Here is a 49,252-nt window from a genome sequence, read left to right as displayed (position 1 = left end):
CTAGCTGAACAACAAGAAGCAAAAAGACTAGCTGAACAACAAGAAGTAAAAAGGCTAGCTGAACAACAAAAAGCAAAAAGACTAGCTGAACAACAAAAAGCAAAAAGGCTAGCTGAACAACAAGAAGCAAAAAGACTAGCTGAACAACAAGAAGTAAAAAGGCTAGCTGAACAACAAGAAGCATTGGATGATATTTTTATAAAACTCGAAGAAGAGTTTGATAATTATGAATTAAGTCGTGATCAGTATATTGCTGATGAAATCCATCGTTATAGTTTAATTTATAAGCATTTGATTCAAAAAAATTTTATAAAAGAAGACAGTTTTAATGGTAAGTATTGTCAAATTAATTTGAATTTAATACCTGCCAATTCTTTAGGTATACTTGGTGATGCTCGTGTTATTAGTGGTGATGATAAATTATGTGATGCGGCAAAACGTGCAGTACTTAAGGTGGGTATTTTCCCTTTACCAGATGCTGAATATGATGTTATTGAAAAACTAAAGGATATTAATTTAACAGTGGTACCATGAAATTATTTTTGTTAAAGATACTAGGATGTTTTTTTTTACTTCTGCTTATTCCTATTGAGTCAACTAATAGTGCTTTAGAACTTATTATTACTGATGGTATTAATAAAGCTCGTCCAGTAGCAATATTACCTTTAAATTGGACAGGTTCTAGCAAATTGCCACAAGATGTTTCTTCTATAATCACTGCAGATTTACAGAATAGTGGTAAATTTAATCCTATTCCAATTCCCAAAATATTAAAAATTCCAGATTTTGAATCAGATATGGATTTTGATATATGGGTTAACTTAGGTGTTGAAGTGGTATTTTTGGGTTCTATATTAGAAAATCAAGATGGAAATTATATAATTAAATATCAATTAGTTGATATTGCTCGTGCTAAATTTAATAAGGAAAAAAAAGATATTTTAGGTTTTGATATAAGGTCTATATTTAATAAAAATCATCTATTATTAAGCACACGTGCTATTGTTCCTGCAAATCAATTAAGAAAGTACGCACACCGAATTTCTGATCTTATATATGAATCGTTAACAGGAGAAAAAGGTGCATTTGTTACTAAGATTGCTTACATAGTTGTAGAAAATGAAGGACTTTACCCTTATCAATTACGAATAGCTGATTATGATGGTCATAATGAAAGATTATTGTTAAGTTCTAAGCAACCTTTAATGTCACCTGCTTGGTCTCCAAATGCAAAAAAAATAGCATATGTTAGTTTCCAAAATGGAAAATCTGGAATTTTTATCATAGATATTTATACTGGTGAACATTACCAAGTGACTGCATACCCTCGTCATAATGGTGCCCCAAAATTTTCTCCAGATGGTACTAAATTAGCGTTAGTTTTATCGAAAACAGGTAGGTTACAAATTTACACATTAGATCTAAAACTTAATGAATTAACTCAGATTACAAGAGGTAGTTCAAATAATACGGAACCTTTTTGGCATCCTAATGGAAATTCATTAATATTTACTTCTGATCGGGGTGGTAAACCTCAAATTTATCAAGTAAATTTAACAAATGATAAAATCAATCGTTTAACTTGGCGGGGAATTAAAAATTTAAGTGGCCAAATTACTTCTGATGGTAAATTTCTAGTGATGGTCTCTCAAATTGGTAATTCTGGTTTTAATTTAGCTAAGCAAGATTTAGAGAGTGGGGTCGTGCAAATTCTTACAAACACTTTTCTTGATGAGTCACCGAGTATTTCTCCTAATGGTAATATGATTATTTATAGTTCTATCTATAATGAAAGTAATGCACTTTCTATAGTATCAATGGATGGACGTTTTACAGCTAGACTACCAAAAAGAAAGCAACGTGTTAAGTCACCTGCTTGGTCTCCTTTTTCACATAACAATTAATTAAGGAAATATAATATGCAATTTAATAAAGTTCTTAAATGGGTACTATTCTTTTTTCCTATGTTGATTTTGACAGCGTGCAGTTCATCAATGCATAGTGATGATAATTCTAGTACTAGTACACTGAAAAGTCATGAACAGCATAAAGTAATTTCAGAGTTAGATAATTCTTCAGATAAAATTATTTCAACAATGGATGAAAATGAATACGATCTTTTTCAAGAAAAAACACTTAAAGAGAAATTTATTCATGAGAATAAAATGATTCATTTTGCATTTGATGATGCTTTTATATCAGAAGATTATCAAAAAATCTTAGAAAATCATGCAATTTATCTAAGACAAAATATGAATATAAAAATCCTTATAGAAGGTCATGCTGATGAACGTGGTACTCCAGAGTATAATATTGCTTTAGGTGAGCGTCGTGCGCAGTCTGTAGCAGATTATTTACAAGTATTAGGAGTTCAGGAAAATCAAGTATCTATTATTAGCTATGGTGAAGAAAAACCTGTTCTATTAGGTCATACAGAAGAGGCGTATGCTAAAAATAGGCGTGCTGTTTTAGTTTACTAATGGATAATGGAAAAGTATTTTAATGTTTAGTACTTTAAAAAGTTTACTCATTGTTTTTGTCTTACTTTTTTGTACAATGCCTTTGTCTTTTTCTGAGCAAATTCCGGTATTAGATTTGAATAATTATCATAGTTATTCAGATAATGACAGTTCAGTAGAATATAAAATTCAACATTTAGAAAAAATATTTTCTAACCGCCATAAGATGCATTTGAAAATGCAGCAGAAAATTAATTCTATGTCATTAGAAATTAGTGAACTTCGTGGTCAATTAGAAAAAAATAATTATGAAATAAATAAAATTCTTGAACGCAATAAGGATTTATTTATTTATCTAAGTGAAATTCATACTAAAGTAAAAAAAACTGAGGAAGATATCAAATTTAAAAATAATATATCTAGTTCTTTTGATAGATACTCTTCTAGCATTTATGAAAAACAAGAAAAAATAGATTATCAATATGCATTAGATTTAATCTTAAAAAGGAAAAATTATTCTGCTGCGATTGCTGCATTTGAACAGTTTCAAAAAAAACATCCAGATTCAGGTTTGTTAGTGAATGTGCACTATTGGTTGGGTCAAATTTATTTTGCTATGAGGGAAGATGAGAAAGCTATAGAAAATTTTTCTATTGTAATAGAACATAAGGATTCTCATAAACGCGCAGATGCATTAGTCAAGTTAGGTGATATTTCTAAACGAAATAATCAAATAGCGATAGCAAAAAATTATTACTACCAGGTACAAAATGAATATCCAGATAGTTCTTCAGCTTATCTTATCAAAAAGAATATAGAATAAGTTTGTAATAATGACATTATATTTTGTAGTTTTGTAGAGTGAAAATGATGAACTATATAGAAAGTACTCTGAGGAAATTTTATTCATTTCCTAAAAAAACAAGTACTTTAACCAATCCAGAAAAGCGTCGTTATCTTGCTGATATTAAAAGGTTATTAAAAGAAAAAGATGCTGTTTTAATATCACATTATTACGTTGATGCTGAAATTCAAGCTTTAGCAGAAGAAACTGGAGGTTTTGTTGGAGATTCTCTTGAAATGGCAAAGTTTGGTAATCTTCATTCAGCAAGTACATTGGTGATAACTGGCGTTCGTTTTATGGGGGAATCTGCTAAAATATTAAATCCAGAAAAGCGAATTTTAATGCCTGCTCTTGATGCTGAGTGTTCTTTAGATCTAAGTTGTCCTGCAGAGAAATTTACTAAGTTTTGTGATTCCTATCCAGATCATACAGTTGTAGTGTATGCTAATACTTCAGTTGGAGTCAAAGCTCGCGCTGATTGGGTTGTGACATCTAGTGTTGCTTTAGAGGTTGTTGAGTATTTATCATCTAAAGATGAAAAAATCATTTGGGGGCCTGATCGTCATTTAGGTTCCTACATTATAAATAAGACAGGTATAGAAATGAAACTTTGGCAAGGAGAATGCATTGTACATGATGAATTTTCTGCAGATGTTTTAAAAAAAATAAAGTTTCTATATCCTCATGCTGCTATTTTAGTTCATCCTGAAGCTCCTTCTAGTGTCGTTAAATTAGCAGATGCTGTTGGTTCAACAAGTCAATTAATTAAGATAGCTAAAAAACTACCACAGAATCAAATTATTGTTGCAACAGATAAAGGCATTTTTTTTAAAATGCAGCAATTAGTCCCAGAAAAAGAGCTTATTTCAGCTTTAGATATGAATTCAGGAGCAACATGTCGTACTTGTGCGCGTTGTCCTTGGATGGCAATGAATGGACTAAAAGAAATTAAACATGCACTTTGTCATGAACAACGTCACGAAATTTTTATTAATGAAGAATTGAGAATTAAATCCTTAATTCCATTGAATCGTATGTTGCGTTTTGTAGAAAAGTTAGATATATAAGCAAATTACTTTATGTATTTTTTTTTGTATTTTTGAGAAAATTCTTGAAAAGTTAGTGGTATTTCATAATAATAACCTTGCAATAGATGACATTCATTTTCTTTAAGCCATAAACTTTGTTCATATGTTTCCACCCCTTCTGCTACGACAATTAAATTTGAGACATTTGCTACAGCTAAAATAGATTTGATTACGCTTTCTATCTGTTTATCTTGGTGTATTGCCTTGATAAAAGTTCTATCTATCTTAATTTCAGTAATGGGTAGCTGACTTAAATAACTTAAAGAGCAATATCCTGTTCCAAAATCATCTAAAGAAAGTCCAAATCCGTAATTTTTTAGTTCATCTAAAATTGGCTTTGCTTGAGTTATATCCTTAATAAGGACATTTTCAGTGATTTCAATTGTAATATTTTTTTTGGATATGCCAAACTGTTCTGCTAGATTTTTTAACTTCAAAGGAAAATTTGGTTCTAAAAGCTGAATTGGTGATACATTTATAGATAAACCAATGGATTGATTATAATTTAAATAAAATCGATGAATATCTAAACAAGATTGAGCGAATACATAATCTCCAATAGAAGAGATAAGACCTTTAGTTTCAGCTATAGGAATAAATTGCTCTGCTGGTATCAAACCAAGTTTATTATTATTCCAACGACATAATGCTTCAACTGCTTTTAATTGACCAGTTGCACTATCAATTTGAGGTTGGTATACAACATTTATTTCGTTATTTTGAAGTGCTGAAGTTAATTCATCTTCTAATAAAAATTGATATTGTACTTGTTGATTAATATCATCATTATAGAATAATGCAGTCCCTTTACATTTCTCTTTAGTTCTATATAGCACAATATCTGATTTGCTAATTAACTCTTGTTCATTAGAGCCATCTTTAGGATACGTAGCTATTCCTATGCTACTTGATACTTTCATTTGTACTCCATTTAATATAATTGATTCATTAAATAAAGATAATAGTTTATCTGATTTACTTTTTATTTCATGCTCATTTTTTACTAATGAAAAACAAACAATAAATTCATCACCACCAAATCTTGCAACTATATCGTTTTTTCCAGTAATAGCTTTAATTTTTCTGCTAATAAGTTTTATAAATTCATCACCAACTTTATGTCCATACTGATCATTGATTTTTTTAAAATTGTCAATATCAACAAACATTACTGATAACATGGTTTTTGTTGAGTCACATAGTGCAATAGCTCGTTCAATTTCATAGCTTAATTTTACACGATTGGCTAATCCTGTTAGAGAATCATGATGAGCTAAATATTCTAGTTGATGCTGGCTTTGTTTTAATCTAGCAAAGCTATCTTGTATTTTATGTTGAAAATCATAGAAACGTCGGTTGATGTAATTGCCAATCCAAAGAGAAATTAAAGAAAGAACTAAAGCAAATATAGTGCAAGCAATTAAAATTTTATATAAGGTTCCTTTACCTTCAGCTATTAAATTTGTTTCTTTATCAATTAAATAAGAATCAATTTTTGATAAAGGAAAAGAATTTACTAAAAACCATCCCCATTGAGAGAAATTATGAATATAATAAATTTCAGATTTATCTGATTTCATTTTCTGAATTTCAAAAAATTCACCTTGATTTTCTGGAATTTGTTGATATTGTGACAAATCTGCATATCGCCATTTTTTTCCAATTAGATTTTGTTTAAAATAAGATAAAATATTAGCATTATTATTTAGTACCATGATGAAACTATCGTCTTCAAAAGAGTAATTAGATAGCCAATTAAGAAGATTGTTTTTGATAGAATTCTCAACATCAGAAACATATTCTCCAGTACCAATGAACCAATTATATGGTTCAAAATATTTACCAAAACCAATTTTTTCAAATTCTTTATTATCATGACCTGGTTTTTTAAACCACCAACGATAAAATGCTTGGTTATTTTTTGATTTTTTTATTAGTTCAATATGTTCTTTTAGAATTGGAGTACCATGAATATCTTTTAATTCTATTTGTGATTTCCCTTCCATTCTTGGTATTAATGGATGTAGTACACTGACTCCATCCATGGTAAATATAAAAAAATACCCTCTTTTTTCGTTAAAACGAATTGATGATAGTGCATCATAAATATTTTTTGAGATGATATGCTTTGTTTGGTTCTTATTATTTATATATATATTAGTAGCTATTTGGTGTGCTTCTAAAACGCGAGAGTGGATATTTTGTTTCAATATTTGTACGGTTTGTTTTTGTTCATATTCAATTTTGTCAACGATCGCATCTACTTTTTGTTTAATTGCTAGTTTTCGGCTTAATATATAATCACTTCTTAACTCAGTAACTAAGTCATGAGTATTTTTTTGATTGTTATGTACTAATATAGTGACTAAAACAGAGATAAAAACACTTACTATGAAAAGAGGGGAATAACGAACCAACTTAATAAGTTTTTTATCAGTGAATACGTCCATTCTCTTTAAAATTCATTTATAAAAGTGCTTCTCAATTACAGCTATTTATAATAGTATAGCAGGTCAATTTTTTTTTTTTCAAGTTCGTTACAAAATAGTATAGATAAAAAATATTTTACTTGATTTTATATATTGGCGGTGAGTGAGAGATTTGAACTCTCGGTGCAGATTTAACTCCACACACACGCTTTCCAAGCGTGCTCCTTAAACCACTCGGACAACTCACCATTATTTATGGTAGAAAAATTCTATTAAGGAATTGTTGGATGATATATTTAAAATTTAAATCTACTTGTCATCATAATTTGTTTACTATACATATCATTAATAATAGCTTCGATTCCTAAGGAAAATAGTTCTGTAGAATGAAATCTAGCATAAATTGAAGCTAATGCACCATTTTGATCATCAATAATGGAAATATAGCCGAGTTTAGCTCCAATTTCTAATTGAGGGCTAAACCATTGCCTAGCAGATATATTTGCCTCCATGCCTGTTCTTGTTGAAGGGAAATCGCTTCTATCTCGAATATGGAATAACATTTCCCCGAAAAAATCTAACCAATTATTTAATGGAGTATGGAAGCCTGCTCCCATAGCAAGATCATGATTCTTTTTAAGCTTAGTATCAATCCTAGCAATAGCATAAGCATTAGGATGAATAGATTTAGATATTCCTAAACCAAAAGTGATTGGAATCATACCTAATCTAGATTCAATATAATCATAATTAAAATTACTTGTAGACAAAGTATTACTGTTATTTAATTTTTCTTGTGAAAAAATTTTAGATACACTAAATAGTAAAAGAGTGATAAAAATAATTATTTTATTCATAATCAAGAGTAAACCTATATTCCCTGATTGTTTTATATAAATTATACTATTTTATTTATTAGATTTATATTAATGAGAAAAAAAATCGCAGTTATAATTCATTTTTCTTCATAATAAAAATGAATTAGTAATATGATTAGTGTAGTTCAAAAAGTTAAAATTTATGGAATGCCAATTCCATTTGGAATTAAAAGTAATGAAAATAACCTCAGATAAGATATTTAACTTCAGCTCAGGTCCATCTTCTTTGCCTAAAGAAACAATGAAACAAGCTCAAGCTGAGTTTATGAATTGGAATAATCTTGGTATATCAATTATGGAAATTAATCATCGTAATAATTTATTTCTTCAAGTAGCAGAGGAAGCAGAGCAATTACTTCGAGACTTGTTAAATATTCCTGATACTTACAAAGTATTATTTTCTCAAGGTGGAGCTCGTACCCAATTTTCAGCGGTTCCTTTAAATTTATTAGGTAAAAGGAAAAAGAAAGCAACTTATATTGATACTGGTTATTGGTCAAGAAGTGCTTTAGAAGAAGCTAAAAAGTATTGTGAAATCGATTGCTTTAAAGCAAGGATAAAGAAAGACAATAAAATTGCAATTATTTTTGCAGATGAATGGAATATTGATCAGGAATCTGCCTATGTTCATTTCTGCCCTAATGAAACTGTAGATGGTATTGAAATTAATGACCTTCCTTTAACTGATAAGCCTATTATTGCTGACATGTCTTCAACTATTTTATCTAGAGGAATTGATATTTCTAAATATGGTATTATTTATGCTGGAGCTCAGAAGAATATTGGTCCTTCAGGTATTTGTATTTCAATTGTGCGTGATGATTTATTAGATTCTGCAAGTTCCCTTCTTCCTAGCACGTTAAATTATAGAATTTTAGCTGAAAATAAATCAATATTTAATACTCCACCAACATTTTCTTGGTATTTATCTGGTTTAGTATTTAAATGGCTAAAAAAACTGGGAGGTCTTAAAGTAATTGAGAAATATAATCGTAAAAAAGCTGCTATTCTTTATGATTGTATTGATAAATCTATGCTATATAAAAATACTATACATGTTAGTAACCGTTCGTTAATGAATGTGCCTTTTCAATTGGTAAGGCCAGAACTCAATATTAGGTTTTTACAACAGGCTAAACTTGCTGGGTTATTGGAACTTAAAGGACACCGCTCAGTGGGTGGTATGCGTGCTTCTATTTATAATGCTATGCCAATTGAAGGTGTTCAAGCACTTATAGCTTTTATGGAAAAGTTTGAACAAGAAAATTATTAATATAGTCTATTGATGGTTCTAATAATCCTTTATTTTTATTACATATGGTAAATTGTATGTTCTATTCATTGCATATAGTTTTATTAATATATTGTTCTTTTATTAGTTGTCCATCATCATTGTTTATAATGATTCTATATCGAATACCAATATTAAGATTACTTCTGATTTGTTCACTATTACAGTAGTTTTTAATAATTATTGGCATAAGTTGATCAATAAATTGATTAGAATTTAGCAACTTGCTATTATAAATCATCATTATTTCAATAGTTGTTTTTTCTGATTTAGCGTAACTAATCGATAACGGTCCATATTTCAAAGGTAATACAGAATTTAGCAAAATAGCTTGTCTATCAGTCAAAAACTTAATGTTTCCTTTTTTTTTATGGTAGTATTTAAATTTGATGCACATCCAAATAATATAGTTAGAGCGATGAAAAGGGGTAACATGTATCTATTTTGTTTCTTGTAGGAATTATATAGTTTCATTCTATCAGTTTCTTTTAATTTTTAACTATAAATTAACACTCGTAACATTTTATCAATATATTATATTTCTAAAAAATGTTAAATAATGTTAATTAAAAGATTGAATAAATTATAATAATAGTTATCCTTTTCCACTTTCTAAATTTTTATAAATATAGATGCTTGTAAGTAACATACAGATTAATGTTCCAGCTAAAAGACCAAATACTTTAAAATTTACCCAAATATTAAGAGAATAATTATATGCAATATAGATGTTGAGAATAGCAGAGGATAAGAAAAAAGATACCCATCCCCAATTTAGTTTATTCCAAGCATAATCTGGTAGTGTAAATTCTTTTTCTAACATGCTTTTTATTACAGACTGACCCAGTATATGTGTTACGGTAAGATAAATAGAAAGTATTAGATATATAGCTGTAACTTTCCATTTGATAAAATTAGCATCTCGCAAAAAAAATGTCATGCTGCCAAATATTATTATCAGAATAACAGTTATTATCTCGATTTTTTCTAAATTGCCTAATATATAGGTTAAAATTAGTTGAATAGTAGAAGAGAGCACAAGAGCGGCTGTTGCTATGTAAATATCATAAATTTGGTATAGCAAAAAAAAAGTTGCTAAAGGAATAAACTTAATAATTTGGTTCATTTTTTTGTTGTTTAACCTAAAAACAGTTGTATTATTAATAAATCAGTCATTGAATTAAACGTTAATAACTGATTAAGATAAAGGATAATAATTTAAGTAGTTTAACTAAAATTAGCAATATAAGAAAGAAATATTAATAGTTAGATAACTGTACCTTTATTTCTATATATACTCTAAATTTTACTACTTATTTTTTTTTTTTAGCAATTTTTTTTATTATTTCGTAATAGTATATATAAATGCATTAATAGAATAGGAATGAGTGAAAAATTACAAAAAATCTTAGCCAGATCAGGCTATGGTTCTCGTCGACAATTAGAATTTTTGATTAAAAATGGTCGGATAAGTGTTAACGGTTCAATAGCAAAACTAGGGCAACGTATCTCTTTGAAAGATATTAGCAAACTTAAAATTATTATTGATGATTTTATTGTTCCATTAAAATGTTTGAATAAAATCTCTTATCGAGTTATTGCTTATCATAAATTAGAAGGTGAGCTTTGTACTCAGCGTATCTCTAAAGATTATTTAACTGTGTTTGAGCATTTACCTAAAATATTAAATTCTCGTTGGATATCTATCGGTCGGTTAGATGTTAATACATCTGGATTACTACTTTTTACCAATGATGGTGAATTAGCAAATCGGTTAATGCATCCATTTTATCATATTGATCGAGAGTATTTAGTACGTGTATTTGGAAAATTAAATGAAAAAAAAGTAAAAAAATTAACTTCTGGTGTAGAACTTGAAGATGGTATAGCACGTTTTGAAGATGTGAAGTACTCCGGTGGACGAGGAATAAATAAAACATTCTATGTGGTAATAAATGAAGGCAGAAATAGAATAGTGCGTCGATTATGGAACTCTCAAGGTGTGATGGTAAATCGTCTTAAACGTGTTCGATACGGACCTATTTATTTAGATAAAAAGCTATTACCTGGAAATTGGCAGGAAGTTGAATCAAAGAAAGTTAATGAACTACGTTCACTTGTTAAACTTTAATCTATATTTAAGAATATTTATTTTTTAATAGAGATGATCGAGAATGATATTTAGTGATTTTACCTTCCTCAATTAAAAAAACAGAGTCCATTTTATCTAGTTTAATTAACCGATGAGTAATGATAATTACAGTTTTTAGCTTAAAGTGGTATTCTAATTTTTTCATAACTTTTTTTTCTGTTTTCTTGTCTAATCCTTCAGTTGGTTCATCTAAGATTAGGATAGGAGCATCGTGTAGTATTGATCTTATAATATCAATACGCCGTTTCTCACCACCTGATAGATCATATCCACCATTGCCCAGCCAAGTATCTAATCCTTTATCTTCTAATAAATGTTCAAGAAAAAAATCATTCAGTATTTGTAGTAATTTATGATCCTCTATATTTGGAGAAGCTATCCTTAAGTTATCTCTTAGTGTAGCGTTTAGTATATGTACACGTTGACTAACAACACTAATCGTTTTTCTTAGTTGACTTTCATTCCATAATGCTAATGGTTGATTTGCAATAGATATTATACCTTTTTGAGGAATCCAGTAATGGAAAAGCAATTGCAATAAAGTTGATTTCCCTGAACCAGTTTTACCAATAATAGCAATTTTTTGTTGGTCCTCGATATTTAAATTAATATTTTTTAGAACTTGATGATTACTGTTTGGATATTGGAAATACACATTTTTAAATTGAATAGAATAGTGACCACTATGTTTAGTCATGTGATTCATAAATTTAATTTTTGGTTCATCTGAAATTATTTCATTGACTCGTCTAGCAGATGTAATGGTTTGACCTAAAAAGTGAAATGCTCCAGAGATTGGTATTAAAAGTTCAAAACTTGCTATCGAAGAAAATATTATTATAGAATAAACTGGATCTAAAAATAAAATTTGTTCTTGATTGATTAAAACCCATACTATTAGTAGTAAAGTCAATCCGCTAGTTAATATCAATGCTCCATGTGCTATACCAGAAAAATTAGCATTATTGAATTGTTTTAAAGAAAGATTTTTTTGCGTATAAAGAATTGTATTGCGATATTTCTTTTCTGCTCCAAAGAGTGTGAGTTCAGAATAAGCTTGTAACCAATCCAAAGTGATTATTCTTAATTTTGTTCTACATTGTGCTAATTCATTTCCGTTTTTTTTACCAAGGTTATAGAAAATAATCGGCCATATTAACAAAAGTAATAATAATATAGCACCAAGGATCAATCCAATTGTTTTGTTAAAAAGAAATAAAAACATGCTCAATATGGTAATACCAAAGATACCAACGATAATTGGATTGATTAAACGTATATAGATATGGTCTATTGCACTAATATCAGCTATTAATCGGTTAAGTAGATCAGCATTGCGTAGATTGTATATATTTCCTGGTATAAGTGGTGAGATTTTTCTAAAAAAGAAAACTCGTAATTCTGTTAATAATTTGAAAGTTACATCATGAGTAATCGTTTTTTCTGTCCATCGTCCAATAGTTCTCAAGACAGATAACAAACGAATTATAGCCATAGGTACTATATAATTAAAAGTTTCATAAGCGATACTCATGCCCAATCCAGAAATTGCTGATATTGTTAAAACCCAACCAGATAATGTTAGTAAACTAATTGATGCAGAAACTGTTATCAATGCGAGTAGTATACCCATTGATAGCCAAAGCCAATGTTTCTTATATAACTTTAAGTAAGGCAATAAATCACGCATTTGTGTTTTTCCTATCAGGAGTAGGATTGGACTGTAGTGTTTCTTCAAATAATTCTGGGATTTTAGATAAAGTTGTAAAATTGCTTTTTTTAATAAGTTTCCCATTTTGTATGACTAATATTTGTTCAATATTTTTTAGTATGTGTAGTTGATGAGTAACTATCAAAGATGTTTTTTTTCTAATTTTTTCCTTTATTTTCTGCATAACTAATTTCTCAGTATTAGCATCAAGGCTAGCAGTAGGTTCATCAAGCAACCAAAAACATCCATTTTTAAACAAAGCACGAGCAAGTGCTATACGCTGTGTTTGACCAACCGAAAGTCGACCAAAGTTCTCCGAAACTTGATAGTTTAAACCACGTTGGTGAACAAATTTACTTAATAAAGAATCTCTTATAGCTTGTTTTAATGCTATATTACTAGGATTATTTTGGCCCAATGTTATATTGTCTCTAATTGTACCATGCAGTAATAATGGATTTTGTCCAACCCAGCTTATTTTTTTATGCCAACTACTTTGGTTAATATCTTTTAATTCAATTCCATTTATTTTTAAACTGCCCTGATATGGTATAAATCCAAGAATAACATTAATTAAAGTAGTTTTACCTGAACCAGTAGGACCAACAAGAGCTGTAGTTTCATTATTTTTAATATCGAATGAAACTGGTCCAATGAGTAGTTTTCCCCCTTTATGGCTATATACTTTTAAGTTGAAGGCCTGAATGTAAATGGTACTTAATTTTTCTAGTTTAATATTTCCTATTTGAGAATTAGTTGTACTTATTTGTTCTAGAAATTCAACAATACTTTCAGCAGCACCAATAGCTTGTTGTCTAGCGTGGTAAAATGTGCCAAGATCACGTAATGGTTGATAAAATTCAGGAGCTAGAATTAAGACAAATAAAGCAGAAAATAGAGTGATTCCTGAACTTGAACTATAGTATCCAAAATTGATTTTATCCATAAAGCTAGAACTAAAGTAAATAGCCGTAATAGCAATACAAATAGCAGCGAAAAATTCTAGAATAGCAGAGGATAGAAAAGCAAGTTTCAATATACTCATTGTTCGAGTTCTAAAATTTTCAGATACTTTTTTTAGTAATTTTTCTTCTTCTTTTGTTCGATCGAATAAGCGAATAGTAGTCATTGCTTGTAATCGGTCATAAAAATGGCCAGATAAACGTTGTAATGCTTTGAAATTTTTTTGATTAGCATTCGCTGCTTTTAGGCCAACTAAAATCATTAAAATAGGTATAAGTAGTGCTGTTAATAAAAACACTAAACCAATAAACCAACTGATTGGAAATACGGTAATTAGGATAATAAAAGGGATGGCAATTGAAAGGGATATTTGCGGTAAGTAACGGGAAAAAAAATCCTGCATATTTTCTACTTGTTCTAATAGTAAAGTTGCCCAAGCACCTACAGGTTTATTTTTAATGTAAGCAGGCCCAAGCTCCTGAAACTTATTTAAAATGAGTTTTCTTATATGTATTCGTATTTTTTCACCACAACGAAACCCTGCAACTTCTCTTCCCCAAGTACATATCGCACGTATTAGAATTATGATAAATAGTCCGAATAAATAAGGAATAATAGTTGATTTATCAATTTGTTCAATAAGCAATGTCTTTAAAATATAAGAAATAACAGCTATTTGCACTAATAAAACTAAGCTTGATAATATCCCAAGACCAACAGAGAGTCTTAACCATCCTTTTGCCAGGTTACTTTGAATTTTTAGCCATTTATACAATTCATATTGTTTTTTTTTATCCATCACTTAACAACAACTATTATTAAATTCATTTCAGATAGGGCAAATAAAAACCACCCAGAAAAAATAATTGCAATTCTGGGAACTATCATAGACAGATCAACCGATCTAGTTAGGGAGTTATTATATAACTTTAGATTTATTTGATATATTCTCTAGATAGCGCTCAACATCAAGAGCAGCCATGCAACCTGTACCTGCAGAAGTAATAGCTTGACGGTAATGTAAATCTATTACATCCCCAGCAGCAAAAACGCCTTCAATGCTCGTTTGTGTACTATTACCGTTTAACCCAGATTTTACTAAGATATAATCATCTTTCATTGCTAATTGTTTTTTAAAGATCGCAGTATTTGGTTGATGGCCAATGGCTATAAAAATTCCTTCTAGATTGATTTCCTTAGATATACCAGAGTTTATATTTCTTAGGCGTATTCCTGTCACTACTTCATTATTCTTACCAAGAATCTCATCAACTATATGGTTCATATGAAGCACAATATTACCGTTCTCAATTTTTTTTATCAATCGATCAATAAGAATTTTTTCTGCACGAAAAGAATTACGACGATGAACTAAATACACTTTTGAAGCAATTTTAGAGAGATATATTGCTTCTTCTAAAGCAGTGTTTCCACCTCCAATAACTGCTACTTTTTGATTTCGATAGAAGAACCCATCACAAGTTGCACATGCTGATACACCACGCCCTTTAAATATCTCTTCTGATTTCAAACCTAAATATTTGGCTGAAGCTCCTGTTGCTATAATTAAAGAATTACATGTGTATTGAGTATCATTACCTCGTAAATAAAATGGAGATTTTTTTAAATCAACTTTTTGAATATGATCCGATATAATTTCAGTTTCCAAATATTCTACATGTTCCTTCATTCTATTCATTAAGGTTGGACCAGTTAAACCACTAGCATAACCAGGCCAATTTTCAACTTCCATAGTAGTTGTTAGTTGTCCTCCTTCCTGAATTCCTGTAATCAGAACAGGCTTGAGATTTGCCCGAGCAGAATAAATAGCAGCAGTATATCCAGCTGGGCCCGACCCAAGAATTAAAAGATTACAATGTTTAGTTCTATTCATTTTGATTCCGATTGGGTCAGTTTATCCAGTAAATACTAGTTTAATTGTAAACGATATTCATAAATATTTAAAAAGTATTAGCAAGTGATATTTTTTTTGTACACTAAAAGTTTAGATATATCACATTACCTTAGCAATACTACTACAAAGTGCTTCTATATTTGATTCCGTTATGCCTGATACATTAATTCGTCCAGGGGGGAGAATATAAACAGCAAATTCCTCTCTTAAACGTCTAATTTGTTTTTGAGATAAATTTAAGTATGAAAACATACCGGTTTGTTTTTGTAAAAAATCAAAATCAGTTTTATTTATTATTGTATTTAAGGTTTTTATAAATAATTTACGCATTTCTTGAATTCTGTTACGCATTTCTTTTAGCTCATTTTTCCATTCTATGCAAAGTGTAGGATTATTAAGGATCATACTAACAATATTACTGCCATGAGCTGGTGGAGTAGAGTAAATACAACGAATAATTCCTTTTATTTGTGAAAATGCTTTATTGGTGATATGTTCTTTCTCCGCTATTAAAGTAAGTGCTCCAATTCGTTCATTATACAGGCTAAAATTTTTAGAAAATGAAGTAGCAACTAAAATTTCTTTGCTATATTTAGTAATAGTTCGAACTCCATAAGCATCTTCTTCAATACCTTTGGAGAAACCTTGATAAGCACAGTCAAATAATGGAATAAGCCCTTTTTCTTCAATGAGTTGAGCTAATATGTTCCATTCCTCTTTAGTAAGATCTGTGCCGGTAGGATTATGTGAGCATACATGTAGCAAAACAATATCACCATGAGAGGCTTTTTCCAGATCCTCTATCATTCCAGTAAAATTTTTATCTTTAATTATTTCATTGTAATAGCTATATTGCTTTATTCTAAGTCCTACACTTGAAAATATAGCATTATGATTAGTCCAAGTAGGATTACTACACCATATTGTATTTCGTTTCAATTTGTGTTTGATAAATTCAGCTGCAATGCGAAGTGCTCCGGTTCCTCCTGGAGTTTGAGCTGTTTTTATGCGATTTTCTTTAATAATTTGAGCGTTTTCACCAAATAATAGTTTTTGTACAGAATAAGCATATTCACTTTTCCCTTCAATTATCAAATAAGATTTAGTTCTTTCTAATTCTAAAATATTTAATTCAGCTTTTTTGACTGTATTAAGAATTGGGGTTTTATTATTTTTATCTTTATATATACCAATAGTGAGATTGATTTTTCTAGAACGAATATCCTTTATAAATTCTTCTGTTAAGCCGAAGATAGGATCAACTGGAGCAGGGGAGACTTTTTCAAACATGATTTTCATCCATACTATACATAGTTAGTTTTAAATAATTTATTTTTTTATATTATGGTATAAAAATAAGAGATTTTTAGCATATATAATTCCTGTAAGAATTAGTTGATTTTAGATTAGAATTTTGCAGATAAAGGTGTGCGTGGAAATGGAATAACATCACGAACATTTTTCACACCAGTAACATAAGATACTAAACGTTCAAAACCAAGACCAAACCCAGAATGAGGAACAGTCCCATAACGGCGAAGATCGCGATACCAATTCATCTGTTCAGGTTTTATACCAATTTTAATCATATTAGCATTTAATATATCTAAACGTTCTTCGCGTTGAGACCCGCCTATAATTTCCCCAATACCAGGAACGAGCAAATCCATTGAAGCTACAGTTTTGTTATCATCATTAAGTCGCATATAGAATGCTTTAATGTTTTTAGGATAATTTTTTACAATTAATGGTGCTCCAAAGTATTTTTCAGTTAGATAACGCTCATGCTCAGAAGAAAGGTCAATTCCCCATTCAACAGAAAAATTAAATTTTTTATTAGAATCTTGTAGAATCTGAACTGCATCAGTATAATCTATTTTTAAAAATTTAGAATCTAGAATCTTTTCTATGCGAGAAATAATTGTTTTATCAGTATTTTGATAAAAAAACTTAAGGTCTTCACTACAATTTTGAAGTACATCTTGAAATATATATTTCAACATTTCTTCAGCAAGGTGAGCAATATCTTGTAGTGCTGCAAATGCTACTTCAGGTTCAACCATCCAAAACTCTGATAAATGGCGACTTGTATTTGAATTTTCAGCTCGAAATGTAGGACCAAACGTATAAACTTTACTCAAAGCACAGGCATATGCCTCAGCATTCAATTGACCTGATACTGTTAGAAATGTCTCCTGTCCAAAGAAATCTTTACTATAATCAACTTTTCCTTGTTTTTTAAAAGATAGATTTTGTATATCTAAAGTCGATACACGAAACATTTCACCAGTGCCTTCTGTATCAGATGAGGTTATCAAAGGTGTAGAAACCCATAAATAACCATTTTTTTGAAAAAAATTGTGAACCGAACAGAATAAAGCATTACGTACACGTGAAACTGCTCCAATTATATTGCTGCGTGGACGAAGATGAGCAATTTCACGAAGATACTCCATAGATTGACGAGTCTTTGCCATTGGGTAAGTTTCAGGTTTTTCAATCCAACCTATTACCTTAAACTCAGTTACAGATAATTCAAAATGTTGACCTTTACCAGGAGATTCAACAATTTCCCCCTTTACTTTAATAGAGCAACCTGACGTTAATTTTAATATTTCACTTTTATAGTTATCAAGAGTGTTAGGAACTACAGCTTGTAAAGAGCTCAAACAAGAACCATCATAAATGGAAATGAAAGAGATCCCTGCTTTGGAATCACGGCGTGAACGTACCCAACCAGAAACTGTTGCGAAACTACTTACTGCTAAATTTCCAGTAAGTATATCTATTACCGGTGTCAAATTCATACTATTCCTATTTTACTATTGTTTAACTACTCAATGAAATTGAGTCAGATAATCATCAATTAATTTAAATTTACTTAGTACATACTAGCTTTAAAATTTTTAGCTGCAAGCTTTAATTACTAAGTTTAATAGTTTTTAAGTTAATTCCTTATTGAAATAAGATACTAGTAATTTTGATAAGATTTTTTTAAAAAAACTAGTTAGAATAAAAGTTATATGTTTTTTTACTATAAATAATTTAAGGAAAGATAACGTGAATGATGTTCGTCTCATTCGTCATGCTTTAATAAGTGTATCCAATAAGTCTGGCATTGTTAAATTTGCAAAATCTTTAATAGATAATAGCATTAATATAATTTCTACAGATGGTACTGCTCGGTACCTCAGAGAACATGGTGTGTTAGTAACTGAAGTATCAAATTATTCTGGTTTCCCAGAAATTATGGACGGTAGAATCAAAACTTTACATCATAAAATTTTCGCTGGTATTCTTGGTCGTCGCGGTCAAGATGATCACGAAATGAAGGTACATAATATTACTCCAATAGATATAGTTATTGTAAATTTTTATCCATTTGAGCAAGCTATTTCTGAAGGTAATTGCACATCATCTGAGATATTAGAAAATATTGATATTGGTGGTCCAACGATGGTTCGTGCTGCAGCAAAGAATCATGAAGATATTGCTGTTGTGGTTAATCCTAATGAGTACGATTGCATTATAGATGAAATTGATTCTAGCGATGGTTATTTAAGTTCAGGAACTCGAATTCGTCTTGCTGCTTCTGCCTTTGAATATACTGCTAACTATGAAAGTACTATTTCTAGTTATTTTAATGAAAAGTCTCTAATCAGTAAAGGTAAACAAAAAAGGTCTAGAAACTGTAAATTTCCTATGGTTTTTTCTAAAAGTTTTAAGAAAAAACAAACTTTATTGTATGGTGAAAATTCTCATCAAACTGCTGCACTTTATGCCGAAGAAAATTTTTTAGATCCGTCTGTATTGACTGCCTCTCAAATACAAGGTAAAGCGCTTTCTTATAATAATATCATTGATACTAATGCAGCTCTTGAATGTATAAAAGAGTTTAATGAGCCAGCATGTGTTATTATTAAGCACACTAATCCATGCGCTGTAGCGTTAGGAAAAACAATTTTTGAAGCTTATGATAATGCTTATCGGGCAGATCCAGTGTCTGCATTTGGAGGTATTATTGCGTTCAATAGAATACTAGATCCATTAACTTCATCAGCAATTATAGAAAAACAATTCAGTGAAGTTATTATTGCTCCATCTATTTTAGATGAATCAATAAAAATTCTTAATAAGAAAAAAAATATTCGTTTACTGCAGTGTAGTGGAATTCAATCAAATAGAATTTATGGTTTCGATATAAAAAGTATTAAAGGTGGAATAATCATTCAAGATTATGATCAAGCTATGATTTCTGAAAATCAGATTAAAGTAGTGTCAAAAAGGCAACCTGAAAAAAAAGAATTAAAGGATTCATTATTTTGCTGGAAAGTTGTAAAATACGTAAAGTCTAATGCTATTGTATACTCAAGAAATTGTGTAACCGTCGGTATAGGAGCTGGACAAATGAGTCGCGTTTATTCAGCTAAAATTGCTAAAATGAAAGCTACCGAACTAGGATTAAAATTAAAAGGTTGTGTTATGGCATCAGATGCTTTTTTCCCTTTTCGTGATGGAATTGATGAGGCTGCAAGAGTTGGAATTTCATGTATTATTCAACCAGGTGGTTCAATACGTGATAAGGAAATCATTAAAGCAGCTGACCAACATGGTATAAGCATGATTTTTACTGGTATACGTCATTTCCTTCACTAATTCTTGACAACCAGGTAAATCGCTTTATTCTGAACCTATTCAATAAAAATAAGAGATTTCAATGAAGGTATTGATCATAGGTTCTGGAGGACGTGAGCATGCGCTTGCTTGGAAATCAGCGCAGAATTTGAATGTAAAAACAGTATTTGTTGCTCCTGGTAATGCAGGTACTGCTCTTGAGCCTAAAGTAAAGAATGTGGAAATTTCAATTGAAGATATCTCTGCTCTGGTTGACTTTTCTTTAAAAACTAGAATAGACCTTACTATAGTTGGTCCAGAAGCGCCATTAGTAAAAGGAATTGTGGATTCTTTTCAGAAAGCTGGTTTATTAATATTTGGTCCAACAAAAGCTGCATCGAAGATTGAAGGATCTAAATCTTTTGCTAAAGATTTATTGTTACGTCATAAAATTCCCACCGGAGCCTGTTCAGTTTTTAGCGAACTTGAACCCGCTTTACATCACATCAGAAAGCAAGGATTACCAATAGTTATTAAGGTTGATGGCCTTGCTTCAGGAAAGGGTGTTGTTATAGCAAAAACTTTTCAGGAAGCAGAAAGCGCAGTCAAGGATATTTTGATTAAAAATATTTATGCTAATAAGTCAGATAGAAGGATTGTGCTGATTGAAGAATTTCTTCAAGGTGAAGAGGCTAGTTTTATTGTAATGGTTGATGGATTCAATGTTTTACCAATGGCAACTAGTCAAGATTATAAACGAGTCGGTGATCAAGACAAGGGTCTTAACACAGGAGGTATGGGCTCATGCTCTCCTGCTTTGGTCATTACAGATAGAATTTATAAACGTGTGCTAGAGAAGATTATTTATCCAACTGTTCATGCTATGAATTTAGAAGGTTGTCCATATACAGGTTTTTTATATGCAGGTTTAATTATTGATTCTCAAGGTATGCCAAAGGTTATTGAGTATAATTGTCGATTTGGCGATCCAGAAGCTCAATGTATTATGATGCGTATGGAATCAGATTTGGTAGACCTGTGTCTTTCTGCTATTCATAATCGGCTAAATTTTGAAAATTCTAATTGGAATTCTAATGCTGCTGTTGGTGTTGTCCTTGCATCAGATGGTTATCCGAGAGATGTTGCTAAGGGTCATGTAATATCAACCTCTGAAGTAAAAATGCAAAATCAAAAACTTTTTCACGGAAGTACAGCAAGAAAAAAATCTGGGGAGTTGGTTACTAATGGAGGGCGTGTATTTTGTGCAACAGCGTTAGGTAAGACGGTTTCTGAAGCCAAGGAAATTGCCTATTTGTTAGCTAACCAAGTTAGTTGGAATGGTATGTTTTATCGGAAAGATATTGCTTATCAAACCATTCTGCATGAAAAAATAACAAAATGATTCTTGTTATGTTGTTTCCTTTATTTATAAATTTTTATGTTTTATTTTTTTAACTATTATTATCAAAGATTTAAATGTAACTTATTAGTTGAGATTTGTAAAAGCGTTGCATATAATCTTCAGTTACTTCAAGATTAAGAATTATTTGTTTCTTAGATTAACTCTGAGGTTTCCATGAAAGTAACGAGTTTTTTTAAAAATTGTACGCAGTCTACGTCGAAAAAAAATCCTGAATTTCCTAATTGGATGCCTCCCACATTGCGTGAATATTGGGAAGTTTTTTTCGATAGAAAAAATACTAGCTATTTCTTTTCTTGGGTACGTGATTTACAAAAAGTAGAAGTAAATAATATAGATATTCCTGTGTTGGAAACTTTTTCTTTAAACCCTGAAGCTCAAATTGTGTATAGTGAATTACAAAACCAAATTGGTGCAATAATTCATGTAGGTGATTGGATGCGAATTGATCAGAATCGTATTGATCAGTTTGCTAAAGTCACTGAGGATATGCAATGGATTCATACAGATCCAAAACGAGCGAAAAAAGAATCTCCATATAAATCAACGGTTGCTCATGGATTTTTAACTTTATCTCTTTTACCTCGTTTAACCGATAGCTCAGGTTCTGATACTTTCCGATTTCCTACTGCTAGGATGATAGTCAATGTTGGTTTAAATCAAGTGCGTTTCCCATATCCAGTTAAATCTGGGAATAATATAAGGGCTAAAAGTAAATTACTTAACGTAGTTCCAATTAAAAAAAGTTTAAGAGTTGAAAGAGAGATTCAAATTGAAATTGAAGGTATTCGTCGGCCTGCTTGTATACTAATTTCAGTTATTCAGTTGTATTTTTGAAATACAAAAGTGAATCAATAACCAATTCAAAGTTAAATAATAAAAAAAAAGGAAATTGATTTTATGGATAAAAAGCTTGGATTAGCTTCATTAACCGCATTAATCATTAGTTCCATGATTGGGGCTGGGATTTTTAGCTTACCGCAAAATATGGCTGCAGTTGCTAGTCCAGCTGCTATTATAATTGCTTGGTTGATAACTGGTGTAGGAATGATATCTTTAGCACTTTCTTTACAGTATTTATCTATAACTAACCCACATATTAATACTGGCATCTTTGGTTATGCAAAGCACGGTTTTGGGAGATTAACGGGTTTTTGTTCAGCTTGGGCTTATTGGGTTAGTGCTACATTTACTAATATATCATATTTAGTGATCATCTGCGCTACATTAGGTCTGTTATTTGACACTTCAGATTTAGTAATATTTGGGGTAGGTAATAATGCTGTTTCAATTATAGTCGCATCTATTTTCCTTTGGATGATTCATATTTTTATTTCAAATGGTATTCAAACTGCTGCTTTTATAAATTTATTAGCTACTTTTGCAAAATTACTATCTTTATTCATATTTATTATATTAGCGTTGTTAGCTTTTCATTGGGATACGTTTATGTTTGATTTTCATGGAGCCCATTTTGGAAAAGAATACGACCTTTTTTCACAGGTAAAGGCAACTATGCTAATTACTGTTTGGGTATTTATTGGTATTGAAGGTGCAGTAGTATTATCAAATCGGGCAAGACACAGAAAACATATCGGTTTTTCTACTATATTGGCTTTACTGACTACTATTTTAATTTATGTCTTAGTAACACTTACTTCCATGGGTGTTATTCAATCAGTTGAGTTAGCAAAATATCCAAATCCTTCAACAGCTAAAATCCTTACATCTATAATGGGACCTTTAGGGCAATATATTATTGGTATTGGTCTTATTATTTCAGTTTGTAGTTCTTTTCTTAGCTGGCTAATTTATGCCACCGAAGTTCCATATTCATGCGCAAAAGATAAATTATTTCCAGAAACTTATAGACGGATTAATGCTAATGGAACTCCTATTAGGTCATTAATATTCACTACTATAGCTATTCAAGTATCCTTAATTTTTGTCATGTGCCTTGATGGTACTTATGATTCATTATATAGGATAGCTTCTGAGATGATACTAGTACCTTATTTATTGGTTGGTATTTATACTTTGAAATTTGCTATAAAACAAGAAAATCTTTTTGGTATAGTACTTGGTTTTTTATCTACTTCATTTGGTATATGGTTATTATATGCATCAGGGTTACAGTTCTTTATTATGTCTGCTGTACTTTACCTGCCAGGTTTATATTTTTTTATTAAATCTCAAAGAGAACAAAATATTCATTTATTCAAAGGTAAAGAGCGTATCATTGTAGGCTTACTACTTATAGCAGCTTTGATAGGTTTAAAGGAAATATTGAATGGCACTGTTTTGTAGCTTTAATATTTTAATTTAAATCATATAGATAAAAGAAAGGAGTGAGATGTTTCAAGATAATCCATTGCTTGCTCAGCTTAAGAAAAAATTGAAAAAAGATCTACCAAAGAAAATAGGGGTTGTTAAATCTACTGGGAAGACTTTTGGTTTTCTTGAGGTCTTGGACTCTAAGACTAATTTTTTTATTCCTCCTTTTTATATGAAAAAATGTCTTCATGGTGATAAAGTTATTGCGAATATTCATCTGACAGCAGAAGAAAAACAAATTGCAGAACCAAAAAAACTTTTAGAAAAAAGTGTAACGTATTTTATAGGTCACATTAAATTATCCAAAGGTAAATTTGTTTTCTTACCAGATCATCCAAAATATAAGATGAAATTAATAAAAGCTCAGCTTAAAAAAGGACTTTCTTTTGAAAGTTTTTGTAATAATGATTTGGTTTTCGCTTATTTAATTCATCATCCTCTTAAAGGAGATAAAGATTTTCTTGTTGAAATTTCGAGGAAAATAGCAAATGCTAAAATAGCACATTGGTTAACAATTTTAGCAAAGAATAATCTATGCAATAGTGAACCTATTTCTGCTAATAATAATTGGAAACTAAAAGATGATGCAGATTTAAAGCGTTTTGATATGACTACCATCCCTTTTATTACGATTGATAGTAAATCAACAAAGGATATAGATGATGCTTTATATATTAAAAAAAGTAATAATGGTGATTTTGAATTAACAATTGCTATTTCCGATCCAACAGCATATCTTCTTCCAGAAGATAATTTAGATACACTGGCACGTAAGCGAAGTTTTACCATTTACTTGCCTGGTTTAGATATTCCAATATTACCTCGTGATTTATCTGAAAATGTATGTTCACTTATTGAAAATCAAGTTCGTCCAGCCCTTTGTTGTACAGTATTGATAACTAAAGATGGTTTTATTCTTGAAAAAACCATTGATTTTTTTGCTGCTAATATTAGGTCTCATGCATGTTTAGTTTACGATTATGTTTCAGATTGGATTGAAACCGGTCAATCTACAGATTGGTGTCCTAATAAAGCAATAAGTGATATATTAACTGCTCTTTATGAACTTTCACAAGTTAGATTAAATTGGAGAAAAAAAAATGCGGTCGTTTTTCCTGAATACCCCGACTATCGATTTTCATTAAACGAGAATGATGATTCTATTGTTATTCATTCTGATATACGTCGTAGCGCACATCATTTAATTGAAGAATCTATGATTATTGCTAATATCTGTGCTGGAAAAATACTTAATGCGAAATTTTCATTAGGATTGTTCAATATACATGCTGGTTTTAAACAAAATAAACTTTATTATATTACTCGATTTTTAAATAAAAAAAGCACTTTTCCAGCTAATTCTTCTGAACTGTCTACATTAAATGGTTTTATTGCTTTACGTCATTGGTTAAATAATCAAGATACAAATTACTTTGATTATTTTATAAGAAAATTTCAGGTACATAGCAAATTAAATTTTTTACCTAGCCCTCATTATGCTATGGGATTGGATATTTATGCTACTTGGACATCTCCAATTCGCAAATATAGCGATATGATTAACCATCGTATGCTGAAAGCCTATATTTTAGATAAAAAACCTGTACAAATTCCAGATGAATCACTTTGTAAAGAATTAAATTTATCTCGTAAACATCATAGAATTGCAAATCGAAATGTTTTAGATTGGTTATATGGAAATGCGCTCTCTCAAGCACCAAAAAATAAAATTCAGTTTACAGCTGAAATTTTTGATGCTAGTTGTTCAGGGATGCGCATTCGTCTTCTTGAAAATGGTGCAATAGCATTTATTCCTATTTTATTTTTTGGAAGTAAAGAAGATATTAAATATAGTGCTGATAGTGGCTCTTTTTTTTTCAATGAAAAGTTGATCTATCAATTAGGTGATAAATTTAAAGTGGTATTAGTCGAAGTAAATCAATTTAATTTAATTGCAAAACCGATATAAGTATCTTACTGTTTTTTATTAAATGTATTTTTCTGCTTTTCTAATTTAAGTTTTCAATAAATCTTCATTTTTTATTGAAAATATTATTCTGTGTATTGCAAAAATTTGGATTTTAATTAATGAACAATAATATTGAAAATAAAATTAATTTAGGTGGAAGTCTTGAGCGTGGTATTTCTGGTAATTATGAACTAAAAATTACCGAGATATTTAAAGAAGCATGGAATCATACCATGAAAAATTTGTTATCATTTTCTCCTTCTATTGTTATTTTTACAGTTATACACATTGGAGTATTTTATATTGCATTGAAATTACAACTTTTAAATTTTTCAATTATTATTGATATATTGAAAAATCCAAATAATATCTTTGATTCAAATTTGATAGATTCTTTGTTTTTATCAAGTTTCATCACTACAATTATTAGTGCTCCTATTTACGCAGGTATTAGCTTAATGGCAATGAGTCATGTAGCTGGTCTTTCTACTAAGAAATTACATATTATTAAAGGATTACAATTTACTATTCCGGTAATATTAGCTACTTTTTTAAGCTTATTGATTCAAAATATTGCAGAAATAATATTTCCATTTTTATCTCTGTATTTTTCAGTAGCATTTAGTAATTCCATTTTGCTTATTTGTGAAAAAGGGGTTTTACCAATACAATCTTTATTGTTTTCATTTCGAGCAATAAATAAAAAACTTTTTGTTATAATATTTATTTATTTATTGCTTTTTTTGATATTTTTGCTATCAATTTTATTTTATGGAATTGGTTTAATCTTTACTATACCATTTTTTTTTCATGTTAAAGGTATCATTTATCGAAATATGTTTGGAATTGAGTTGAAAATTATTTCAACTAAAAAAATACATAAAAAAAATTTTAATGCTTAGAATAATAAATTTAACTTTGATGATTTAAATAAATAAGCATCCTAATAGATTGATATCCGGTATATATTCCATAAAAAAGAATAATAACAGCACCTAATTGTTGGAAAAATTTTGATTGTTGCAATCTTTTTATATAATTACTCCCACAAGGGATAAGTAACATTGCTGGTAATGTTCCAGAACCAAAGCAAAACATTACAAGAGCGCCATTGACTATACCACCAGATAGTGCAGACCAAGTTAGAGTTGAATAAACAAGACCACATGGTAACCATCCCCATATAAAACCAAATGGAAAAGCATGTATTGGAGTTCTTAAAGGCAATATTTTTTTTCCTAGAGGTATAATATATTTCCATATAGTTTTCCCCGATTTTTCTATATAAAGTAATCCAAACCACCAACGTCCAAGATAAAGGGATAAAGCAATTAGAAAAAAAGATGCAGCAAGTCTTAAGTAGGCAAGAGAATTAGTGAAATTAATAATGTTTGCAACAGAAGAAATAGTTCCTCCTACTATAGCTCCTAATAATGAATAAGTGCATAATCTACCTAGATTGTAATATACCGGAATAAATTTATTAGAAGGTTTATCATTGTGCATTGAAACAAAACTGGCTATTCCTGAACACATTCCTATACAGTGACCTGCACTGAGCAAGCCAATTAAAAAAGCGATTAAAAAATGTGAATCTATCATTTTCAATTTTGAGATTAATTATTATTTTCATCTAAAAATAATATCTTACATCCTTCTTGATCTAGATCCTCAAATTGACCAGTTTTCACTGCCCAAAAAAATATAATCATTGCCAAATAGATTAGTATTATTCCAATTGGAATAAGAATATAAAGACTTTCCATCATGTTACCTTTTCTTTTAGTAAACGAAGAGAGTTTGATAGTACTATAATAGAGCTAGATGACATACCAATTACAGCTAAATATGGCACGACTAGACCAGAAACAGCAAGTGGTAATATAAAAAAATTGTATCCTAATGACCATGCTAGGTTTTCGAAAATAATCCTACGAGTTTTTAAAGCAAGTTCTCTTGCTTGCAAAATACGATTTAATTGATCTTCTAAAAGCACCATATCTGCAGAAGTTTTTGCTAAATTTGAACCTCCTCCCATAGCGATTGAGATATGGGAACCAGCTAAAATAGGGGCATCATTAATTCCATCGCCGATAACCATCGTAATATCATTTTTATTAAATTTCTGTAAATAAGATAGCTTATCTTTTGGTTTTAAATTTGAGATGACATTATCAATACCAATGAATTTTGCAACATTATTAGCATTAATACTTGAATCACCAGTTAATAAGGTAATTTTAACACCTAGATTTTTGAAGCATTCTATAAATTTTTTGCTTTCTGAACGAATAGGATCTCTGTATATAAAAGTAGCTACATGTTCACCATTTAAAGATAAATATATACTATCTTGTTCTATTTTTTCACCTGAAGAACCAAAAACAAAAGCTTCATTTCCAATTTTTGCTAATTTACCTTGATAGTATCCCTGTACTCCAGAACCAATAAAATTTTTAACATTATTAATTTTAAATGAATCATTCTTATATTGTTTAAACGCACGTGCTATTGGGTGATTGTTATATGCCTCTAAAGCACCTGCAATTCCAAGAACATTTTCTTTAGTAAGAGTAGAATGTAGAGTAACATTGCAGATTTTAATATAACCATGAGTTAATGTCCCAGTTTTATCTACAATAAGATGTTTTACTTTACATAAAGTTTCAAAAACATGCCCTTTACGTAATAGAATATTTAATTTTCCCATTCTAAAAGTTGCACAAGTCAAGGCAGCTGGAGTAGCAAGTGAAAAGGCACAAGGGCAAGTTGAAACAAGTACAGATAACATAATCCAAAAAGCGTCATCAGATTTTAATTTATGCCAAAATAACCATGTACAAGCTGCAATTAATAAAATTATTATAACAAAATAACGAGCTAAAATATCAGCTATTTTAGCTATTTTTGGCTTAGACATTTGAACCTTATCTTGTAAACGTGCAATATTTGATACCATTGAATTATTTTTAGTAGAGACTACTTCTAAATCAAATGATTTTTCAGTATCTAAATTTAAAGTTCCAGCATAAGCAATATCACCACATTGTTTTGCGATTGGAATTGTTTCTCCAGTAAGAATAGATTCATCAATGTATGCATATTCTGAAATTATTTTTCCATCGACTGGAATATATTCACCAGAAAAAATTCTTATTCTATCACCAAGTTGTAAAGTATTAGCCGCTATTTGTTTTCCTGTAATTGTGTTAGCCAAAGCGGGCACTAATTTTAGACGATTACTACTTTCTATACTGGCTTTTCTTCTGGCTTGTATTTCTAAGAAACGTCCAATTAGCAAAAAAAAAGTAAACATAGAGATTGATTCAAAAAACACTTCACCTTTATTATCTACAGTTGCAATAAAACTAGCAATATATGAAAAAATCAATGCAATTGAAACAGGTAGATCTACTCCAAATATTCCTGATTTAATATTGCGATATGCATTTAAATAAAATGGTAATGCTGAATATAAGATAACTGGTGTAGCAAAAATAAGACTAATCCATCGAAAATAGTGTTTAAACTCTTTATCTAGATCGCTAAAAACTTCAAAATAAAGAACAATGGCAAGCATCATAATCTGCATACTCGCTAACCCAGCTATTCCTAATCGATAAAGATATTTTTTCATAGATTGATTATAGCTATTCTCCAAAGAATCAATTTCAAAAGGTGCGGCTTTATATCCTAATTGATGGATAGATAAAAGTAGTGAACTTAATTTTATAGTAGTTTGATTCCATGTTAATAATGCTCGGCTAGTTGTGATATTGACTCGAATAGATACAACTCCTTTTTGATGAGATAGTTTTTTTTCAATTAACCAAGCACAAGCGGCACAAGATATTCCTTCAAGAGATAACATGATTTCAGATAGATTTTCTATTTTATGTACAAATTCTGATTGAATATCTTCATTATCATAATGTACTAAATTTTGTAACTGGTCAGCGATTACATTCACTGTCTTGGCAGGTTCGGTTCTATACTTATAGTAGCTAAGAAGACCGCTATCACAGATAGTTATGGCAACTGCTTCACAACCTGGACAGCACATATATCTTATTTTTCCAAAAATTTTTATTTTATATACTGTATTTTTTGGTATATCTTGACCACAATGGTAGCATTGTTTTTTCATAAAAAAATAATTAGCATATTGATTGGATTTCAGAGGAAGGAAAGGTTACTTTCCCTTCAATTAACCATCGTTTATTATTAGGAGAAATTTTAATAAACCACGGTCCTTCTATCATATTCCGATTTATAGGAATATGATATTGATTATTACCTTTTGATAGTACTTGATAAGAGAAATCATATCCAGCTGATGTTCTATGAGTAAATATAGTATTTATATCAGGATAATGTTCTAACTTTCCTTTATCCAATCGAATAATAATATTCTTTTTATCAAAGAATATATAGGCATTGATCTTTAATTTTCTAGCAACATTAATTCTACTAAGATAAAGGTTAATATTCGTACTTTTCCCTTTGATATAGTAATCTTTAGAAATTAAATTTATAGAATTTTTAGAAAATATTAAGATTGTAATGATTGAAGCTATTATAACTAATAAGGGAAGTGCTATTAAAAAACATGGCCAGAACTGCTTATACCAAGGTTTGAGCATAATAAAATTCTCATAATATGTGTAGAATAATTATTTATTAATCATTGTCTTTATTATTTAAACTCCATACGTAAGCAGAAACAAGTTGTATCTTATCTTCATCTAAAATATCCTTCCATGAAGGCATTACGCTAAATCGTCCATTTTTAATTGATTCTGTTACATCAGCACGGGAACCACCATATACCCAAATTTGATCGGTTAAATCTGGTGCACCTAACTTAGAATTACCTTTTCCATCAGTACCATGACAAGCTGAACAGACTATAAAATGCTTTTCTCCTAATTTTGCTTCCCTAGTATTTACTGAACGACCAGAAAGACTTAGTGTGTAGCTAACAAGTGATTTAATGCTTTTATCATCTAAAATATTTTTCCAACCAGGCATTTCACCAATTCTTCCTTGCATTACAGTTTTCACTATATCAGCAGGTTCACCACCATATATCCAAATATTATTTGTAAGATCAGGAAATCCTTTTTGACCACGAGCATCAGAACCATGACACTGTGAACAATTTTGTAAAAAGAGACGCTGTCCTACTTTTAAAGCATTAGGGTTTTTTGCTATGTCAGGCAAAGAACGTAAAATACTAATATCTTCTTCTTGATATGCAAGCTGTTTAAATATTTTATTAAATTTAATATTAGCCTCATCAAGTTCTTTCGCGTATTGGATAAGAGATTTGTTTTTTTGTGATTCTAAGATAGATGCTTTAGATTGTTTTAAAGTTTGTACGGTTTGGTTTGAACTTTTCCACTTTAAAATTCCTTGAAAATTTCCAAGTCCTGGATATAAAATAAGATAGATTATGGAAAAAATAAGAGCACTAATAAATAAATAGACCCACCATCTTGGTAAAGGATTATTGAGTTCTCTAATACCATCATATTCATGACCCATATCTTTCCCATCTTCAATACCTACTTTATTTTTAAGACACCAGAAAAGAAGTGTAGTACAAGCAAGTAAAGTGGAAATAGTGATTGAAAAGATCCAAAAACTCCAAAATATTGTCATTTTGCATTAACTCCTTTTTGTGATGAGGTTTCTGCATCATCATCATCAAAAATTAAGTTGGCAGTCTTAGTAAAATCAGAATCACTTTTTTTTATATAGACCCACCAAAGCAATGCTATAAAGTTAATAAATAAAACAACAGTCCAAATACTGTGAAAAAAAGCCATATCCATTTCCTTATCTCATTCCGTGACCAAGAGATTGTAGATAAGCGATAATAGCATCCATTTCTGTTTTTCCTTCTAGTTCTTTTTGTGCATTTGAGATTTGTTCATCAGTATACGGAACATCAAATTTATTTTTAAAAATTTTAAGTTTCTTTTTAATTAGCGTACTGTCTAAAGTTTTTTTCTCCAACCAAGGGAAAGCAGGCATATTAGATTCTGGAATTAATTGACGTGGATTAAGTAAATGTAGACGATGCCATGTATCTGAATAACGCTGACCAATTCTAGCTAAATCTGGTCCTGTGCGTTTTGAACCCCATAAAAATGGATGTTCCCATACACTTTCACCAGCTAAAGAGTAGTGTCCATAACGTTCAGTTTCTGAACGAAATGGACGAATCATTTGGCTATGACAAACATTGCACCCTTCACGAATGTATATATCACGACCTTCCAATTCTAATGCAGTATAAGGACGTAGATTTTGAATCGGTTCTGTGATTTGTTTTTGAAAAATTAAAGGTATTATTTCAACAAAAGCACCTAGACTAATTGCCAATATGATTAAAATAGCTAGCAAACCAATATTCTTTTCAAGAATTTCGTGACGATTATTAGAATTTAAATTCATTCGAAACTTTCCTATTGTGCTATTTGCTTAATGAATTTCAGACTATATTTTGGTGCATTAATAGTCATATAGGTGTTATAGGCCATTAGTAACATACCAAATAAAAAGATGAAACCACCAGTAAAGCGAATGAAGTAAAATGGGTAAGAAGCCTGTACTGATTCAATAAAACTATACTTTAAAGTTCCATCGGAGTTTACTGCACGCCACATTAACCCTTGTGTTACACCTGATATCCACATTGCTATTATGTAAAGCGTAGTACCAATCATAGCTAGCCAAAAATGAATATTGATTAGTTTAATAGAATACATCCGTTCTTGATTAAATAAATTAGGAATTAAATGATAAATTGCTCCAATAGATATCATAGAAACCCAACCTAATGCACCAGAATGTACATGTCCAATTGTCCAGTCAGTATAATGTGATAGGGCATTTACTGTTTTAATTGACATCATAGGACCTTCAAAAGTGGACATTCCATAAAATGATAGAGAAACGATTAAAAATCGTAATATAGGATCATAACGAAGTTTATGCCATGCACCTGATAATGTCATAATACCGTTAATCATGCCTCCCCATGAAGGAGCAAATAAGATGAGAGACATAACCATACCCAAAGACTGAGTCCAATCAGGCAATGCTGTATAATGTAGGTGGTGTGGCCCTGCCCAAATATATAAAGAAATTAAAGCCCAAAAGTGAAGAATAGAAAGACGGTATGAATAAATTGGACGTTCAGCTTGTTTTGGTACAAAATAATACATCATTCCTAAGAATCCAGCCGTTAATAAAAAACCTACTGCATTATGTCCATACCACCACTGAATCATAGCATCTACTGCACCTGAATAAATAGAGTAGGATTTTCCTATAGAAACAGGAATAGCTGCACTATTGACAATGTGTAGTATAGCAATAGTAATTATAAAAGCTCCATAAAACCAATTTGCTACATAGATATGAGATGTTTTACGTTTTGCAAGCGTTCCAAAGAAAACTATTGCATAAGAAATCCAAACAAAAGCTATAGCAATATCAATTGGCCATTCTAATTCTGCATATTCTTTTGATGAAGTTAAACCTAAAGGTAATGTAAAAATAGATGCAAAAATAATTGCTTGCCATCCCCAAAAAGTAAATTTAACCAGTAATCCACCAAATAATTTCGTTTGGCATGTTCGTTGAACAACATAATAAGATGTTGCAAATAATGTACTAGTAGCAAAAGCAAAAATAACTAAATTAGTATGCAAAGGACGTAGGCGACCATATGTTAACCAAGGTATGTTAAAATTTAGTTCTGGCCAAATTAGTTGAGCGGCAATGAAAACACCAACAGCCATCCCTATAATACCCCAAATAATACTCATAATGCTAAACTGAGACACGATCGTATAGTCGTATTTTTGTTTTAACTGTTTTGTTTGTTCCATTTATATCTTCCTAATTTTAAATTAACTATACCTAAATTATTAAAGAAGTGCATACTATCAGGTAACGTAACTTCTTATAAAAGAAAAGTATTTTAGATATAGTTGAATATCTAATCATAAAGTAATATTTGAAGGAATGACTGTACTGCAATCAATATTTTATATGATGATCAACATAGATTATAAAAGTAAGAATTAATTTATTTTTTCAAAAATAATTATGGTTTATACAATCTTAATAAAAGGTGATTTTTAATTACTATGTATAATATTGTTACACTTTGTAAGATATACTTAATAAAACAGGTTTTAATATTCTTCGTTTATCGCATATAATGTTATCATTCTGATAACATTATAAAATCTTTTTGCAACTTCAACATAAGTTTACAGGGAAGGGTACCCATTTGTCATGTAAAATGTCAATAATCTTTTATTTAGCTTGAAGTAACAATTTGATTTATATATATATTAATTTTATAAGGAGTACCTAAAAAAACTCAAACTCAGATAATAGCATAAACATTACTCATAAAATTTATTGTTATTAAATAATTATTGAATAGAGAATAAGTAACATATTTAGTATTAGATATTAAACAAATATTAGTATATTTATTCTGATACTATTTATTAGCATTGAATATAAATCTAGAAAAGGTAGCTCGTATTAATTTATTATTTATTTGGTAGAAGTAGTTGTTCTATTTATCTTTGGTCACTTTGATTTGGGGTTTCTCATTTAGCTTGGTTGGGGTGTATCTTTCTGATCAAGTAGACCCTTATTTTTCAGTATTAATACGACTTGCACTTTCTTTTTTTTTATTTTCCCCCTTTCTTAAATTTCGAGGCATACCAAAAATATTAATCATAAAATTAATGCTTATTGGTGCCTGTCAGCTAGGATTAATGTATTCCTTTTATTATCAATCTTTTAGATTTATTTCAGTACAAGAAGTTATTTCATTTAGTGTTTTTACTCCCATCTATATCACTCTACTTTATGATTTCTTAAAAGGTTCATTTTCTCTTTATTATTTATTTAGTTCAATTATTTCTTTTTATTATTTATTTAGTTCAATTATTTCTATTATTGCTGTTTTTTTTGTTCAATTTAGATACTTTGAAAATGATTTTTTAGTAGGTTTCTTCATAGTTCAATTTTCAAATCTCTGCTTTGCAATTGGCCAAACTTGTTATAAACATTTTATCGAAGAAGAATGCTTTAAACTTCCACAGAAGAGGATATTTGGTTATTTTTATTGTGGTGCATTATTTGTAGCTATCATTGAATTTATATGGTTAGGGGATTTTAATCGGTTACCATCTAATAGTTTGCAATGGGCAGTACTTATTTATTTAGGATTGATAGCTTCTGGTTTTGGATATTTCATGTGGAATAAAGGAGCATGTATGGTTAATGCAGGGACTTTGGCAGTGATGAATAATGCCTTGATCCCTGTTGGATTAATAGTTAATCTGCTAATTTGGAATAAAGATGTTAACTTAGTTCGAGTTTTAATTAGTGGTTCTGTCCTCTGTCTGGTATTGTTGTTTAATGCAGTATACCTTAAGTAAATGATAGATGTAGTATCTATTCATATTAATAACAGTATATTAAAAGATTTTTAGGGTTTTATCCACATTTTTTGTGGATAAAATTTTGTATAAATTAGGCTATTGAAAGTTAAGAAAGAAAGATAGGTGCTATCTAACTATCCTTCTTTTATGCTTAGTTTTAAATTAAGAGATATAAGTTTAAAGAACAGCTTTAGCTTTATTAACTAATTTAGAAAACGCAACATGATCAAATATTGCAATTTCTGCTAGCATCTTTCGATCAATTTCAATGGATGCTTTTTTCAAGCCATTTATAAAACAACTATAAGATAAACCATTGTTTCGAGCAGCGGCATTGATTCGTGTAATCCAAAGCTGTCGGAATTGACGTTTTTTACAACGACGGTCACGATAAGCATATTGCGCTGCTTTAGTAACTGCCTGAAAAGCTACTCGATAAACACGTGAACGAGCTCCATAGTAGCCCTTAGCTTGTTTTAAAATTTTTTTATGGCGTGCACGTGAACACACACTACGTTTAATTCGTGGCATTAGCTTCTCCCTATTTGAAGAATATCAAAATAATTTAAGTATTTATTATCATGCGCTTGACTGCAGCTACTTCGCATTTTGTAAGGAACGAATTAACTCTTAGTTGACGTTTATTCTTAGTAGTACGTTTAGTGAGAATATGACGTTTAGTCGCATGCTTATACTTAATTCCAGCAGCAGTCTTTTTAAATCTTTTAGCTGCCCCTTTGTTTGTTTTCATTTTATACACAAGAAATAGCCTTCATTTTATAGGGATATATATGAAATATATGATAGATTGATCATCTCACTTTTTCTTTGGAGATAATAGCATTACCATTTGACGAGCTTCTATTTTATTTGGAAAAGATTCTACAATAGCTAATTTTTCTGTATCTCTTTTTAAGCGATTTAAAACGTTTATACCAATATTTTGATGAGCCATTTCACGTCCACGAAATCGAACTGTAATCTTAACTTTATTACCATCTTTTAGAAAACGAAGTAAATTGCGTAGCTTTACATGATAGTCACCGATATCAGTTCCAGGACGAAATTTTATTTCTTTAACCTGAATCTGTTTCTGTTTTCTTTTTTGTTCCTTAGCAGCTTTGTTTTTTTCAAAAAGGAATTTGCCGTAGTCCATTATCCGACAAACTGGCGGCTCAGCATTTGGACTGATTTCTACCAAGTCTATACCTACTTCTAAAGCCATCTCTAAGGCTTTATTAAAAGAAATGATACCCATTGGTTGGCTATTAATACCTATTAAACGAACCTCTTTAACACCACTAATTTCATCATTTAAACGGTGTTGGTCTTGTTGTTTTGCCATCTGTTGGCTACGTTTCCCAGTTTTAATAGTTTATTCCTCCAGATTGAGTTTACGGGCAGAAATTTCAGTTTGAATGTAAGAAACAAAATCAATTAATTTAAATTGACCTAAATTCTTTCCTGCACAATTACGTACAGAAACTTTATTAGATATCATTTCTTGGTCACCACAAATTAACATGTATGAAACACGTTTTAAAGTATGCTCACGGATTTTAAATCCAATTTTTTCATTTCTCAAGTCTGCTTTAGCCCTAATTTCATTTTTTTTTAATTTTCGTGTAATTTGTTGAACATAATTAATCTGTTTATCAGTAATATTTATAACTACTACTTGTTCTGGAGATAACCAGGTTGGAAAAAATCCAGCATATTCCTCAATTAAAATTCCAATAAATCGTTCAATTGAACCCAAAATTGCTCGGTGAATCATAACTGGAGCTAATCGGTTATTGCTTTCATTAATATAAGTTATACCAAAAAGGGTTGGTAAATGAAAATCCAGCTGGATCGTTCCGCATTGCCATGCTCGATTTAAACAATCATACAATGTAAATTCAATTTTAGGTCCATAAAATGCACCTTCTCCTTCTTGAATTTCATATGCAAGTTCCATCTGATCAAGAGACTCTTTCAGTGCATTTTCTGATTGTTCCCACGTACTATCATGACCAATATATTTGTTTGGTCTTGTAGACAATTTTACTGAAATATTTTTAAAACCAAATACCTTATATATATCGTAAACCATATGAATACAATTAGTAACTTCTGTTTGAATTTGCTTTTCTGTACAAAAAATATGTGCATCATCTTGAGTGAAACTACGAATTCGCATAATGCCATGCAGTGCACCTGATGGTTCATTTCGAGTGCACGAACCAAATTCAGCCATACGTAATGGTAAATCACGATAAGATTTTAAGCTTTGATTAAATATTTGTATATGTCCAGGGCAATTCATAGGCTTAATAGCATATTCTTTAGATTCGGAAGATGTTATAAACATTTCATCCATATATTTATCATAGTGTCCAGAACGCTTCCAAATGGTTTTATCCATCATTAAAGGGGTTTTAACTTCTTGATAATCATATTCAATTAATTTTTCTCGAATAAAACATTCTAATTCTCTGAAAATAGACCAACCGTTAGAATGCCAAAATATCATCCCAGGTGCCTCCTGTTGCACATGGAATAATTCTAGGTTTTTTCCTATTTTTCGGTGATCTCGTTTAATAGTTTCTGAAAGGCAAACTAAATGTTTTTTTAGTGATTTTTTATCATGAAAAGCTGTACCATAAATTCGTTGTAACATTTTATTATTACTATTACCACGCCAATAAGCACCAGAAATATTGAGCAAAGCAAAATTTTGACAAAAACCCATGTTAGGGACATGTGGACCACGACACATATCAATATATTCCTGATGATAGTATAAAGCAGGAAATTCATCATGAGAGATATTCTCGTTCAATATTTCAATTTTATACATTTCATGTCGTTTTTGAAAGATATCATAAGCTTGTTGCCAGCTAACTTTTTTCTTAATGACCCAATATTTACTTTTTGCTAATTTCTTCATGCATTGTTCAATTTTTTTTATATCTTCTTGAGTTAAAGAATGATTCGTATCAATATCATAGTAAAAGCCATTATTAATAGTTGGTCCAATTGCCATTTTTGCTTTTGGATAAAGCCTTTTAATAGCGTGCCCTAATAAGTGGGCACATGAATGTCGAACAATTTCTAAACTTTCCTTTTTATCCTTAATTGTAATAATTTTCAGGGTTACATCATTTTTTATTAGATCAGTAGCATCAATAAGAACACCATTAACATGACCAGCAATGGTTATTCTAGCAAGACTTAAAGAAATTGTTTTAGCAACATCTAAAGTTGATACTGGTGTATTAAATTGCCTTTGATTTCCATCAGTTAAATTAATAGTAGGCATTTTTTATCCTTTATAATGATATTTTATGCGAGATACTAAAATAATATTTATTATATTTTCTACAAATTTAGATTGATTAAATCAACTAAATTAATAATAACTACTGATTGATTATTAAGAGAGTCTAGTTTTATTTTTTAGTTAATAATTCATTTGCTATATTTACTATGTTTTCAATAGTAAAACCAAATATTTTAAATAATTGATTAGCTGGCGCTGATTTACCAAATGTTTGCATCCCTATAACCCTACCAGAGAATCCTACATATTTGTACCAAAAATCTGAAATACTTGCTTCAATAGCAATTCGTGCTTTGACATCTGAAGGAAGAACTTGTTCCTGATAGAGTATATCTTGCTTATCAAAAACATCTGTAGCTGGCATTGAAACTACACGAGTTTTTTTCCCTTCGCTATTTAATTTTTCAGCTGCTCTCATTGCTAGTTGAACTTCTGAACCAGTTGCAATGAGAATTAATTTTGGTTTATTAATACAATCCCTTAGAATATATCCACCTTTTTTAATATTCTCAACTTGTTGTGTTGTTCGATTTTGTTGTGTTAAATTTTGACGAGATAAGATAAGAGATGTTGGAGCATTTTTTCTTTCAATTGCTAATTTCCAAGCAACTGCAGATTCTACTTGATCACATGGACGCCATGTACTCATATTTGGTATTAAACGTAGTGATGCAATTTGTTCAATTGGTTGATGAGTTGGTCCATCTTCTCCAAGACCGATAGAGTCATGTGTATATACTTGAATATTTTGAATTTTCATTAATGCAGCCATACGTATTGCATTATGAGCATATTCCATAAACATTAAAAATGTTGCACCATATGGAATAAATCCGCCGTAGAGTGATATACCATTTATAATAGCTGTCATACCAAATTCACGTACACCATAATGAATGTAATTGCCTGATGGATTATTAGAAGAGATAATTTTAGAGTTTGACCATGTAGTTAGATTAGATGGTGAAAGGTCAGCAGATCCTCCTAGTAATTCAGGTAATATTGAACTAAATTCTTCCAATGCGTTTTGTGATGCTTTTCGTGATGCTATGTTTCTCGGATTACACTGCAGGTTAGCGATAATTTTATTTGATCTTTCTTTCCATTCTTTAGGTAATTCACCAATAATTCGACGTTTAAATTCCCTTGCCAGTTTTGGATATTCGTTACCATATGCTACTAACAGATCATTCCAAATTGATTCTTTTAATTTCCCTTTTCCCTTAGCATCCCAAGCATTATAAACTTTTTCTGGAATCTGAAACGGAGAATGTTTCCAATTCAATTTTTTACGTGTATAAGAAATTTCCTTGATACCTAATGGTGCACCATGGCAATTATGAGAAGAAGATTTATTTGGTGAGCCAAAACCAATAATAGTTTTAGTGCAAATTAGGGTAGGGCGAGCTAATTCTGCTTTAGCCTCTTCAATTGCATTATTAATTTCTTTAAAAGAATGACCATTTACCATCGGAATTACATGCCATCCATATGCTTCAAAACGCTTAGCAGTATTATCAGAAAACCATCCTTTTACTTCACCATCTATTGAAATTCCATTGTTATCCCAAATAGCAATAAGTTTTCCGAGACCTAATGTTCCTGCTAAAGAACAAGCTTCGTGAGATATCCCTTCCATCAAACAGCCATCACCTATAAATACATAAGTAAAATGGTCAATAATTCTATATTGCTCTTTATTAAACTTAGCTCCTAAATTTTTTTCAGCTATGGCCATTCCTACAGCATTAGCTAGCCCTTGTCCTAATGGTCCAGTAGTGGTTTCAATACCCGGAGTTTGTCTATATTCTGGATGACCAGGGGTTTTAGAATGTAATTGACGAAATTTTTTTAAATCATCAATTGAAACTGCATAACCAGTTAAGTGTAATACAGAGTATATTAACATTGAAGCGTGACCATTAGATAATACAAAACGATCGCGATTTATCCAGTTTGGATTGAGTGGATTATGGTTTAAATGAAAACGCCAAAGCACTTCGGCTATATCTGCCATACCCATTGGTGCACCTGGATGACCAGAGTTGGCCAATTGTATGGCATCCATGCTTAAAGCACGAATAGCGTTGGCTAAATATCTATGGTTCATATATCACATCCGGGAAATTTTAAATTAGGTAAGAAAAAATTGGGGTTTTAATTGGAATGTTTTATTAGAATCAATAACTAAAGTCTATCTTCAATTATCATCTCTAATTGTTTTTGATCAATTGAAAAATTTCGTATTCCTTCAGTTAATTTTTCTACAGCCATTGGATCATTATTATGTTCCCAAAGAAATTCAGAATGAGTCATCGAAACAGGTCGTTTTTTAGAATTATTTTCATGGATAGACTTCACTAGTTTCCGTGTTACTTTCCCTTTTTCAGATTCTAGTTGTTTTAAAAGTTGAGGGGGAATTGTTAAAGCATCACAACCTGCAAGTTCAAGAATTTGTTTTGTATTCCGAAAACTTGCTCCCATTATAATTGTTTTATAGCTATATTCTTTATAGTAAGAATATATATTAGATACTGATAGAACACCTGGGTCTATTTTAGTTTTGCAATCATGACCTTCTTTTCTTTCATACCAATCCATAATTCGACCAACAAAAGGTGAAATTAAAAAGACATTAGCTTCAGCACATGCACGCGCTTGAGCAAATGAAAATACCAGCGTTAGATTGCAATTAATCCCTTCTTTTTCAAGTTGTTCTGCAGCTCGTATTCCTTCCCAAGTGGCAGCTAATTTGATGAGAATACGATTATTAGAAATTCCCAAATTATTGTAAATTTTTATTAATTTCCTAGCTTTTTCTATGCTTCTATAAGTATCATAAGAAAGTCGGGCATCTACTTCGGTGGAAATACGACCAGGAATTGTTTTAAGAATTTCTTCTCCTATCTTAACAGTGAGAATATCACAAGTACATTGAATTTTTTCTGATTTATTATTGCCTTGAATTTTCCCATATTTAATCGCTTGATAGAGTAATGCTTCATAATTTCTATTTTTGACTGCTTTTAAAATAAGAGATGGATTAGTAGTTGCATCTTTTGGTTTATATTTTTTAATTTCACTAATTTCTCCAGTATCTGCTACGACAGTAACAAGTTTTCGTAGTTGTTCCAATTTATTACTCATATTAAATAATTATCCTTATTTTAAATTCAAGGCTAAGGAATTGACTGACTAGCAGTTATCAACTGATATATTGCCAATGCAGCATAACATTACGTTTGTATTTGTTTTTTTATAATATTTACCATATCCAGCTATTTTCTAGCGGAGTAAATTGGTACTGAATTGGATCTTTTCCATCATAAAACCATATTTCTGCTAATGTATTAGCTTGTATATCATTTACGTAAAAATTTAATGTTGCTTTCCCATTATCTAACGGAGTAGAAAGTATTCTGCTATTTAAATCGGGTATATAATTTCCATTATCATTTATTGAAAACCTGCTGTAAATCGAAAGATGAGCTTTTTCAGTTGAATAAGTGCTAATATCAACAATAACTTCTTTTTCTATAATTGAATTATAATTAAAATCATTAGGTACGACAAGATCAGACATTTTTCTTAGTTTTTCTTCAGAGTTATATGAATCCGAAGACGGTGACAAAGATTCCTTTGTTTGAGTATAGTTATATTCATCATTACTATTGCAAGCTGTAATAAATATTATTAATGTTAATATAATGATCCTTTTTATATTCATAACTATTAATTTTCCTGATTGTAAATCTTATCAGCAATTGCATTAATTTCCAAATGCCAGTTCTGTTTTTCTTGACCAGCTGATTCAGCATATCTAGCAAAATCAGGATAAGCAGTAATCAGATCAACTCGTTCTTGAGGCCACTTCCATTCATTTGTTACCATTAGAGCCCAAGGTAAATTACCAGTCGTTTTAAAGTACCTATTTTCATTAGGATTGCTACTATCAAGGCCAACAGTAAATAAATTAAGCCAATCAAATTGTTCAGTAGGTGCTTGGTCAGCAAGATGTACTTCCCATTTTCTTCCTGGTTGAAAGGTAATTTCTTCACCATGATAGCGGTTTGGTGTTGCAAAAATAAATGGATCATAAGGCATATCTATTAATGTAGATGTATCAGAGTCTTCTTTAGTAAAAATATTTAATTCAAATGAAAAATTAATTAATTCTTGACAGTTTTGTTGAGTACGAAAATATTCACACTGTTTAGGAATAAGCTGAGACATATCATTGGATATTATAAAAATTGCTTCATTGGATATTGTTTCTAATCCATTAGATGCTTGTATTATACCATTGTGTTTCATTGATGTAAGTGAATTATCAATATCTGTTCGATTAAGACCTGAAAGTCGGATTCCAAAACCATTATGATAACCAGCTCCATATGCAGCTAGGTATCCTTGTATTATTATATGATTTATTTTTTTATTCTTTAATGATTCAGTTACACGGTAACGAACTACAAGATCATTCATATCATAATCTGCTTTATGAGGCCAATTATCTTCAAATGCAACAGTGATATAGCCAGATTCATTTGGGTAGTAGCGTACAGCAATCCCATTTTCTGTAATAAGAATTTGATGATCCTCTACTTCACCTTTTTGTGCTCCTCCAAAAAAATCAATATTGGTTTGATCACTGAATCGAAAACGACTCCAAGTAGAACCAATATTTGCATGGTTTGGTACTGGCAATCGTAAAATGTTACTGCCTGATACAAGTTGAAGATCTGAAAATATTTTTTCTTCTAGATCTTGAAAATCTCCATCTTGATTCCAGTCTAACCATGCAGAAAGATAACCGGATCTTGATGCTTGGATAGAAACTAAGGTATCCATACCAGGTTCAATAGCAGTGATAAAAATAATACCATCTTCATCTTTTTGGTTTAGTTTATTGTCATCTAAAGGAGTAAGTAATCCATCTTTTTCACCATCTGGTGGTATTGAACCAAGATAAAAGGAAGAACTAATACCATGACGAGGACCATTAGAATCTAAAAGTGTAGAATAACTATTAGGAGCATCGCCAAAATCAATATTTGAATTTGATTTAACAATAGGTGCATTAGCACAACGAGCACCATCATTTTGACTAGAATATGGTCCATAAGAGAATATTTCAGCTTGAATTGATTCATTATTTAGATTATCGTAATCCGATAGATTGATTCGAAAAATATTACCATCAGAATTTCTAGAAATATAATAATTGCCATTAGAATCAAAATAACCTGCGCCGAATGTTCCTGTTACTCCAATATTACCAATATAGTTTTCTCCACCAGTTTGAGTATCTAGTTGATATAAACCGCCAGTATTGTTATCTACACCATATAATTTTCCGTTAACAGGATGAAAAGCAAAATCTGTTAAGGCTATGGTAGCTACACTGGTAATTTTTTCGAGAACTAAAGTTGCCATTGGATTCTCATCTAAAGGATCTAATTTAATTTGAAATAATCCTTTATTTTGGTGATATAAATATAAAGTATGATTATAAACATCACCAACATAGAATATATGAGATGGAAGTCCTATTACTGTTAAGGCTTCTACTTGAAAATTTTTTCCTAATCGTACAACTCGAAGGTTCATTGTATCATAACCATAAATATACCGATCTTGGTAGTTAAAACCAATAGCATTAATATTGGCATTTACTCCAGTATTTGTTTCAAGCACATTTGTTTTACCAGTTGCTAAATTAACACCGTATACTTGGACAGGATCTCCTTGAAATAAGTATGCTTCGCTAGCACAGGTATCAAATGGTGAAGAAAATATATCATTTGCGAATAATATTATAATAATGAAAAGAATTGACCTATACATAAAATACCTTATCTAAAGAGGAATTAATTTACAAAGTTAGTGCCAGTAAATTATTATCTAAATTAGTAAACTTAATAGGTAAAATTAAGTGTATTTTGCAAATGGCAATTTGTAAAAAAAATCCATATATATTTAGTATAATATATTTGCTTGCTAAGGGCAGTATAGAAAAAAGAAACTGTATATTACCAAGGGGGTTCTGTAGGTGGAAAAAAGTAAAACATTATTAGACCTTAGCCGAGCAGCTAAGTTAGTAAAAAATGCGTTAGAATCTAGCGGGCTAGAAACACCAATGTCTCTTGATCAGTTGAACTTGAATTATAAAGTAAAAAAAGAAAAGATTGAGTATCATATTCGTGAAGTTCTTGGCCTTTTAGGATTAAATTTGATGGACGACAGTTTAAAGGATACTCCATTCCGTGTTGCATCAATGTATATGGATGAAGTGTTTTCTGGTCTGTATTACCAAAATTTTCCTAAAATTACTCTGATTGAGAATAAAATGAATATTACTGAAATGGTTTTTATAAAAAATATTAGTTTAACTAGTACTTGCGAACATCATTTCATCACTATAGATGGAAAAGCAGCTATAGGATACGTTCCAAAAAGGAAAATTATTGGTCTTTCTAAGATAAATCGTATTGTGCATTTTTTCTCAAAAAGGCCTCAGGTTCAAGAACGTATGACAGAACAAATTTTACTTGCATTGCAAACTTTGTTAGAGTCCAGTGATGTCGCAGTTGTTATTGATGCTGTTCATTATTGTGTAAAATCTCGTGGAATTGTAGATGTTACAAGCGAGACAAGTACAACTGCACTTGGGGGCATTTTCAAGAAAAGTAAATCTGCTCGTCAAGAATTTTTTAATAAATCTAGTACGAAATAAAATCTAGAGCACATTATATATATTATGTTAATACTTATCTGATATATCAAAATTGATGGATATTTATTAATTCTTTTTACTTATTAATATTAGAGATATAATATTTTTTATGAAATACAATGGTAAATTAGTTCGTACTGATTTAGAGGGGTTTTTACTTGATTACAAGCAATGGGATATCGGTATGGTTATAATCTTAGCTAAAGAAGAAAATATTGAACTTACTGATGAACATATGGAAGTTATTTATTTTATTAGAGAATTTTATAAAAAGTTTAACATTTCCCCTACAATGAGAATTCTTGTGAAAGCTATTGAAAAGGTTCATGGTAAAACAAAAGGGAATAGTAAGTATCTATTTAAATTATTTAAAAAAGGTCCAGCTCAGCAAGCAGCTAAGCTAGCAGGTCTTCCTAAACCTTCTAGATGCTTGTAATATAAAAAGATAATGTATTTACTATCTCTAATAAACCACTTTTTAGTTCATTTTGAATATTAAAGCAAAATTAGTTTTTTTGTTTTCAGATAATTCAAATAAAACATATTCTATGTGTATCAGATAATGTAAGATCTAGTTTATTTGATAAGAAAGTTTCCTTTCCATACTGAATAATCAATGTCAAGTGATTTTTTCTTAGTTTCGTAATGTTTATTATTAAAGTAACATTTTCGTTGAGCTCGTGTCGCCTAATCCATTTTACTTTTTTAAGCTAAAAGACATACGCTTATCAATCCAATTTAGTAAGAATATTGGATTAAAAAATTTATCAATAGTACTAGTGACTTTATCAGTATAAGTATGCTTAGTAATATTTTCTACTAAATTCCATTTATTTTTTAATTTAAATAGGACCATTTAGATTCTAGTTTTTTAAAATTTTTTTATTTCATATTTAACATGTTTAACATAAAGTTATGGTGTAATTTTTTATCAAAATTTTTATCAAAAAAACAGAATAAAATTGCATTAATAATATTAAAATGCTTTTTAAGCATCTTGGATAATTACTGATCGGAGTTGTTAAGATCGTCCTCATTAACTAACATGCAATCTAAAGAAAATTGGAGTGATTGATAATGCAAAATAAACCTGATTCGTATAGCCGTAATGATCTATTAGATTCTAGCCAAGGCAAGTTATTTGGTTTTGGTTATCCACAATTACCAGCACCAAGCATGCTGATGATAGATAGAGTAACTAAAATTTCTGAAACTTTAGGTGATTTTGGCAAAGGTTTAATATTAGCTGAACTCGATATTACTCCAGACCTTTGGTTTTTTGATTGCCACTTCCTTGATGATCCTGTAATGCCTGGTTGTCTTGGTCTCGATGCGATGTGGCAACTTGTTGGATTCTTTCTTGGATGGATTGGAGGAAAAGGTAAAGGGCGCGCACTAGGTGTTGGTGAAGTTAAGTTTTTAAGCCAAATACTGCCAACTTCAAAAAAAGTAGTTTATGAAATTCATATCAGACGTTCAGTAAAACGTAGATTAGTTATGGGATTAGCTGATGGTCGAGTTTTAGTTGATGGAAAAGAAATTTACTTAGCTAAAGGTCTTAAAGTAGGTTTATTTCAAGATACTTCATCTTTTTAATTTAAAAGTAAAGCAACAAATAAAACAGGTTTTGGTTTTGATCTTTTAAGATTATTTTTTTCTTATTTTTCTTATAAGAAAAATAAATGGGTAGAGCAATGCTAACCATACCAAACTGCCAGCATGTTGTCTTTCAAATGTTTGTATTTCGTCCCATGCACGAGTTTTTATATCTATCTGATTTGTGTTATGAATAGGTATTAATTTAACTGCTACAATGCGTTCTGTTCCGTCACAATGTGAATTATGAGTATAATTATCATATTCTTTTGGATTGTTATTTAAATCAGTACATTTAATTGCTGTACCTGAGATAACTCCTGCATCATTAATATCAGTTGCGTCTAAGATACGATAAAAATTATTTGATGAAGAAGTACCATTAGGTGTATTTAAAGTGTCGCCATAAGTTAAATCATCAAGGAAATAAGCTCGATCATTAAAGATGGATGAACGGATACTATTGGTTCCATTTCCCTGATATGGATAAATAAACGCACGTTTTCGTCTTGGTTTTCCATCTTTTTCTCTTATATTTTCCATATCTAACTGACCAACAATTTCATTATAGTTATTAATAGAACCTACCTTACCTCCTGCTCCATCAAAAAAAATACCACCGGATAAAAAAATAGCATATGGCTCTAAAGCTGAAGCATCATCGATAACAAAAATTCGATTACTAGCTGAACCTTTGTATGGTTTACTGCCTGATCGCTTTGCTGTTCCTATAATAACTAAGTTATTGTTAATGGATTTCGCTACTGAATTACTGTAAATTAATTCACCATTAATTTTAGATTGAGTGTTTTTAATGGGAATAGACAACCAATTACTTGGAGTATCGTAATTTTCAACAGAAGTTTTAAATACAGAAGCATTATAATAGTTGTTTTGTTCGTATGAATTGAAGCCAACACCATAAATATAGCCATCGCTAATAACAATATCTCTCATACTTCCTTGGGCAAGAAACTCATTGCTATTTTCAGTATTGCTTGGCCAATTCAATTCAATTGGCTCTTCTCCATTTTTCCAAATAGCAGCTTTTGAAGTATAATGTACCCCATTTATATTAGATTTTTCACGAGAAATGCTACCAACAGCATAAGTATTTGTATTATCGATTGCCCATGCTCGTCCTTCTTTCCAATCTTTTAATGAGGTATTATTTTTTGGATAAATAGGAGATACTATTCGATTACGAGTTTTTCCTATGATACTTTGATTGCCAATAGGTTTAGCTGAGCTTGTTAATCCGTTAATAACATTGTTTAACTCATTAGGAAAAGCATCAACATGATACTCTACAAATGCCAATGCATTGGAGATTGTGCTACCTTCTAATTCTTTCTTTCTTGCGATCCAGTGTTTATTAGCCCAAGAAGAACACGTAGCGTATAAGAGTTCTTGATAACAATAATTTTCAAAGTCTACATCTTTTTGAATATATTTAAATGATCGATCCATAGAAAACGGTGATTCTTCACGATAATTATAGGCATCAATATGGATTCTTGTTTCGCCTGCTAATGGAAAATCTAGAGATTCGCAATAAGTACCAAAGCAGCCTAGTGCACCTCCTTTAAAACTGGGTAAAATGGCAACACCACGAGTTTGAGTATACTTTCCTAAATTAGATATTTCACTAGGAACTATAACCTCAACAACTTTATATAGTGCTGCGTTAACACTTACTGTCCAAATCATAATGAAAGTTATGTTTGCTGTTTTAAATAATTTATTCTGAAAAATCAATTTTAGAACCTTCGTATAACGATTTGCTTGTGATATAAAGAAAAAATTTTTAAAGATTTTTTATAATTTCTTTTAATAATTTAGGTCCATAATATATAAAACCGGAATAAATCTGAATTAATGTAGCTCCTGAAATCAATTTTTCTCTTGCAGAAATACAAGAATCAACTCCACCTACTCCAATAATTGGGATATCATTACCAAGTTCTTTATGTAAATGAAGAACTATTTTTGTACTAGATGTTTGAATAGGTTTACCACTTAGTCCACCTATTTCATTAGCAT

Annotated in this window: 44 protein-coding genes, 1 tRNA gene and 1 pseudogene (1 of these 46 cut by a window edge); 17 read left to right on the top strand and 29 right to left on the bottom strand. The window is 30.3% G+C overall.

What is annotated here, in order from left to right; all coding sequences use genetic code 11:
• The 5 genes from tolA to nadA form a co-directional block, all read left to right on the top strand.
• Positions 1-534: cell envelope integrity protein TolA (tolA, locus tag CF66_RS02645; protein WP_034411447.1), on the top strand; the 534-nt coding region annotated here is incomplete at its 5' end.
• A complete protein-coding gene (gene tolB / locus CF66_RS02640) occupies positions 531-1,904 on the top strand; it encodes a Tol-Pal system beta propeller repeat protein TolB (protein ID WP_052541664.1) in 1,374 nt (457 codons plus the stop codon). The genes tolA and tolB, both read left to right, overlap by 4 nt.
• A gap of 15 nt (positions 1,905-1,919) precedes the next feature.
• Positions 1,920-2,480, top strand: coding sequence for a peptidoglycan-associated lipoprotein Pal (pal, locus tag CF66_RS02635; protein WP_034411446.1), 561 nt, complete (start codon positions 1,920-1,922; stop codon positions 2,478-2,480).
• A gap of 22 nt (positions 2,481-2,502) precedes the next feature.
• A complete protein-coding gene (gene ybgF / locus CF66_RS02630; RefSeq protein WP_034411445.1) occupies positions 2,503-3,282 on the top strand; it encodes a tol-pal system protein YbgF in 780 nt (259 codons plus the stop codon).
• 47 nt (positions 3,283-3,329) lie between these two features.
• Complete coding sequence (gene nadA, locus CF66_RS02625; RefSeq protein WP_016503368.1) at positions 3,330-4,370, top strand: quinolinate synthase NadA; 1,041 nt, start codon at positions 3,330-3,332, stop codon at positions 4,368-4,370.
• 5 nt (positions 4,371-4,375) lie between these two features.
• Here the strand turns inward: nadA and CF66_RS02620 are convergent, their stop codons facing one another.
• From CF66_RS02620 to CF66_RS02610, 3 genes are all read right to left on the bottom strand, one after another.
• Complete coding sequence (locus CF66_RS02620; protein WP_034411444.1) at positions 4,376-6,841, bottom strand: bifunctional diguanylate cyclase/phosphodiesterase; 2,466 nt, start codon at positions 6,839-6,841, stop codon at positions 4,376-4,378.
• A gap of 133 nt (positions 6,842-6,974) precedes the next feature.
• Positions 6,975-7,068 (bottom strand) — tRNA-Ser (locus CF66_RS02615).
• Between the two features lie 48 nt (positions 7,069-7,116).
• Positions 7,117-7,677, bottom strand: coding sequence for a hypothetical protein (locus CF66_RS02610; RefSeq protein ID WP_034411443.1), 561 nt, complete (start codon positions 7,675-7,677; stop codon positions 7,117-7,119).
• A gap of 196 nt (positions 7,678-7,873) precedes the next feature.
• Between CF66_RS02610 and serC the strand changes: the two genes are divergently transcribed.
• Positions 7,874-8,971 carry a 3-phosphoserine/phosphohydroxythreonine transaminase gene (gene serC / locus CF66_RS02605; RefSeq protein ID WP_016503371.1) on the top strand — a complete coding sequence of 366 codons (1,098 nt, stop codon included), beginning with the start codon at positions 7,874-7,876 and terminating at the stop codon, positions 8,969-8,971.
• Positions 8,972-9,032: 61 nt separating this feature from the next.
• Here serC and gspS2 read toward each other — a convergent pair whose 3' ends face one another.
• Entirely contained in the window at positions 9,033-9,386 is a 354-nt protein-coding gene (gene gspS2 / locus CF66_RS02600; RefSeq protein WP_081846845.1) for a type II secretion system pilot lipoprotein GspS-beta, read from the bottom strand.
• 198 nt (positions 9,387-9,584) lie between these two features.
• Positions 9,585-10,115 (bottom strand): septation protein A, encoded by a 531-nt coding sequence (locus tag CF66_RS02595; RefSeq protein ID WP_034411442.1) that lies wholly within the window; start codon positions 10,113-10,115, stop codon positions 9,585-9,587.
• Positions 10,116-10,373: 258 nt separating this feature from the next.
• Here CF66_RS02595 and rluB point away from each other — a divergent pair.
• Positions 10,374-11,117: pseudogene (gene rluB, locus CF66_RS02590) on the top strand (23S rRNA pseudouridine(2605) synthase RluB); the annotation flags it as partial.
• Positions 11,118-11,127: 10 nt separating this feature from the next.
• On the opposite strand, the gene cydC reads toward rluB, so the two are convergent.
• The 5 genes from cydC to asnS all read right to left on the bottom strand — a co-directional run bounded on the left by cydC (position 11,128) and on the right by asnS (position 18,537).
• Complete coding sequence (cydC, locus tag CF66_RS02585) at positions 11,128-12,831, bottom strand: heme ABC transporter ATP-binding protein/permease CydC (RefSeq protein ID WP_034411441.1); 1,704 nt, start codon at positions 12,829-12,831, stop codon at positions 11,128-11,130.
• A complete protein-coding gene (gene cydD / locus CF66_RS02580) occupies positions 12,824-14,614 on the bottom strand; it encodes a heme ABC transporter permease/ATP-binding protein CydD (protein WP_034411440.1) in 1,791 nt (596 codons plus the stop codon). The genes cydC and cydD overlap by 8 nt, the downstream gene beginning before the upstream one ends.
• 120 nt (positions 14,615-14,734) lie before the next feature.
• Positions 14,735-15,709, bottom strand: coding sequence for a thioredoxin-disulfide reductase (gene trxB, locus CF66_RS02575; protein WP_016503377.1), 975 nt, complete (start codon positions 15,707-15,709; stop codon positions 14,735-14,737).
• 120 nt (positions 15,710-15,829) lie between these two features.
• On the bottom strand, positions 15,830-17,020 hold the full coding sequence (locus CF66_RS02570; protein ID WP_034411439.1) for an amino acid aminotransferase: 1,191 nt from the start codon (positions 17,018-17,020) through the stop codon (positions 15,830-15,832).
• Positions 17,021-17,136: 116 nt separating this feature from the next.
• Positions 17,137-18,537, bottom strand: coding sequence for an asparagine--tRNA ligase (asnS, locus tag CF66_RS02565; RefSeq protein ID WP_034411438.1), 1,401 nt, complete (start codon positions 18,535-18,537; stop codon positions 17,137-17,139).
• Positions 18,538-18,790: 253 nt separating this feature from the next.
• On the opposite strand from asnS, the gene purH reads away from it, so the two are divergent.
• The 6 genes from purH (at position 18,791) to CF66_RS02535 (ending at position 26,969) form a co-directional block, all read left to right on the top strand.
• Positions 18,791-20,386, top strand: coding sequence for a bifunctional phosphoribosylaminoimidazolecarboxamide formyltransferase/IMP cyclohydrolase (gene purH, locus CF66_RS02560; RefSeq protein WP_016503380.1), 1,596 nt, complete (start codon positions 18,791-18,793; stop codon positions 20,384-20,386).
• A 61-nt stretch (positions 20,387-20,447) separates the two neighbouring features.
• On the top strand, positions 20,448-21,746 hold the full coding sequence (gene purD / locus CF66_RS02555) for a phosphoribosylamine--glycine ligase (RefSeq protein WP_016503381.1): 1,299 nt from the start codon (positions 20,448-20,450) through the stop codon (positions 21,744-21,746).
• 174 nt (positions 21,747-21,920) lie between these two features.
• The gene (locus tag CF66_RS02550) at positions 21,921-22,601 is read left to right on the top strand and encodes a MaoC family dehydratase (protein WP_016503382.1); all 681 of its coding nucleotides are present in this window, start codon (positions 21,921-21,923) and stop codon (positions 22,599-22,601) included.
• Positions 22,602-22,664: 63 nt separating this feature from the next.
• Positions 22,665-24,071: a basic amino acid/polyamine antiporter gene (locus CF66_RS02545; protein ID WP_034411437.1), complete on the top strand. Its 1,407-nt coding sequence runs from the start codon at positions 22,665-22,667 to the stop codon at positions 24,069-24,071.
• A 46-nt stretch (positions 24,072-24,117) separates the two neighbouring features.
• Positions 24,118-26,067, top strand: a complete 1,950-nt coding sequence (locus CF66_RS02540; protein ID WP_034411436.1) for an exoribonuclease II — start codon at positions 24,118-24,120, stop codon at positions 26,065-26,067.
• A gap of 119 nt (positions 26,068-26,186) precedes the next feature.
• Positions 26,187-26,969 carry a hypothetical protein gene (locus tag CF66_RS02535; protein WP_016503385.1) on the top strand — a complete coding sequence of 261 codons (783 nt, stop codon included), beginning with the start codon at positions 26,187-26,189 and terminating at the stop codon, positions 26,967-26,969.
• 10 nt (positions 26,970-26,979) lie between these two features.
• On the opposite strand, the gene CF66_RS02530 is transcribed toward CF66_RS02535, so the two are convergent.
• The 8 genes from CF66_RS02530 to ccoN are packed head-to-tail and all read right to left on the bottom strand — an operon-like array spanning position 26,980 to position 33,971.
• Complete coding sequence (locus CF66_RS02530; protein WP_034411435.1) at positions 26,980-27,669, bottom strand: sulfite exporter TauE/SafE family protein; 690 nt, start codon at positions 27,667-27,669, stop codon at positions 26,980-26,982.
• A gap of 14 nt (positions 27,670-27,683) precedes the next feature.
• A complete protein-coding gene (gene ccoS / locus CF66_RS02525) occupies positions 27,684-27,833 on the bottom strand; it encodes a cbb3-type cytochrome oxidase assembly protein CcoS (protein ID WP_034411434.1) in 150 nt (49 codons plus the stop codon).
• Positions 27,833-30,214 carry a heavy metal translocating P-type ATPase gene (locus CF66_RS02520; protein WP_034411433.1) on the bottom strand — a complete coding sequence of 794 codons (2,382 nt, stop codon included), beginning with the start codon at positions 30,212-30,214 and terminating at the stop codon, positions 27,833-27,835. Before CF66_RS02520 ends, ccoS begins: the two co-directional genes overlap by 1 nt.
• 10 nt (positions 30,215-30,224) lie before the next feature.
• Positions 30,225-30,710 carry a FixH family protein gene (locus CF66_RS02515; protein ID WP_016503389.1) on the bottom strand — a complete coding sequence of 162 codons (486 nt, stop codon included), beginning with the start codon at positions 30,708-30,710 and terminating at the stop codon, positions 30,225-30,227.
• A gap of 37 nt (positions 30,711-30,747) precedes the next feature.
• Positions 30,748-31,731, bottom strand: coding sequence for a cytochrome-c oxidase, cbb3-type subunit III (ccoP, locus tag CF66_RS02510; RefSeq protein ID WP_016503390.1), 984 nt, complete (start codon positions 31,729-31,731; stop codon positions 30,748-30,750).
• Positions 31,728-31,898, bottom strand: a complete 171-nt coding sequence (locus CF66_RS02505) for a cbb3-type cytochrome oxidase subunit 3 (RefSeq protein WP_242633028.1) — start codon at positions 31,896-31,898, stop codon at positions 31,728-31,730. The genes ccoP and CF66_RS02505 overlap by 4 nt, the downstream gene beginning before the upstream one ends.
• Positions 31,899-31,908: 10 nt before the next feature.
• A complete protein-coding gene (ccoO, locus tag CF66_RS02500; RefSeq protein ID WP_016503392.1) occupies positions 31,909-32,529 on the bottom strand; it encodes a cytochrome-c oxidase, cbb3-type subunit II in 621 nt (206 codons plus the stop codon).
• An 11-nt stretch (positions 32,530-32,540) separates the two neighbouring features.
• Positions 32,541-33,971: a cytochrome-c oxidase, cbb3-type subunit I gene (ccoN, locus tag CF66_RS02495; protein ID WP_016503393.1), complete on the bottom strand. Its 1,431-nt coding sequence runs from the start codon at positions 33,969-33,971 to the stop codon at positions 32,541-32,543.
• Between the two features lie 699 nt (positions 33,972-34,670).
• Here ccoN and CF66_RS02490 point away from each other — a divergent pair.
• On the top strand, positions 34,671-35,549 hold the full coding sequence (locus tag CF66_RS02490; protein WP_034411431.1) for an EamA family transporter: 879 nt from the start codon (positions 34,671-34,673) through the stop codon (positions 35,547-35,549).
• A 180-nt stretch (positions 35,550-35,729) separates the two neighbouring features.
• Here CF66_RS02490 and rplT read toward each other — a convergent pair whose 3' ends face one another.
• The 8 genes from rplT to CF66_RS02450 all read right to left on the bottom strand — a co-directional run bounded on the left by rplT (position 35,730) and on the right by CF66_RS02450 (position 44,724).
• Positions 35,730-36,083: a 50S ribosomal protein L20 gene (gene rplT, locus CF66_RS02485; protein ID WP_034411430.1), complete on the bottom strand. Its 354-nt coding sequence runs from the start codon at positions 36,081-36,083 to the stop codon at positions 35,730-35,732.
• Positions 36,084-36,117: 34 nt separating this feature from the next.
• The gene (gene rpmI / locus CF66_RS02480; RefSeq protein ID WP_034411429.1) at positions 36,118-36,312 is read right to left on the bottom strand and encodes a 50S ribosomal protein L35; all 195 of its coding nucleotides are present in this window, start codon (positions 36,310-36,312) and stop codon (positions 36,118-36,120) included.
• A 57-nt stretch (positions 36,313-36,369) separates the two neighbouring features.
• Positions 36,370-36,897 (bottom strand): translation initiation factor IF-3, encoded by a 528-nt coding sequence (infC, locus tag CF66_RS02475; RefSeq protein WP_016503396.1) that lies wholly within the window; start codon positions 36,895-36,897, stop codon positions 36,370-36,372.
• Between the two features lie 30 nt (positions 36,898-36,927).
• Entirely contained in the window at positions 36,928-38,856 is a 1,929-nt protein-coding gene (thrS, locus tag CF66_RS02470; protein WP_016503397.1) for a threonine--tRNA ligase, read from the bottom strand.
• 130 nt (positions 38,857-38,986) lie between these two features.
• Entirely contained in the window at positions 38,987-40,987 is a 2,001-nt protein-coding gene (gene tkt / locus CF66_RS02465) for a transketolase (RefSeq protein ID WP_034411428.1), read from the bottom strand.
• Positions 40,988-41,064: 77 nt separating this feature from the next.
• Positions 41,065-42,024 (bottom strand): transaldolase, encoded by a 960-nt coding sequence (tal, locus tag CF66_RS02460; RefSeq protein ID WP_016503399.1) that lies wholly within the window; start codon positions 42,022-42,024, stop codon positions 41,065-41,067.
• Positions 42,025-42,142: 118 nt separating this feature from the next.
• A complete protein-coding gene (locus CF66_RS02455; protein WP_034411427.1) occupies positions 42,143-42,604 on the bottom strand; it encodes a hypothetical protein in 462 nt (153 codons plus the stop codon).
• Positions 42,605-42,609: 5 nt separating this feature from the next.
• The gene (locus CF66_RS02450) at positions 42,610-44,724 is read right to left on the bottom strand and encodes an LruC domain-containing protein (RefSeq protein ID WP_016503400.1); all 2,115 of its coding nucleotides are present in this window, start codon (positions 44,722-44,724) and stop codon (positions 42,610-42,612) included.
• Between the two features lie 205 nt (positions 44,725-44,929).
• Here CF66_RS02450 and folE point away from each other — a divergent pair, with 205 nt between their 5' ends.
• Together folE and CF66_RS02440 are read left to right on the top strand one after the other, a co-directional pair.
• Positions 44,930-45,613: a GTP cyclohydrolase I FolE gene (gene folE, locus CF66_RS02445; protein ID WP_016503401.1), complete on the top strand. Its 684-nt coding sequence runs from the start codon at positions 44,930-44,932 to the stop codon at positions 45,611-45,613.
• Between the two features lie 109 nt (positions 45,614-45,722).
• Complete coding sequence (locus CF66_RS02440; protein WP_016503402.1) at positions 45,723-46,049, top strand: TusE/DsrC/DsvC family sulfur relay protein; 327 nt, start codon at positions 45,723-45,725, stop codon at positions 46,047-46,049.
• A gap of 261 nt (positions 46,050-46,310) precedes the next feature.
• Here CF66_RS02440 and CF66_RS02430 read toward each other — a convergent pair whose 3' ends face one another.
• The gene (locus CF66_RS02430) at positions 46,311-46,469 is read right to left on the bottom strand and encodes a hypothetical protein (protein ID WP_155993921.1); all 159 of its coding nucleotides are present in this window, start codon (positions 46,467-46,469) and stop codon (positions 46,311-46,313) included.
• A 221-nt stretch (positions 46,470-46,690) separates the two neighbouring features.
• Here CF66_RS02430 and fabA point away from each other — a divergent pair, with 221 nt between their 5' ends.
• Positions 46,691-47,209: a bifunctional 3-hydroxydecanoyl-ACP dehydratase/trans-2-decenoyl-ACP isomerase gene (gene fabA / locus CF66_RS02425; protein ID WP_016503403.1), complete on the top strand. Its 519-nt coding sequence runs from the start codon at positions 46,691-46,693 to the stop codon at positions 47,207-47,209.
• 51 nt (positions 47,210-47,260) lie between these two features.
• Here the strand turns inward: fabA and CF66_RS02420 are convergent, their stop codons facing one another.
• Both CF66_RS02420 and pyrD read right to left on the bottom strand, forming a co-directional pair.
• Positions 47,261-48,919: a DUF3466 family protein gene (locus CF66_RS02420; RefSeq protein WP_052541665.1), complete on the bottom strand. Its 1,659-nt coding sequence runs from the start codon at positions 48,917-48,919 to the stop codon at positions 47,261-47,263.
• A 97-nt stretch (positions 48,920-49,016) separates the two neighbouring features.
• Positions 49,017-49,252, bottom strand: partial view of a quinone-dependent dihydroorotate dehydrogenase gene (pyrD, locus tag CF66_RS02415; protein WP_034411426.1) — the 3' end only. Its footprint extends 775 nt past the window's final position; 236 of the gene's 1,011 nt are visible here — the last part of the coding sequence; the start codon falls outside the window, past its right edge — the gene reads right to left on this strand; it ends in the stop codon at positions 49,017-49,019.

Source organism: Candidatus Photodesmus anomalopis (assembly GCF_000731785.2).
GTDB lineage: Bacteria > Pseudomonadota > Gammaproteobacteria > Enterobacterales > Vibrionaceae > Vibrio > Vibrio anomalopis.
Note: the sequence above shows the minus strand (reverse complement) of the source record. Positions and strands in the feature narration are given on the sequence as shown.

Coding starts and splice junctions, on each gene's coding strand:
- tolB (WP_052541664.1), top strand. CDS start 531: ATGAAATTATTTTTGTTAAAGATACTAGGATGTTTTTTTTTACTTCTG.
- infC (WP_016503396.1), bottom strand. CDS start 36,897: ATGGCAAAACAACAAGACCAACACCGTTTAAATGATGAAATTAGTGGT.
- ccoN (WP_016503393.1), bottom strand. CDS start 33,971: ATGGAACAAACAAAACAGTTAAAACAAAAATACGACTATACGATCGTG.
- CF66_RS02420 (WP_052541665.1), bottom strand. CDS start 48,919: ATGATTTGGACAGTAAGTGTTAACGCAGCACTATATAAAGTTGTTGAG.
- thrS (WP_016503397.1), bottom strand. CDS start 38,856: ATGCCTACTATTAATTTAACTGATGGAAATCAAAGGCAATTTAATACA.
- CF66_RS02545 (WP_034411437.1), top strand. CDS start 22,665: ATGGATAAAAAGCTTGGATTAGCTTCATTAACCGCATTAATCATTAGT.
- tkt (WP_034411428.1), bottom strand. CDS start 40,987: ATGAACCATAGATATTTAGCCAACGCTATTCGTGCTTTAAGCATGGAT.
- CF66_RS02440 (WP_016503402.1), top strand. CDS start 45,723: ATGAAATACAATGGTAAATTAGTTCGTACTGATTTAGAGGGGTTTTTA.
- CF66_RS02505 (WP_242633028.1), bottom strand. CDS start 31,898: ATGGCTTTTTTTCACAGTATTTGGACTGTTGTTTTATTTATTAACTTT.
- ccoP (WP_016503390.1), bottom strand. CDS start 31,731: ATGACAATATTTTGGAGTTTTTGGATCTTTTCAATCACTATTTCCACT.
- CF66_RS02430 (WP_155993921.1), bottom strand. CDS start 46,469: ATGGTCCTATTTAAATTAAAAAATAAATGGAATTTAGTAGAAAATATT.
- pal (WP_034411446.1), top strand. CDS start 1,920: ATGCAATTTAATAAAGTTCTTAAATGGGTACTATTCTTTTTTCCTATG.
- fabA (WP_016503403.1), top strand. CDS start 46,691: ATGCAAAATAAACCTGATTCGTATAGCCGTAATGATCTATTAGATTCT.
- asnS (WP_034411438.1), bottom strand. CDS start 18,537: ATGAATTTGACACCGGTAATAGATATACTTACTGGAAATTTAGCAGTA.
- trxB (WP_016503377.1), bottom strand. CDS start 15,709: ATGAATAGAACTAAACATTGTAATCTTTTAATTCTTGGGTCGGGCCCA.
- CF66_RS02450 (WP_016503400.1), bottom strand. CDS start 44,724: ATGTATAGGTCAATTCTTTTCATTATTATAATATTATTCGCAAATGAT.
- gspS2 (WP_081846845.1), bottom strand. CDS start 9,386: ATGTGCATCAAATTTAAATACTACCATAAAAAAAAAGGAAACATTAAG.
- CF66_RS02595 (WP_034411442.1), bottom strand. CDS start 10,115: ATGAACCAAATTATTAAGTTTATTCCTTTAGCAACTTTTTTTTTGCTA.
- CF66_RS02550 (WP_016503382.1), top strand. CDS start 21,921: ATGAAAGTAACGAGTTTTTTTAAAAATTGTACGCAGTCTACGTCGAAA.
- CF66_RS02455 (WP_034411427.1), bottom strand. CDS start 42,604: ATGAATATAAAAAGGATCATTATATTAACATTAATAATATTTATTACA.
- tal (WP_016503399.1), bottom strand. CDS start 42,024: ATGAGTAATAAATTGGAACAACTACGAAAACTTGTTACTGTCGTAGCA.
- serC (WP_016503371.1), top strand. CDS start 7,874: ATGAAAATAACCTCAGATAAGATATTTAACTTCAGCTCAGGTCCATCT.
- CF66_RS02535 (WP_016503385.1), top strand. CDS start 26,187: ATGAACAATAATATTGAAAATAAAATTAATTTAGGTGGAAGTCTTGAG.
- CF66_RS02515 (WP_016503389.1), bottom strand. CDS start 30,710: ATGCTCAAACCTTGGTATAAGCAGTTCTGGCCATGTTTTTTAATAGCA.
- ybgF (WP_034411445.1), top strand. CDS start 2,503: ATGTTTAGTACTTTAAAAAGTTTACTCATTGTTTTTGTCTTACTTTTT.
- cydC (WP_034411441.1), bottom strand. CDS start 12,831: ATGCGTGATTTATTGCCTTACTTAAAGTTATATAAGAAACATTGGCTT.
- CF66_RS02540 (WP_034411436.1), top strand. CDS start 24,118: ATGTTTCAAGATAATCCATTGCTTGCTCAGCTTAAGAAAAAATTGAAA.
- CF66_RS02570 (WP_034411439.1), bottom strand. CDS start 17,020: ATGTTTGAAAAAGTCTCCCCTGCTCCAGTTGATCCTATCTTCGGCTTA.
- purD (WP_016503381.1), top strand. CDS start 20,448: ATGAAGGTATTGATCATAGGTTCTGGAGGACGTGAGCATGCGCTTGCT.
- CF66_RS02620 (WP_034411444.1), bottom strand. CDS start 6,841: ATGGACGTATTCACTGATAAAAAACTTATTAAGTTGGTTCGTTATTCC.
- CF66_RS02520 (WP_034411433.1), bottom strand. CDS start 30,214: ATGAAAAAACAATGCTACCATTGTGGTCAAGATATACCAAAAAATACA.
- ccoS (WP_034411434.1), bottom strand. CDS start 27,833: ATGGAAAGTCTTTATATTCTTATTCCAATTGGAATAATACTAATCTAT.
- rplT (WP_034411430.1), bottom strand. CDS start 36,083: ATGCCACGAATTAAACGTAGTGTGTGTTCACGTGCACGCCATAAAAAA.
- ccoO (WP_016503392.1), bottom strand. CDS start 32,529: ATGAATTTAAATTCTAATAATCGTCACGAAATTCTTGAAAAGAATATT.
- CF66_RS02610 (WP_034411443.1), bottom strand. CDS start 7,677: ATGAATAAAATAATTATTTTTATCACTCTTTTACTATTTAGTGTATCT.
- nadA (WP_016503368.1), top strand. CDS start 3,330: ATGAACTATATAGAAAGTACTCTGAGGAAATTTTATTCATTTCCTAAA.
- CF66_RS02530 (WP_034411435.1), bottom strand. CDS start 27,669: ATGATAGATTCACATTTTTTAATCGCTTTTTTAATTGGCTTGCTCAGT.
- cydD (WP_034411440.1), bottom strand. CDS start 14,614: ATGGATAAAAAAAAACAATATGAATTGTATAAATGGCTAAAAATTCAA.